The 51,396-nt window shown below is 63.4% G+C and carries 46 protein-coding genes, 1 pseudogene and 2 riboswitches (1 of these 49 only partly in view); of the genes and pseudogenes, 28 read left to right on the top strand and 19 right to left on the bottom strand.

Features of this window, described 5'->3' with window-relative positions; translation table 11 throughout:
• Nucleotides 1–1,781: the 5' portion of a 5-methyltetrahydropteroyltriglutamate--homocysteine S-methyltransferase gene (gene metE / locus AC5ZG1_RS25055; RefSeq protein ID WP_496134383.1), read on the bottom strand. The gene continues 550 nt to the left of window position 1, outside the view; the window shows 1,781 of its 2,331 coding nt (coding positions 1–1,781); the start codon lies at nucleotides 1,779–1,781; the stop codon falls past the left edge of the window.
• 107 nt (nucleotides 1,782–1,888) lie between these two features.
• A riboswitch (cobalamin riboswitch) is annotated at nucleotides 1,889–2,089 on the bottom strand.
• Nucleotides 2,090–2,221: 132 nt separating this feature from the next.
• A riboswitch (cobalamin riboswitch) is annotated at nucleotides 2,222–2,440 on the top strand.
• 114 nt (nucleotides 2,441–2,554) lie between these two features.
• On the opposite strand from metE, the gene AC5ZG1_RS25060 reads away from it, so the two are divergent.
• The 3 genes from AC5ZG1_RS25060 (at nucleotide 2,555) to AC5ZG1_RS25070 (ending at nucleotide 7,434) form a co-directional block, all read left to right on the top strand.
• On the top strand, nucleotides 2,555–5,431 hold the full coding sequence (locus AC5ZG1_RS25060; protein WP_496134358.1) for a ribonucleoside-diphosphate reductase subunit alpha: 2,877 nt from the start codon (nucleotides 2,555–2,557) through the stop codon (nucleotides 5,429–5,431).
• Nucleotides 5,432–5,454: 23 nt separating this feature from the next.
• Nucleotides 5,455–6,579, top strand: a complete 1,125-nt coding sequence (locus AC5ZG1_RS25065) for a ribonucleotide-diphosphate reductase subunit beta (protein ID WP_496134359.1) — start codon at nucleotides 5,455–5,457, stop codon at nucleotides 6,577–6,579.
• 180 nt (nucleotides 6,580–6,759) lie between these two features.
• On the top strand, nucleotides 6,760–7,434 hold the full coding sequence (locus AC5ZG1_RS25070; protein WP_028163657.1) for a TetR/AcrR family transcriptional regulator: 675 nt from the start codon (nucleotides 6,760–6,762) through the stop codon (nucleotides 7,432–7,434).
• A gap of 153 nt (nucleotides 7,435–7,587) precedes the next feature.
• On the opposite strand, the gene pyk is transcribed toward AC5ZG1_RS25070, so the two are convergent.
• Nucleotides 7,588–9,024 (bottom strand): pyruvate kinase, encoded by a 1,437-nt coding sequence (pyk, locus tag AC5ZG1_RS25075; RefSeq protein ID WP_028163656.1) that lies wholly within the window; start codon nucleotides 9,022–9,024, stop codon nucleotides 7,588–7,590.
• Complete coding sequence (locus tag AC5ZG1_RS25080; RefSeq protein WP_165435525.1) at nucleotides 9,021–9,611, bottom strand: DUF1036 domain-containing protein; 591 nt, start codon at nucleotides 9,609–9,611, stop codon at nucleotides 9,021–9,023. Before AC5ZG1_RS25080 ends, pyk begins: the two co-directional genes overlap by 4 nt.
• 198 nt (nucleotides 9,612–9,809) lie before the next feature.
• On the opposite strand from AC5ZG1_RS25080, the gene AC5ZG1_RS25085 reads away from it, so the two are divergent.
• Both AC5ZG1_RS25085 and AC5ZG1_RS25090 read left to right on the top strand, forming a co-directional pair.
• Entirely contained in the window at nucleotides 9,810–10,112 is a 303-nt protein-coding gene (locus AC5ZG1_RS25085) for a DUF1244 domain-containing protein (RefSeq protein ID WP_028163654.1), read from the top strand.
• Between the two features lie 287 nt (nucleotides 10,113–10,399).
• A complete protein-coding gene (locus AC5ZG1_RS25090) occupies nucleotides 10,400–10,669 on the top strand; it encodes a DUF2312 domain-containing protein (RefSeq protein ID WP_028163653.1) in 270 nt (89 codons plus the stop codon).
• Between the two features lie 244 nt (nucleotides 10,670–10,913).
• On the opposite strand, the gene AC5ZG1_RS25095 is transcribed toward AC5ZG1_RS25090, so the two are convergent.
• From AC5ZG1_RS25095 to AC5ZG1_RS25105, 3 genes are all read right to left on the bottom strand, one after another.
• Nucleotides 10,914–12,524, bottom strand: coding sequence for a peptidoglycan L,D-endopeptidase MepK (locus tag AC5ZG1_RS25095; RefSeq protein WP_456640968.1), 1,611 nt, complete (start codon nucleotides 12,522–12,524; stop codon nucleotides 10,914–10,916).
• 262 nt (nucleotides 12,525–12,786) lie between these two features.
• A complete protein-coding gene (locus AC5ZG1_RS25100; protein ID WP_496134360.1) occupies nucleotides 12,787–15,045 on the bottom strand; it encodes a L,D-transpeptidase family protein in 2,259 nt (752 codons plus the stop codon).
• Between the two features lie 416 nt (nucleotides 15,046–15,461).
• Nucleotides 15,462–16,958 (bottom strand): sigma-54-dependent transcriptional regulator, encoded by a 1,497-nt coding sequence (locus AC5ZG1_RS25105; RefSeq protein WP_496134361.1) that lies wholly within the window; start codon nucleotides 16,956–16,958, stop codon nucleotides 15,462–15,464.
• A gap of 136 nt (nucleotides 16,959–17,094) precedes the next feature.
• Here AC5ZG1_RS25105 and AC5ZG1_RS25110 point away from each other — a divergent pair, with 136 nt between their 5' ends.
• From AC5ZG1_RS25110 to AC5ZG1_RS25165, 12 genes and pseudogenes are all read left to right on the top strand, one after another.
• Entirely contained in the window at nucleotides 17,095–18,972 is a 1,878-nt protein-coding gene (locus AC5ZG1_RS25110; protein WP_496134362.1) for a M3 family oligoendopeptidase, read from the top strand.
• A 72-nt stretch (nucleotides 18,973–19,044) separates the two neighbouring features.
• Entirely contained in the window at nucleotides 19,045–19,317 is a 273-nt protein-coding gene (locus AC5ZG1_RS25115; protein WP_130227417.1) for an AbrB/MazE/SpoVT family DNA-binding domain-containing protein, read from the top strand.
• Nucleotides 19,314–19,646 carry a type II toxin-antitoxin system death-on-curing family toxin gene (locus tag AC5ZG1_RS25120; protein ID WP_496134363.1) on the top strand — a complete coding sequence of 111 codons (333 nt, stop codon included), beginning with the start codon at nucleotides 19,314–19,316 and terminating at the stop codon, nucleotides 19,644–19,646. The genes AC5ZG1_RS25115 and AC5ZG1_RS25120 overlap by 4 nt, the downstream gene beginning before the upstream one ends.
• Before the next feature lie 86 nt (nucleotides 19,647–19,732).
• Complete coding sequence (locus tag AC5ZG1_RS25125; RefSeq protein WP_028166992.1) at nucleotides 19,733–19,885, top strand: aa3-type cytochrome c oxidase subunit IV; 153 nt, start codon at nucleotides 19,733–19,735, stop codon at nucleotides 19,883–19,885.
• A 137-nt stretch (nucleotides 19,886–20,022) separates the two neighbouring features.
• Complete coding sequence (locus AC5ZG1_RS25130; protein WP_028166993.1) at nucleotides 20,023–21,150, top strand: Re/Si-specific NAD(P)(+) transhydrogenase subunit alpha; 1,128 nt, start codon at nucleotides 20,023–20,025, stop codon at nucleotides 21,148–21,150.
• An 11-nt stretch (nucleotides 21,151–21,161) separates the two neighbouring features.
• Entirely contained in the window at nucleotides 21,162–21,479 is a 318-nt protein-coding gene (locus AC5ZG1_RS25135; protein ID WP_028166994.1) for a proton-translocating transhydrogenase family protein, read from the top strand.
• A gap of 37 nt (nucleotides 21,480–21,516) precedes the next feature.
• Complete coding sequence (locus AC5ZG1_RS25140) at nucleotides 21,517–22,914, top strand: NAD(P)(+) transhydrogenase (Re/Si-specific) subunit beta (RefSeq protein WP_028166995.1); 1,398 nt, start codon at nucleotides 21,517–21,519, stop codon at nucleotides 22,912–22,914.
• Nucleotides 22,915–22,932: 18 nt separating this feature from the next.
• Nucleotides 22,933–23,732 (top strand): annotated as a pseudogene (locus AC5ZG1_RS25145) (alpha/beta hydrolase).
• 97 nt (nucleotides 23,733–23,829) lie between these two features.
• Entirely contained in the window at nucleotides 23,830–25,161 is a 1,332-nt protein-coding gene (locus AC5ZG1_RS25150) for a sodium:proton antiporter (protein ID WP_496134384.1), read from the top strand.
• Nucleotides 25,162–25,204: 43 nt separating this feature from the next.
• The gene (locus AC5ZG1_RS25155; RefSeq protein WP_130227421.1) at nucleotides 25,205–26,302 is read left to right on the top strand and encodes a calcium:cation antiporter; all 1,098 of its coding nucleotides are present in this window, start codon (nucleotides 25,205–25,207) and stop codon (nucleotides 26,300–26,302) included.
• A 13-nt stretch (nucleotides 26,303–26,315) separates the two neighbouring features.
• Complete coding sequence (locus AC5ZG1_RS25160) at nucleotides 26,316–26,600, top strand: cupin domain-containing protein (RefSeq protein ID WP_456640975.1); 285 nt, start codon at nucleotides 26,316–26,318, stop codon at nucleotides 26,598–26,600.
• A gap of 108 nt (nucleotides 26,601–26,708) precedes the next feature.
• Nucleotides 26,709–27,584: a hypothetical protein gene (locus AC5ZG1_RS25165; RefSeq protein WP_496134364.1), complete on the top strand. Its 876-nt coding sequence runs from the start codon at nucleotides 26,709–26,711 to the stop codon at nucleotides 27,582–27,584.
• A gap of 249 nt (nucleotides 27,585–27,833) precedes the next feature.
• Here AC5ZG1_RS25165 and AC5ZG1_RS25170 read toward each other — a convergent pair whose 3' ends face one another.
• Together AC5ZG1_RS25170 and rpsU are read right to left on the bottom strand one after the other, a co-directional pair.
• Nucleotides 27,834–28,448, bottom strand: coding sequence for a tetratricopeptide repeat protein (locus tag AC5ZG1_RS25170; RefSeq protein WP_496134365.1), 615 nt, complete (start codon nucleotides 28,446–28,448; stop codon nucleotides 27,834–27,836).
• A 199-nt stretch (nucleotides 28,449–28,647) separates the two neighbouring features.
• Entirely contained in the window at nucleotides 28,648–28,947 is a 300-nt protein-coding gene (gene rpsU, locus AC5ZG1_RS25175; protein ID WP_027579707.1) for a 30S ribosomal protein S21, read from the bottom strand.
• A gap of 266 nt (nucleotides 28,948–29,213) precedes the next feature.
• On the opposite strand from rpsU, the gene aqpZ reads away from it, so the two are divergent.
• A complete protein-coding gene (gene aqpZ, locus AC5ZG1_RS25180) occupies nucleotides 29,214–29,936 on the top strand; it encodes an aquaporin Z (RefSeq protein ID WP_028167002.1) in 723 nt (240 codons plus the stop codon).
• A gap of 54 nt (nucleotides 29,937–29,990) precedes the next feature.
• Here the strand turns inward: aqpZ and AC5ZG1_RS25185 are convergent, their stop codons facing one another.
• Entirely contained in the window at nucleotides 29,991–31,088 is a 1,098-nt protein-coding gene (locus tag AC5ZG1_RS25185; protein WP_496134366.1) for a 5-(carboxyamino)imidazole ribonucleotide synthase, read from the bottom strand.
• Entirely contained in the window at nucleotides 31,085–31,573 is a 489-nt protein-coding gene (gene purE, locus AC5ZG1_RS25190; RefSeq protein WP_456640979.1) for a 5-(carboxyamino)imidazole ribonucleotide mutase, read from the bottom strand. The genes AC5ZG1_RS25185 and purE overlap by 4 nt, the downstream gene beginning before the upstream one ends.
• 151 nt (nucleotides 31,574–31,724) lie before the next feature.
• On the opposite strand from purE, the gene AC5ZG1_RS25195 reads away from it, so the two are divergent.
• On the top strand, nucleotides 31,725–32,453 hold the full coding sequence (locus AC5ZG1_RS25195; RefSeq protein ID WP_456640980.1) for a GGDEF domain-containing protein: 729 nt from the start codon (nucleotides 31,725–31,727) through the stop codon (nucleotides 32,451–32,453).
• A 12-nt stretch (nucleotides 32,454–32,465) separates the two neighbouring features.
• Here the strand turns inward: AC5ZG1_RS25195 and AC5ZG1_RS25200 are convergent, their stop codons facing one another.
• The 3 genes from AC5ZG1_RS25200 to AC5ZG1_RS25210 all read right to left on the bottom strand — a co-directional run bounded on the left by AC5ZG1_RS25200 (nucleotide 32,466) and on the right by AC5ZG1_RS25210 (nucleotide 33,479).
• Nucleotides 32,466–32,714, bottom strand: coding sequence for a hypothetical protein (locus tag AC5ZG1_RS25200; RefSeq protein WP_028167006.1), 249 nt, complete (start codon nucleotides 32,712–32,714; stop codon nucleotides 32,466–32,468).
• A 16-nt stretch (nucleotides 32,715–32,730) separates the two neighbouring features.
• On the bottom strand, nucleotides 32,731–32,922 hold the full coding sequence (locus AC5ZG1_RS25205; RefSeq protein WP_028167007.1) for a hypothetical protein: 192 nt from the start codon (nucleotides 32,920–32,922) through the stop codon (nucleotides 32,731–32,733).
• Nucleotides 32,923–33,272: 350 nt separating this feature from the next.
• Nucleotides 33,273–33,479, bottom strand: coding sequence for a YdcH family protein (locus AC5ZG1_RS25210; RefSeq protein WP_028167008.1), 207 nt, complete (start codon nucleotides 33,477–33,479; stop codon nucleotides 33,273–33,275).
• A gap of 243 nt (nucleotides 33,480–33,722) precedes the next feature.
• On the opposite strand from AC5ZG1_RS25210, the gene AC5ZG1_RS25215 reads away from it, so the two are divergent.
• A complete protein-coding gene (locus AC5ZG1_RS25215) occupies nucleotides 33,723–33,908 on the top strand; it encodes a YdcH family protein (RefSeq protein ID WP_028167009.1) in 186 nt (61 codons plus the stop codon).
• Between the two features lie 87 nt (nucleotides 33,909–33,995).
• Here AC5ZG1_RS25215 and AC5ZG1_RS25220 read toward each other — a convergent pair whose 3' ends face one another.
• The gene (locus AC5ZG1_RS25220; RefSeq protein ID WP_496134367.1) at nucleotides 33,996–35,093 is read right to left on the bottom strand and encodes an NAD(P)/FAD-dependent oxidoreductase; all 1,098 of its coding nucleotides are present in this window, start codon (nucleotides 35,091–35,093) and stop codon (nucleotides 33,996–33,998) included.
• Between the two features lie 247 nt (nucleotides 35,094–35,340).
• Here AC5ZG1_RS25220 and AC5ZG1_RS25225 point away from each other — a divergent pair, with 247 nt between their 5' ends.
• From AC5ZG1_RS25225 to AC5ZG1_RS25235, 3 genes are all read left to right on the top strand, one after another.
• The gene (locus AC5ZG1_RS25225) at nucleotides 35,341–38,031 is read left to right on the top strand and encodes a sensor domain-containing protein (protein ID WP_496134368.1); all 2,691 of its coding nucleotides are present in this window, start codon (nucleotides 35,341–35,343) and stop codon (nucleotides 38,029–38,031) included.
• 184 nt (nucleotides 38,032–38,215) lie between these two features.
• Entirely contained in the window at nucleotides 38,216–38,425 is a 210-nt protein-coding gene (locus AC5ZG1_RS25230; protein WP_496134369.1) for a hypothetical protein, read from the top strand.
• Nucleotides 38,426–38,682: 257 nt separating this feature from the next.
• Nucleotides 38,683–39,672 (top strand): Bug family tripartite tricarboxylate transporter substrate binding protein, encoded by a 990-nt coding sequence (locus tag AC5ZG1_RS25235; RefSeq protein ID WP_496134370.1) that lies wholly within the window; start codon nucleotides 38,683–38,685, stop codon nucleotides 39,670–39,672.
• Between the two features lie 14 nt (nucleotides 39,673–39,686).
• Here AC5ZG1_RS25235 and AC5ZG1_RS25240 read toward each other — a convergent pair whose 3' ends face one another.
• Nucleotides 39,687–41,012 (bottom strand): tetratricopeptide repeat protein, encoded by a 1,326-nt coding sequence (locus tag AC5ZG1_RS25240; protein WP_496134371.1) that lies wholly within the window; start codon nucleotides 41,010–41,012, stop codon nucleotides 39,687–39,689.
• 134 nt (nucleotides 41,013–41,146) lie between these two features.
• On the opposite strand from AC5ZG1_RS25240, the gene AC5ZG1_RS25245 reads away from it, so the two are divergent.
• From AC5ZG1_RS25245 to AC5ZG1_RS25255, 3 genes are read left to right on the top strand one after another with little or no spacing between them, the layout of a single operon-like run.
• The gene (locus AC5ZG1_RS25245; protein WP_496134372.1) at nucleotides 41,147–42,319 is read left to right on the top strand and encodes an ABC transporter ATP-binding protein; all 1,173 of its coding nucleotides are present in this window, start codon (nucleotides 41,147–41,149) and stop codon (nucleotides 42,317–42,319) included.
• On the top strand, nucleotides 42,316–43,230 hold the full coding sequence (locus AC5ZG1_RS25250) for an ABC transporter permease (RefSeq protein ID WP_456640987.1): 915 nt from the start codon (nucleotides 42,316–42,318) through the stop codon (nucleotides 43,228–43,230). Before AC5ZG1_RS25245 ends, AC5ZG1_RS25250 begins: the two co-directional genes overlap by 4 nt.
• Nucleotides 43,230–44,045 (top strand): ABC transporter permease, encoded by an 816-nt coding sequence (locus AC5ZG1_RS25255; protein ID WP_028167017.1) that lies wholly within the window; start codon nucleotides 43,230–43,232, stop codon nucleotides 44,043–44,045. The genes AC5ZG1_RS25250 and AC5ZG1_RS25255 overlap by 1 nt, the downstream gene beginning before the upstream one ends.
• A 4-nt stretch (nucleotides 44,046–44,049) precedes the next feature.
• On the opposite strand, the gene AC5ZG1_RS25260 is transcribed toward AC5ZG1_RS25255, so the two are convergent.
• From AC5ZG1_RS25260 to AC5ZG1_RS25275, 4 genes are all read right to left on the bottom strand, one after another.
• Complete coding sequence (locus AC5ZG1_RS25260) at nucleotides 44,050–44,901, bottom strand: carbohydrate ABC transporter permease (protein ID WP_496134373.1); 852 nt, start codon at nucleotides 44,899–44,901, stop codon at nucleotides 44,050–44,052.
• Entirely contained in the window at nucleotides 44,898–45,767 is an 870-nt protein-coding gene (locus tag AC5ZG1_RS25265) for a carbohydrate ABC transporter permease (protein ID WP_028167019.1), read from the bottom strand. The genes AC5ZG1_RS25260 and AC5ZG1_RS25265 overlap by 4 nt, the downstream gene beginning before the upstream one ends.
• A gap of 71 nt (nucleotides 45,768–45,838) precedes the next feature.
• Complete coding sequence (locus AC5ZG1_RS25270) at nucleotides 45,839–47,227, bottom strand: ABC transporter substrate-binding protein (RefSeq protein WP_496134374.1); 1,389 nt, start codon at nucleotides 47,225–47,227, stop codon at nucleotides 45,839–45,841.
• A gap of 123 nt (nucleotides 47,228–47,350) precedes the next feature.
• A complete protein-coding gene (locus AC5ZG1_RS25275; protein WP_496134375.1) occupies nucleotides 47,351–49,300 on the bottom strand; it encodes an AsmA family protein in 1,950 nt (649 codons plus the stop codon).
• A gap of 243 nt (nucleotides 49,301–49,543) precedes the next feature.
• Here AC5ZG1_RS25275 and AC5ZG1_RS25280 point away from each other — a divergent pair, with 243 nt between their 5' ends.
• Both AC5ZG1_RS25280 and AC5ZG1_RS25285 read left to right on the top strand, forming a co-directional pair.
• Nucleotides 49,544–50,251: a CoA transferase subunit A gene (locus AC5ZG1_RS25280; protein ID WP_028167022.1), complete on the top strand. Its 708-nt coding sequence runs from the start codon at nucleotides 49,544–49,546 to the stop codon at nucleotides 50,249–50,251.
• A gap of 18 nt (nucleotides 50,252–50,269) precedes the next feature.
• Complete coding sequence (locus AC5ZG1_RS25285; protein ID WP_130227435.1) at nucleotides 50,270–50,920, top strand: CoA transferase subunit B; 651 nt, start codon at nucleotides 50,270–50,272, stop codon at nucleotides 50,918–50,920.
• The last annotated feature ends 476 nt before the right edge of the window (nucleotides 50,921–51,396 follow it).

The raw sequence follows: 51,396 nt of genomic DNA on the forward strand, positions 1-51,396 counted from the left end.
TCGCTGCGCGGCAGGTCATCGCGGACGAAGGACCAGTTCAGGATGGTCACGGGGCCGGTCAACATCGCCTTCACCGGCTTTGCCGTCAGTGACTGCGCGAATTGCCACCATTCGACCGTCATCGGCTGCGGTCGTGAGACGTCGCCATAGAGGATCGGCGGCCGGACGCAGCGCGAGCCATAGGACTGCACCCAGCCGAGCTCGGTGAAGGCGAAGCCGGAAAGCTGCTCGCCAAAATACTGCACCATGTCGTTGCGCTCGAACTCGCCATGGACCAGGACGTCGAGCCCGATATTCTCCTGCCAACGGATGGCGCGCGCGGTCTGATGCTGCAGATAGGTCTTGTATGCGGTATCGCTGAGTGCGCCATTGGCATGTGCGGCGCGTGCGTTTCTGACATCGGTTGTCTGCGGGAAGGAGCCGATGGTCGTGGTCGGGAAGCGTGGCAGATTGAACCGCTCGCGCTGCACCTCGGCACGCTCGGCGAACCGGCTGGCACGATGGCGCATGCCGCCATCGATGGCGGCGAGACGCCGGGCAACCTTGGCATCGTGAATCCGCGGTGAGGTCTTGCGCGCGGCCGCGGCGGCATCGGACGCTCGGATCGCTTCGGACGCATGGGCCCGGCCACTTCCAAGCGCCGCGCCCAGCGCGGCAAGCTCTTCGAGCTTCTGCACCGAGAATGAAAGCCAGGTCTTCACCTCGGGATCGAGCTTGGTTTCCAGGGCGAGATCGATGGGTACATGAAGCAGCGAGCAGGATGGCGCGATCTGAATGCGCTCCTTGCCGAGCTTTGCGACGACGGGCCCAAGCTGATCGAGGATCCGGCTCAGATCTGCGCGCCAGACGTTGCGGCCGTCGATCACGCCGAGCGACAGCACCCGTTCTTTCGGAACGTCGATGAGCTCGCCGAGCTGCTGGGGCGCGCGCACGAGATCGAGATGCAGGCCGGCGACCGGAAGATCAAACGCGACCGCACGATTGCCGCCGAGCCCGCCGAAATAGGTCGCCAGCATGATCCTGATGTCCGGCACCGCTTTGGCGATTTCGGAATAGGCGCGCCGTAGGGCTTGCTGCGCGGCGGCGTCCAGATCAAGCACGAGACAGGGCTCGTCGATCTGCACCCATTCCGCACCGCGGGCAGCGAGTTCGCGCAATAGTTCGATATAGACCGGCAGGAGCCTGTCGAGCAGCGACAGCGTGTCGAAATGCGGTTCCTTGGACTTGGCCAGTTTCAGGAACGTGACCGGGCCGACCAGCACGGGGCGGGTCTGATAACCCAGCGCCTTCGCCTCCTCATACTCTTCGATCGGCTTGCGCGATGAGAGTGCAAAATACTGGTTCTTGCGAAGCTCCGGCACCATGTAGTGATAGTTGGTGTCGAACCATTTCGTCATTTCGAGCGCCGCCACGCCATGTGCGTGATGGGCATGTCCGCAGGCCTCGTCATGCGCGTCGGCCTTGGCGCCACGCGCCATCGCGAAGTAGGTCGCAAGCGGCACCGCGCCGCCGGTCCAGCCATAGCTTTCCGGGATAGCGCCGACCATTGCGCAGGTGTCGAGCACCTGATCGTAGAACGAGAAATCGTTCGACGGGATCACGGTGATACCGAGCTTCTTCTGCCGCGCCCAATTGGCCGCGCGCAGCCCGACGCCGGTTTCGATCAGCGTCTTTTCGTCTGACGCGCCGGACCAGAAGCGTTCCAGCGCGAATTTCAGTTCACGGCGCGGACCGATCCGCGGCGTGCCGAGGGACGCAACAACAAGTGAAGTGGAAGATATTGGCTTAACCCCATGAGTTGGGGGCAAAGGCCGTAGTGACACGTCTGGATTCCCTGCGCGAGGTGCGCACGGAATCGCAACCGCACCACCGGGACACCCCGCCCGAGGACGTGTATGTTGTCGAGGCAGGTCTCCTGGCTCGCGGGTCGTTGCTGCGGTCCGGCCTTCCCGAAGCTTTGCAGGCTTCAGTGGCAATTGTGGACCGCGGCTCGCCGCTTACAGTTGCGGGGGCAGCTCCGGCTTTACACCGGCTTCCCTCTTAGCTCCGGAAAAGATCTCTCCGAAGAACCACGACGCGTTCACTTACTGGCAAGATCGCGCGAACGTCAACTCGGCTGACATCACGTGCGCGTGGAGCCGGTTGTTCACAGCGCCAACGGTATCGACCGGAATTTTTGCGCTTCGCCCATACGTCCCATTGACACCATTCCCCAAATCGCACCAGATGTAGCTGTCACGGTCCATCATAACGCAAGGAATGGTGGCTAAGAGGGAAGCTGGTGATCGCGCCTTTCTCGCGAGAATCCAGCGCTGCCCCCGCAACTGTAAGCAGTGAGTTGCTCCCGATTTTAGACGTCACTGATGCGGCATCGCATTGGGAAGACGGGGAGTGACGCCGACCTGCGAGCCAGGAGACCTGCCGCGACAGCAAATAACGTCCACGGGCGGGGTGTCCCGGCGGCCGCTTGCAGGCTCATGCCGGTACGCCGCCGGCATCATCACGCAGCGTCGCCTCCGGCATCCGGCCCCAGCAACATCACGGGGTCTGCAAGATGTCACTCTCTCTCGATCGCGAAACCACCGCGTCACCTCTCATCCACCTGCGCCCCGAATCAATCGCGGCGCCGGAAGCACGGCTGCCGATGCAGGTGATTCGCCGCAATGGCGCGGTGTCGCAATTCGATGCCGGTAAGATCTCGGTGGCGATGACCAAGGCCTTCCTTGCGGTCGAGGGGAATACGGCGGCTGCGTCGCGCCGCGTGCACGAAGCGGTCGAGGAATTGACCGCCGAAGTCGTCGGCGCGCTGTCGCGCCGGATGAGCGAAGGCCGCACCTTTCATATCGAGGACATCCAGGACCAGGTTGAACTGGCATTGATGCGCAGCGGCCATCACAAGGTGGCGCGCGCCTATGTGCTCTATCGCGAGGAGCGGGCGCGGCAGCGCGCCGAACAGCAGGCAACTAAATCCGCAACGGCATCGAGCGGGCCAATCGTCCACGTCACGCTCGCGGACGGCAGCAAGGTGCCGCTCGACCATGCGCGGCTGGCGATGATCGTCGGCGAGGCCTGCGCGGGGCTCGACGGTGTCGACGCTGCGCCTGTCGTCGGGGAAATCCAGCGCAATCTCTATGACGGCATCAGCCAGGAGGAACTCGCGCTCGCCAGCGTGATGGCGGCGCGTACGCTGGTCGAGCAGGAGCCGAACTACGCCTATGTCAGCGCGCGCCTCTTGCTCGACAAGCTCCGCACTGAAGTGCTGTCCTTCGTGCAGGGCGCGCCAACGAAAGCGTCGCAGGCGGACATGGCGGTGCGCTATGGCGAATATTTTCCGGCCTATATCAAGACCGGCATCAGCGCCGAATTGCTCGATCCCGAACTCGGCCGCTTCGACCTGAACAAGCTGGCCGCGGCACTGAAGCCGGAGCGCGATCTTGCGTTCCAGTTCTTAGGGCTGCAGACGCTTTATGATCGCTATTTCCTGCATGTCCGCGGCCACCGGATTGAATTGCCGCAAGCGTTCTTCATGCGCGTCGCCATGGGGCTTGCACTGCGCGAGATCGACCGGGAGGCGCGCGCGATCGAGTTCTACAATCTCCTGTCCTCCTTCGACTTCATGGCGTCGACGCCGACGCTCTTCAATTCCGGCACGCTGCGGCCGCAATTGTCGTCCTGCTTCCTCACCACCGTTCCCGACGATCTCGACGGCATCTTCAAGTCGATCAAGGACAATGCGCTGCTCGCCAAGTATTCCGGCGGCCTCGGCAATGACTGGACGCGGGTGCGCGGGCTGGGCGCCCATATCAAGGGCACCAATGGCGAGAGCCAGGGCGTCGTGCCGTTCCTTAAAGTCGCCAACGACACCGCGATTGCCGTCAACCAGGGCGGAAAACGCAAGGGCGCGGTCTGTGCCTATATCGAGACCTGGCATATCGACGTCGAAGAATTCCTCGACCTGCGCAAGAACACCGGCGACGACCGCCGCCGCACCCACGACATGAATACCGCCAACTGGGTGCCTGATCTCTTCATGCAGCGCGTCGAGGCCGACGGCGAATGGACGCTGTTCTCGCCGGACGAGACGCCCGATCTGCACGATCTCTACGGCAAGGCCTTTGCCGAGCGCTACGCGTCCTATGAAGACAAGGCCGCGCGCGGCGAGATGCGGGTATTCAAGAAGATCCGTGCCGTTGATCTCTGGCGCAAGATGCTGACCATGCTGTTCGAGACCGGGCATCCCTGGATCACCTTCAAGGACCCCTGCAATTTGCGCTCACCGCAGCGCCACGCCGGCGTGATCCATTCCTCCAATCTCTGCACCGAGATCACGCTCAACACTTCGGACGAGGAGACCGCGGTCTGCAATCTCGGCTCGATCAACCTGCTCAATCACGTCGGCGAGCGCGGGCTCGATACGGCCAGGCTGAAGCGGACGGTCGCGACCGCGATGCGCATGCTCGACAACGTCATCGACATCAATTTCTACACCATTCCCGAGGCGCGGCGCTCCAACCTGCGGCATCGGCCGGTCGGCCTCGGGTTGATGGGATTCCAGGATGCGCTGCAGGTGCTGCGGATTCCGCTTGCGTCCGACGCGGCTGTCGCCTTCGCCGATAGCAGCATGGAGGCGATCGCTTATCACGCGATCTCGGCTTCCGTCGATCTCGCCGCCGAGCGCGGTCGTTACCCATCGTTCGAGGGATCGCTGTGGAGCCGGGGCATCCTGCCGATCGATTCGATCGAGCTGCTGGCGGAAGCGCGCGGTGACGTCGCGATGGACCGCTCGCGCACATTGGACTGGGACGGCCTGCGCGAGCGCGTCAAGACGGTCGGCATGCGCAATTCCAATGTGATGGCGATCGCGCCGACGGCGACCATCTCCAACATCTGCGGCGTGGCGCAGTCGATCGAGCCCGCCTACCAGAACCTCTATGTCAAATCCAACATGTCCGGCGATTTCACCGTCGTGAACGCCTTCCTGGTCCGCGACCTCAAGGCGCGCGGCTTGTGGGACGAGGTGATGGTCAGTGATCTCAAATATTTCGATGGCAGCTTAGGTGCGATCGACCGTATCTCTGATGATCTCAAGGCGCTCTATGCGACCGCGTTCGAGATCGACAGCGCCTGGCTGATCGAGGCGGCGGCGCGGCGGCAGAAATGGATCGACCAGTCGCAGTCGCTCAACCTCTATATCGCCAACCCCTCCGGCAAGAAACTCGATGCGCTGTATCGCCTGGCCTGGCAGCGCGGCCTCAAGACGACCTATTACCTGCGCTCGCGCAGCGCCACCCATGTCGAGAAGTCGACGCTGAAGGGCACCGACGGCAAGCTCAACGCAGTCAGCGTAGCTCCTGCGATGTCCAGCGCACCGGACTTGTCCGGCGCAATCGCGTGCTCGATCGACAATCCCGAATGTGAAGCCTGCCAGTGAGCAGCGGAATAAGGAATAACGCCATGCTCGACTGGTCAGAGCCCGCTACGACCCCGCGCCACGCGGTCCCCGTCATGAACGTCGCCGCAGCCGGCAACCAGACCGGCTTAGGTGCGATCGATCGCCATGGCAGCCGCGTCTCGGTCGACGACAAGCGCATGATCAACTGCCGCGCCGACGTCAATCAATTGCTGCCGCTGAAGTACAAATGGGCGTGGGAGAAATATCTCGCCGCCTGCAACAATCACTGGATGCCGACGGAGGTCTCGATGCAGGCCGACATCGCGCTGTGGAAGTCGCGCGACGGCCTGACCGAAGATGAGCGGCGCGCGATCAAGCGCAATCTCGGCTTCTTCGCGGCGTCCGAAAGCCTCGTCGCCAACAACATCGTGCTCGCGATCTATCGCCATCTGACCAATCCAGAATGCCGGCAGTATCTGTTGCGGCAGGCGTTCGAGGAGGCCGTGCACAGCCACACCTTCCAGTACATCGTCGAGAGCTTGGGGCTCGATGAGGGCGAGCTGTTCAACATGTACCGGGAGGTGCCGTCGATCACTGATAAGGCGGCGTGGGCGCTGAAACATACGCAGCATCTCGACGATCCCGACTTCAGGACCGGGACGCCGGAAGCAGACCGGGCGTTCCTGCGCGACCTCGTCGCTTTCTACGTCATCTTCGAAGGCATGTGGTTCTACACCGGCTTCGCGCAGATCCTCTCGCTTGGCCGGCGCAACAAAATGATCGGGATCGCCGAGCAATACCAGTACATCCTGCGCGATGAATCCATCCACCTGAACTTCGGCATCGACGTCATCAACCAGATCCGAATCGAGAATCCGCATCTTTGGACGAAGCCCTTCCAGGAGGAGATTCGCGACATGGTGCGGACGGCGGCCGAGCTCGAAGCGGCCTATGGACGGGACACCATGCCGCGCGGTTTTCTCGGACTGAACGCGGCACTTTGTGAAACCTACATGCACTTCATCGCCAATCGCCGTTGCGCCCAGCTTGGGCTCGCGCCGGTATTCGATGAAGCCGACAACCCCTTCCCCTGGATGTCGGAGGCGATGGACCTGAAGAAGGAGAAGAATTTCTTCGAGACCCGCGTGATCGAGTACCAGAACGGGGGTGCCTTAAGCTGGGAGTAACCAAGGTCGCTGGGCCGGGACCCCTCCTTTTTGTGCATTCCAGAAGGCACAAATCCGTCTTGCCAGACGCCATGAATAGGTGTTCAGCTTTTGCAGCGATCTGCGCTCGATCGCCTAAAATAGTGAAGTCTCGTTCGGCCGATCCCGAGCCGGCGGGAGTTTGGGGACGGGAACTGCGCCATGGTCTATCGGCGAACCCATCAGGTGGTAAAGCGGCTGGCCGCCCGGCGCAGCGCCATTTTAGCGGCGGCGCGCGAGGCGGCGGCGGACGGCGGCATGGCTGCGGTGCAGATCGCGCCGGTGGCGGTCCGCGCCCATGTCGCGGCGGGAACCGTCTACCGCTATTTCCCGTCCAAGGCCGACCTGATCTCCGAACTGATCGCCGAGGTCTCGCGCGACGAGCTCGCCGCGATTCGCCGGGCCGCGGATGCCGCGCCCGGGCCGTCCTCGGCGCTGGCCGCCGCGGTCACCACGGTTGCCGTCCATGTGCTGTCGCAGCGCAAGCTCGCCTGGGGCATCCTGGCCGAGCCTGTCGATGTCGATGTCACCGCCTCGCGGCTGGCCAGCCGGCGCGAGATCGCCGGTGAGATCGCCATCCGAATCGATGCCGCGGTGCGCGCCGGCCATCTGCCGGCGCAGGATACCGCGCTTGCCGCCACCGCGCTGCTCGGCGCGCTGCATGAGTCGCTGGTCGGACCGCTGGCGCCCGACAATCTCGATGATCCCGTCAAGCTGCGCGACGCCGTGCAAACCGTGACGCTACTCGCACTGCGCGCCGTCGGCGTCATGGACGCCCGCGCCCGCGGCCTCGTGGTGCAGGCCACCACGCCCGCGAAGGCGCTGGTGGGGGCCTAAGGGCGTTTGCCATCTCTCTACCGTCATCCGGGGCGTCCGAAGGACGAGCCCGGAATCCATTTCTCCGCCTACGCCGGTGGCTCGATGGATTCTCTGATGTGCAAATTGCACATCATAGCTCGCGCTTCGCGGGCCCCGGAATGACGGGGAAACCTACTTCTCCGCTTCCCCTTGCGGCGCGACGGAGGCGATGCGGACCATGTTGGTGGTGCCGGGGATGCCGAGCGGGACGCCGGCGACGATGATCACGCGCTGGCCGGCGCGGGCAAAGCCATCCCTGAATGCGATGGAGTTGGCGCGGTCGACCATGTCGTCCTGATCGCGCGCGTCCTCGGCGACGACGCAGTGCACGCCCCACACCACCGAGAGCTTGCGGCCCGTCGCCAAGTTCGGCGTGATCGCAACGACCGGCACCTTGGGCCGTTCGCGCGCGACGCGGATCGCGGTCGAGCCCGATGAGGTCCAGCAGATGATCGCCGAGAGGTCGAGCGTCTCGGCGATCTGGCGCGCGGCATCCGCGATCGCATCGCCGACCGTCGGCTCCGGCTCGGCGCGCTGCGCATTGAGCACGCCGCGATAGGTCGGGTCGCGCTCCACCTCCTCGCCGATGCGGTTCATGGTGGTGACCGCTTCCACCGGATATTTGCCGGCAGCCGATTCCGCCGAGAGCATGATCGCATCCGCGCCCTCATAGACGGCGGTGGCAACGTCGGAGACCTCGGCGCGGGTCGGTACCGGCGCCTGGATCATCGATTCCAGCATCTGGGTTGCGACCACCACCGGCTTGCCGGCGCGCCGCGCCATTCGCGTCATCTGCTTCTGCAGGCTCGGCACGCGCTCTAGCGGCAGCTCCACGCCGAGATCACCGCGCGCGACCATCAGCGCATCGGAGGCATCGATGATGTCGGCCAGCCGGTCGATCGCCTGCGGCTTCTCGATCTTCGCCATCACGGCGGCGCGGCCGCGGATCATCTTCTTGGCCTCATGGACATCCTCGGCGCGCTGCACGAAGGACAGTGCGATCCAGTCGATGCCGGTGGTCAGCGCAGCCTCGAGATCGGCGCGGTCCTTCGGCGTCATCGCCGACACTGGCAGGTCGGTGTCGGGCAGGCTGACGCCCTTGCGGTCCGACATCTTGCCGCCGATCACCACGCGCGTCACCGCGCGGTCGGGCGAGGTCTCTTCCGCAATCAGCCGCACCTTGCCGTCATCGAGCAATAGCGCGTGGCCGGGCCGCAGCGCCGCCAGGATCTCCGGATGCGGGAGGTTGACGCGGGTATTGTCGCCCGGCGTCTTGTCGGAATCGAGCACGAAGCTCTGGCCGTTGTTGAGCTGCACCGAGCCTTCGGCAAAGGCGCCGAGCCGGAGCTTGGGTCCCTGCAGGTCGACCAGGATTCCGATCGGCCGGCCGTAGCTGGACTCGACATTGCGGATGGTCTTGACGAGGTCCCGCATCTTGTCATGCGGGGTGTGGCTCATGTTGATGCGAAAGAGGTCGGCGCCGGCCTCGAACAGCTTGCGAATCATTGCGCTGTCGGAGGAGGCGGGACCCAAGGTCGCGAGGATCTTGATCCGACGCAGTCTTCTCATTGCTTGCTTCCGGGAGGTGCGGCTGGAGGTAGACCAGACGCGCCTGGAGGCGTTCCGCCCGGTGGATTGGGCAGGCCCGGCACTGCGGGAGTCCCCGGTGCGACCCCGCCCGGCATTCCCGGCACCTTCTGCGCCGGCTGCTCGTTGGCTTCCGTCAGTTGTACGGTCCACGCCCGTTGCTCCCCGGTGTCGACCTCGAAGAAGCCGGTGCGGTCATAGCCGCGCGCCAGGCAATTCTCGGTGCCACGAATGGTGAATTCCTTGTCGCGCGAGCACATGAAGGCCTGGCCAGACCATTCGCCGCCGCGGTCATAGTCCAGCGCGTAGATGTAATAATAGCGCGCGACCAGATTGCCCCGCAGCAGGGTCTCGCAGGAGCGCGAAGAGATGTTCCACCAGCCCTCGGTGGTCCAGCCCTCGGCGTCCTTGTAGCCGAGCGCGATGCCGACCCGGCTGGCGGTATTGTTGCAGAGCCGGAAATCGGCCGCAGCCGGGCTGGTCCACAGGCACGCCGCCGCAAGCGCCAGCACGGGCAGAAGACCGGCAAGCAGACGAGGGGGGATGGGCAGGGAATCCAGTACGATCATGAGGCGAAGCTACACCGAATCATTGACGATTTCGCGTGGCTCGGCGGCGCCTGTCAACGGAAGGCAGGCGGACTTCTGCCATCGAAAACCGCCGGTCCCACCCGATTTCATGCTGTTTTGCGCAGCGATGTGGCAAAATCTGTGACGAATCCCACCTGATATCAATATGGTGGGAATCACAAACCGGGATGACGGCCCATGACCATTGACGACAAGACCAAGACCGAGCTGGAAGCCGCCGTTTTCCGGCGCCTGGTGCAGCATTTGCAGAGCCGTACCGACGTCCAGAACATCGACCTGATGAACCTCGCCGGATTCTGCCGGAATTGCCTCTCCAACTGGATGAAGGAAGAGGCCGATGCCAAGGGTGTGGCTGTTAGCAAGGACGAGAGCCGCGAGGCCGTCTACGGCATGCCCTATGAGGAGTGGAAGGCAAAATACCAGGGCACGGCGACGCCGGAGCAACTGGCCGCGATGAAGAAGGCCCACCCCGGGCATTGAGGCATACGCATTCCGCCATTCCGGGGCGTCCGAAGGACGAACCCGGAATCTCGAGATTCTCCGATGCGCAATTGCGCATCGTCGTGCTGCGCATTGCCCCGGAATGACGGTGGTTGCGGGTAACGCCAGCATCTCCTGTGGGCGCGCTGTGGATGAGCGCGACGTTTCCTTGACGGGAGCCGTCCCAAACTTGAGGGTCATTTCCGACACGCGATCCGTGAGGAGCGCATACCGCCAAGACGCCTCAACAGGACGCCTCAACACCAGTTCCATTTCAGGAGTACCCGATGGCCACCTCCGCAGCCGTCAAAGAAGAACCCGCGACCCGATTCGCAAAGGACCAGCTCAAGGCCATCATCGAACGCATCGAACGGCTGGAAGAAGAAAAGAAGGCGATCTCGGACGACATCCGCGACGTCTATGCCGAGAGCAAGGGCAACGGATATGACGTCAAAGCCCTGCGCACCATCGTGCGCCTGCGCAAGCAGGACCCGAACGAGCGCCAGGAGCAGGAGACGATCATCGAGACCTACATGCAGGCGCTGGGGATGATCTGAGGCGCTGGTCCGGCCGCACAACTCTCGTTGTCCCGGGCAAGCGCGACCCAGGACGACACCGTCATTGCGAGGAGCAAAGCGACGAAGCAATCCATGTCTTCAAGTGGTGGCATGGATTGCTTCGCTTCGCTCGCAATGACGGGGAGGCTTCTGATTCAATTGTCGAACAGCGATCTGGGGCTGCACTGCGGCGGGCTTCGCCCGCGCGGAGACGACATCGGAATCGTGAAAGGCTACGGAAAGCTCAGCGCAGCGCGGCGGTGCGGACGACGAAGGAGGTCGTCGGTAGCGTTGCGGTGGCCGAGCCGGTGAAGCTGTCGCAGCTCATGCCCAGCATCGGATCGTTCGAGAAGGTCATGTTGACCGCGGCCTGCGGCTTGACGAAATGGGCGCGCATCAAGGTCATGTCGGTATCGCCGAGCACGGTGGTCTGCATAGCGTTGCTGGCGCTCGGCGCCAGCATGACCACGCGCATCCAGAGATCGTTGCCCTTGGCGGCGGAGATGCGTGTCGAGGTCGAGATCGCGCTGCCCTGACCCTGCGTGCCCTTGGCGACCACGGTGTTGATCTCGCTCGCGACGGCCCCGGCATTGCGGGTCGGTCGGGCGCTGCGCGGGACCGGCGCTGAGGCGGCGACGATATTGTTGCGGTCAACAGGCGCGTTGGCCGGGGCATAGGCGAGCGCCTTGTTGAAATTCTCCGACACGCTGGCAGTGGCCTGCGGATCGGCGGCGCCGACCGCCTCGCGCGCCTTGAGCGCTGCGATCTGCGCGGCTGTCGCCTGTTTCGCTGCCGGTAGATCGTCGCCCCAGAAGCCGCGGGCATTGATGATGTCAGCAGGCGTCTCGGGTTTCGGCTCGGACTTCTCGGCTGGCGCCGGCGCTGCCGGCTTCGCCTTTGCCGCCGGGACGATCTGGGCGTCGGCCGCGGCGAGCTGGATGGTCGAGGCGAATTGCGGTTTTGCGCGCGGCATCGGTACGGGGTCGGCCGGCTTCGAATCGGCAGATTTGGCGGAAGCCAGGACGGGCGCGGGCTTCTCGGCGGCAGCCGGCGCCGCGCCCTCGTCGTCCTCGTCGCTGCCGGCAGCCGATTTGCCCGTGAACAGCGCGGTCAGGAAGCCGCCGATCTTGTTGCCGCCGGACGAGGAGCCATCGCCGTTGCCGCGCCGCTCGATGTCGGCGCGGGCAAGCTCATACCCCTTCAACGGGGTGCCGTCGGATGGGACGTGGACGGTGCGGCCGTCCGGGAACACCCTTGCCAATTGGTCGTGCGTCATGCGCGGCCAGTGGCGAATCGACCCGGTGTCGAGGTGAACAAAAGGCGAGCCGGAGGTCGGATAGAAACCGACACCGCCACGCTGTAGGCGCAGGCCGGCATAGCGGATCTGCTCGAGCGGCACGCCGGGAATGTAGAAATCCATCGCATGCCCCAGCATGTGCTGGCTGAAGCGCGCCACCCCGGAGGAGCGGCGGCGGAGCATGGCGTTAGTAGCGGGAGAGCGGTAGGAGGAGATGATGTTGATCGGCTGCTTGCCGTCGACATCGCGATAGACTTCCCAGAGGATGTCGAAGAGCCGACGATCCATCGTGGTCTCATCCTGGGTGCGCCAGTCGCGCAGGTAATGATTGAGCTTCTTCAACGCGTCTTCGTCGTAGCGGCCGTCGCGCTTGAAGGTGATGGTGAGGTCTTCGTTCGAATGGGTGTGGTGGAAGGAGAGGGTGCGAGTCTCGTTCAGGGCGGCGGCGTCGTGAACCGATCCGGCGCCTGCGAGCAGCAATAGCGACGTCAGCCCGACCTGACATCCGGCTTTCGGGAAAGACAGCAGTTTATAGTGGCGTGTGCGGACAGCCAGCACCGATGAGCCCACCCAATCGTCGAGCGTTCGACCTTATCTTTCGCAGACCCCGGCGAAAGGCGGTGAACGCATTCTTAAAGCGGGACGGTTAACCGAGATTTACCATCCCGTTTCCCAAGTTGAACTCAACCTAAACTGTTGACTGTGGCGAAAAAGAGCCGCCAGCCGTACCAGATGAATAATGGTTAATGTAAACGATCCCGCCGTATGGGCGGGATCGTTGATTTTGCTCAGGAATCTGGCGCGCTCGGGGAGCGGTAAATTAACGGGTGAACACCCCGCGCGGTTGTCCGCGTCCAATCGGAGCGGGCGGCACCGGCTGGCCGCCGCCGAACAGCCGTTCAAAGAAGTTCAGGCCGGAATTGGTGTTCTCGCTGGCGATGCTGACGCCGGGCGGCAGGCTGTTGCGGCTCGGGCGCGAATAGTTCGGCTGCGCATGCGCCACCACTGATTCGAGGTCCTTGCCGCGGTTGTTCTTGAGCAGCGCCAGCATGGCGCCGTCGCGGCCATAGACGTCTTTGCGGAATTGCAGCTTGCCCGCGTCGTCCACGAACGCGGTCTGATAGGTGATGTTGACCGGGATCGGGGTCGGGAATTTCAGGTCGATCTCGCTCGAGCCATACATGCTGCGGATCCGCTCGGGCGTCCAACGCTCGTCCGTCATGGTGATGTTGAGCAGCACGGAAGCGTACTGGTCCGGGTTCTGCACGCGCATGCAGCCATGGCTGAAGGCGCGCTCTTCCCTGCCGAACAGGTTCTTGTCCGGCGTGTCGTGCTGATAGACCAGGAACTTGTTCGGGAAGTTGAAGCGGATGCGTCCGAGCGCATTCGCTTCACCCGGCGGCTGCGAGATGTGAATCGAGCCGTCGCGGCCGTATTCGAGCCGCAGGCCCATCCGCTGCAGCACGGTCGGATCCTGCTGCAGGGCCGGCAGATATTCATTGTAGATGATCGACGGCGGCACGTTCCAGGTCGGGTTCACCGTGATGTACTTCATCGTCTCGGTCAGAAGCGGGGTGGCGTGCTGCCCCGGCTTGCCGGTTACGACGCGCGTGGTCCAGACCGGTGCACCGTTCTGCATCACCCGCAGCGTGTAGTCGGGGATGTTGAGGATGACATAGGCGTTGCCGAGGGACGCCGCGCCAAGCTGGCGCGGCAGCCAGCGCCAGCGCTCCATGTTGACGATGACGGTGTCGATCTGTCGGTCGCGCTTCGGGCTGTTGATCGCCTTCACGGTACGATCGTCGAGCACGCCGGTGGGCTTCAGCTCGACGCTCCGTTGGAATTTGCGCACGGCTTCGGCGACCTTGGCATCGTAACGCGTATCGTCCGGATTCTCGGCAACGCCGAGCTTGGCGCGGAGCTGCGGCACGCGCGGATCTTCCGGCGCCTCGCCCGGCTGCTTCTTGGTCGCGGCCTTGTAGGCCAGCGTGGGCCCTTCCGCGATCTCGATCACCGGGCCCTCGCCCTGGCCGCGCAGCTCGGCGAGCTTGGCCTTGAGCTCACGGTAGAGCTTGTGCGGCGGGTTGTAGCTGTCGAGCGCGGCGGAGGCGTTCTTGGCGCCGGTCACGTTGGCGAGGACTTCCGACGGATCGATCGGGTGCTCGGGATAGAGGATGTCGGCCGAGACCTGCGACCAATGCATCCGGCCGCTCTGGGCCTGGCGCGCATAGTCGAGCATGCTGGCGACGAGCTTCAGCTCGGCATCCGCCAGCGCGTCGGGCGAGGACAAGGCCAAGGCAAACTCCGGCACCGGATAGTCTTCCGGGTTGAGGCCGTCGGAGGCGGCGTCCTTGAGCCGCGCGATCACGCCCTTGCCGGTTGCGGTCAGCTTGCCGCCTTGCGTGAATACCGGCGCATAGTCGCGCGCCGAGTAGAACTTCTCGACCGCGGCGCGCTCGTTCTTGCGGTCAAAGGTGCGCAGCGTCTTGCTGGCCAGCATCTCGCGAAGCTTGTCGGCAACCGGCTGGTCTTCCGCCGGCACGTTGCTCGCAGCCTTGACCGGCTCCTTGGCGGGCTCGGCAGCAGGCGCGTTGGCGGTCGCCGGGGCAGGCGCAGTGACGGTTGCAGGAGCGGCGGTCGCAGCGGCGGGCGCGGCTGAAGGGGTCACCGTGGCGGTGTCGTTCTTGACCGGCTCCTTCGGTGTGTCCTTGGGCGCGTCCTTTGCCACATCGCTCGGCTTCGGCTCGGCGGCGGGTGCGGTGACGACATCGGCCGGCTTGGATTCCAGCTTGGGCTCTGCGGTCTTGGTGGCGGCGTCGGGTTCGCTCGACGTGATGGCGTCCTTGGTCGCATCCGGCACCGAAGCGGTGGTGTCCAGCTTGATATCGGCTGCGGTCGGCGGCGGAACGTTGGCAGGCTCGGGACGCGGGATTGCGGCGTCGATCGCGAGTTCTGCGGCACTCGCGCGTGGCGTGTCCGATTGGGCCAGCGCCGAGGTCGCGGCGACCGTCAGGAACGTCGCGGCGACGGCCATCAGCACGCGGTCGAATCCGGTTCGGCCTTTCGAACAGTCTCGCATCGTCACTCCCCCTGGGGCGAACTGCCCGGCATTGGAACAGTTCTCAAATCATGGTCCTGGAGCCTGATGACGCTTCGTTAGAGCCGTCATCACGCTCGATTCGTTCGAGCATAATCTTCCCGGATCATGCTCTGAGATTGCGCGGAAGCGCCGGCCTCACTCGATCAAAACTCATTCACGCCTGCACGCAACAAATCAACGCAGACGATACAGACGCCCCCTTCATGCAGCCAGCGCCATGCGGGGCAACTCACGACAAACTGACCTTGATCAACCACTTGCACTCGATCTTGCGCGATTTTTGCCACGCTGCACCCCGTTTGTCTGTCACCCCCAAGCCACGGTTCAATAGGTTCCGGACTGAGCATGCGAAGCCTCGGCCCAATGCCCGCTCTGGGGCATAAATGCCGATCGGCTCAATTGGTGCCGCCGGTGCCGTCGGCGGAGTCATTTGCCGCGGCCTCGTCGATCTTGCGATAGAGCGTCGAGCGGCCGATCTTCAGGCGCCGCGCAACCTCCGACATCTGCCCGCGATAATGCGAGATCGCGAAGCGGATGATCTCGTTCTCCATCTCTTCCAGTGGCCGCACATCGCCGCTGCTGGTCAGCATCGAGAGATTGCCGGTGGCAGGCAGCGGCGCAATGGGTATTTCACTACCCGATACCATCGCGGGCGCCGTGGACGGGGCGACGATCAGCGGCTCGCCATGCGTCGGGGCTGCGTCAGCAAGTGGATGCGCGGCGACCTGCGGGAAGTCGGCGAGGTCAAGCTGGTCGCCATCGCTCATGACCACGGCGCGATACACCGTGTTTTCGAGCTGGCGGATGTTGCCGGGCCAATCGAGCTGCGAAAGATGCGCCATCGCCTCGCCGCTGATGCCGGTGATGTTGCGGTTCTCCTCGGCGTTGAAGCGCGCGAGGAAATGCCGCAGCAGATGCGGGATGTCCTCGCGCCGTTGCCGCAGCGGCGGAATCGTCAGCGGCAGGACGTGCAGGCGATAGAACAGGTCCTCGCGGAATTGGCCGGCCTTCACCAGCTCGAGCAGTTTGCGGTTGGTGGCGGAAATGATGCGGACGTCGACCTTCACGGGCTTGCGGCCGCCGACGGCTTCCACCGTGCCCTCCTGCAGCGCGCGCAACAGCTTCACCTGTGCGGTCAGCGGCAGTTCGCCGACTTCGTCGAGGAAGAGCGTGCCGCCATGGGCTTCGACGAACTTGCCCATATGGCGTTCGGTGGCGCCGGTGAAGGCGCCCTTCTCGTGGCCGAACAGGATCGACTCCACGAGATTGTCGGGGATCGCACCGCAGTTCACCGCAACGAAAGGCTTCGATTTGCGCTCGCTGCTGCCGTGGATGGCGCGGGCGAACAATTCCTTGCCGACACCGGATTCGCCTTCGATCAACACCGGAATGGCTGATGAAGCGGCCTTCTGCGCGGTGCGCAGCACGCTTGTCATGGCTTCGCTGCGGGTGATGACGTCGGTGAAGGTGAGCCGCCCCTCGCGGCTGTGGCGGATGCGCTGCAATTCACCCTTGAGTGCAGAAGTGTTCAGCGCATTGCGCAAGGATACCTGCAGCCGCTCGAAGCCGACCGGCTTGACGACGAAATCCTGGGCGCCCGCGCGCATCGCCGAGACCACATTGTCGATGCCGCCATGCGCCGTCTGCACGATGACGGGGACGTTCAAACCACCTTCACGAATCTTTGCGAGCACGCCCAAGCCGTCGAGGCCGGGCATCACGAGATCGAGCACGACCGCATCGATGGTCTGGCTTTCCTGGGCGGTGAGTGCGGCGATGGCATCATCGCCGCTATCGACTACGAGGGGCTGGTAGCCGCATTTTTGCACCATGTTTTCAACCAGACGGCGCTGTACTGCGTCATCATCGGCAATCAAAATGGTGGCAGCCATGGTTTTCCCCGCACGTTACGCTTATCTGTCTCGAATCGGGGCACTCTCGCCGAAGCCGATTAACGCCCTCTTAAACGTTGCCCACCCCCGCACATTTCGCCGCCGCATCTCCGATTGAACACAGGTTACCGCCAAGATGACCTCGCGCTCCTCCGCTCTCCGCAAACCCACCCAACGCAAGCCGGCCAAGGCCAAATCCGCTGCCAACAAGTCCGCCGCGAAGAAGGTCGTGGGCAAAACCGGCAAATTGCCGGAATGGAATCTCGGGGACCTCTATTCCGGGATCGACGCGCCGGAAGTCGCGCGCGACCTGGCGAAGATGGATGCAGATTGCGTCGCGTTTGAGACCGACTACAAGGGCAAGCTTGCGGAACATACGGCCCGGGAAGATGGCGGAAAGTGGCTCGCCGAAGCCGTGCGACGCTATGAAGCGATCGACGACCTCGCCGGCCGGCTCGGCTCCTTTGCCGGCCTGGTGCATGCCGGCGACAGCGTCGATCCCGCGATCACGAAATTTTACGGCGATGTTTCAGAGCGCCTGACGGCGGCCTCGACGCACCTCCTGTTCTTCGCGCTTGAGCTCAACCGCATTGACGATGATGTGATCGAGCGCGCGATGCAGGCCGAAGAGCTCGCGCATTACCGGCCTTGGATCGAGGACCTGCGCAAGGAGAAGCCGTATCAACTCGAGGATCGCATCGAGCAGCTTTTCCACGAGAAGTCGCAGAGCGGCTATTCCGCCTGGAACCGGCTGTTCGACCAGACCATCGCCGGCCTGCGCTTCAAGGTCGGCGCCAAGGAACTCGCGATCGAGCCGACGCTCAACTTCCTGCAGGACCGCGATGGCGCAAAGCGCAAGGCGGCGGCGGAAGCGCTGGCGAAAACCTTCAAGGCCAATGAGCGCACGTTCGCGCTGGTCACCAACACGCTCGCCAAGGACAAGGAGATTTCCGACCGCTGGCGTGGCTTCCAGGATGTCTCGGATTCCCGCCATCTCAACAACCGCGTCGAGCGCGAGGTGGTGGACGCGTTGGTCGCGTCCGTGCGCGCTGCCTATCCGAGGCTGTCGCACCGCTACTACCGGCTGAAGGCGGGCTGGTTCAAAAAGAAGAAGCTGCCGCATTGGGACCGCAACGCGCCATTGCCCTTTGCCGCGACCGGCACGATTGCCTGGCCCGAGGCGCGGAGCATGGTGCTGACCGCCTATCGCGGCTTTTCCACCGATATGGCCGCGATCGCCGAGCGCTTCTTCACCGACCGCTGGATCGATGCGCCGGTCAGGCCGGGCAAGGCCCCAGGCGCCTTCTCGCATCCGACCACGCCGTCGGCGCACCCTTACGTGCTGATGAACTACCAGGGCAAGCCGCGCGATGTCATGACGCTGGCGCATGAGCTCGGCCATGGCGTGCACCAAGTGCTGGCGGCAAAGAACGGCCCCCTGATGGCGCCGACACCGCTGACGCTTGCGGAGACCGCAAGCGTGTTCGGGGAGATGCTGACCTTCAAGCGCCTGTTGTCCGAGACCAAGAGCGCCAAGCAGCGCCAGGCACTGCTCGCCGGCAAGGTCGAGGACATGATCAACACCGTGGTGCGGCAGATCGCGTTCTATTCGTTCGAGCGCGCGGTGCACACCGAGCGCAAGAACGGCGAATTGACCGCCGAGCGGATCGGCCAGATCTGGCTTTCCGTGCAGACCGAGAGCCTGGGGCCGGCGATCGAGATCAAGCCGGGCTACGAGAATTTCTGGATGTACATTCCGCATTTCATCCATTCGCCCTTCTACGTTTACGCCTATGCGTTCGGCGATTGCCTGGTGAACTCGCTCTACGCGGTCTACGAGCACGCCTCCGACGGCTTTGCTGAACGCTATCTCGACATGCTCGCAGCCGGCGGAACCAAGCACTATTCGGAACTGCTCAAGCCGTTCGGCCTGGATGCCAAGGACCCGAAATTCTGGGACGGCGGGCTGTCGGTGATTTCAGGCATGATCGACGAGCTTGAGGCGATGGGCTGAGGGAAGGCCGTAAAACTTCTGTTGAACGGGATATCCGGCTCCGTTATACATTGCGTATAACGGAGCCTTGTCATGAGCGACCAACCAGACAATCCGCCGAACCCCCGCGGCAAGGTGATCGCCACGGTGGAGATCAAGAAGATCGGCAATTCCTCCGGGATCATTCTGCCGAAGGACGTGATGGCGCGCATGCAGATCAGCGTCGGCGATACGCTCTACGCCACGCTGACCCCTGACGGCGGATTCCGCCTGACGCGGTACGATCCGGATTTCGAGAAGGCGATGGAGGTCGCGCGCCGCGGCATGAAGCGCTACCACAACGCCTTGGCGGAACTTGCCAAATGAGTGAGCCGTTCTGGCTCACCCGGCAGATGATCGAAGCGATCCACGACGAGCAGCTTGCGATCTATGGCGGGGCGAGCGGCCTCCGCGACGAAGGCATGCTGCAATCCGCATTGGACCGGCCGAGGAACAAATGGTCCTACGAGCACGCCGAACTGGCTGACATGGCGGCGGCCTATGCCTTTGGCATTGCGCGCAACCATCCATCCGTCGATGGCAACAAGCGCGACTCGCTGCTTGCGCTCTACACTTTCCTCGGCGTGAACGGCATCGATTTCGATGTGCCGGAGGCCGTCACCCGCTGGATCCGGGATAATTGGCCTTCCGAATGAGGCGATAGGCGAGGCGGCGTTGCCCTGTCCGCGGCTTTGCGCTATGGCACGCTTGAAAATCAGACGTTTGATGACTGGGGACAAGGATGGCGAACCATAGCGAAGTGGCTTACACCACTGCCGACGGCAACGACTACATCGAGCATGAGCGGACCTACGAAGGCTTCATCGCGCTGGTCAAATACGGCACCGCGACGGTCGCCCTCATTCTCATCCTGATGGCCTTCTTCCTGCTCTGACCTCTCGCCGGCTGCGCCGCCAATGCCGGCGGTGCTCAAAAAAATTGCATTCAAACCGGTCCCAAAACCGGTATCCAACGTTGCGGGAGTAACGCTAAGTTTGCTTGCGTGCGCTGTCCCGCGCCGCCGGAGGCCTTATGAAGATTGCCGTTGCCAAGGAAATCGACCCGTCCGAGCCGCGGGTCGCCGCATCCCCTGACACTATCAAGAAACTCAAGGCGCTCGGTGCGGAGGTCGCGGTCGAGCCGGGCGCGGGCATCAAGTCGGGCTTGCCGGATTCGGAATTCACTGCCGTCGGCGCCACCGTGAGCGCCGATGCGGTGAAAGATGCCGATATCGTCATCAAGGTGAAGCGGCCGGAGGCGTCCGAGCTCTCGAAATACAAGCGCGGCGCGCTTGTCATCGCCATCATGGACCCCTACGGCAATGACGCTGCGCTGAAGGCCATGGCGGATGCCGGTATTTCGGCCTTTGCGATGGAGTTGATGCCGCGCATCACCCGTGCGCAGGTCATGGACGTTTTGTCGTCGCAGGCGAACCTCGCCGGCTACCGCGCGGTGATCGAGGGCGCCGAAGCCTTCGGCCGCGCCTTTCCGATGATGATGACCGCGGCTGGCACCGTACCCGCCGCGAAAGTGTTCATCATGGGCGTCGGCGTCGCGGGGCTGCAGGCGATCGCGACCGCGCGCCGGCTGGGGGCCATCGTCACCGCGACCGACGTGCGTCCGGCGACGAAGGAGCAGGTGGAGAGCCTTGGCGCCAAATTCCTCGCGGTCGAGGACGAGGAGTTCAAGAACGCGCAGACCGCGGGCGGCTACGCCAAGGAAATGTCCAGGGAGTACCAGGCCAAGCAGGCCGCGCTCACCGCCGAGCACATCAAGAAGCAGGATGTCGTGATCACGACGGCGCTGATCCCAGGCCGCCCGGCCCCCAAGCTCGTCTCCGCGGACATGGTCAAATCGATGCGGCCCGGTTCGGTGCTGGTCGATCTCGCCGTCGAACGTGGCGGCAATGTCGAGGGCGCGAAGGCGGGTGAGATCGTCGACGTCGATGGCATCAAGATCGTCGGCTACACCAATGTCGCCGGCCGCGTCGCCGCCTCCGCCTCGGGTCTCTATGCCCGCAACCTGCTCGCCTTCATCGAGACGCTGGTCGACAAGGCGAACAAGGCGCTTGCCGTCAATTGGGACGACGAACTGGTGAAAGCCACCGCGCTGACCAAGGACGGCGCCGTCATCCATCCGAACTTCCAGCCGAAAGCCTAAGGAGAGAAGCCATGGAGCATATCGCGCAGGCCGTCGATCCCTTCGTATTCCGGCTTTCCATTTTCGTGCTTGCCGTGTTCGTCGGCTATTTCGTGGTGTGGTCGGTGACCCCCGCGCTGCATACGCCGCTGATGAGCGTCACCAACGCGATCTCCTCGGTGATCGTGGTCGGCGCGCTGCTCGCGGTCGGCGTCGGCATGATCTCGAGCGGCTCGGGTTGGGCGCGTGGCTTCGGCTTCGTCGCGCTGATCTTCGCCTGCGTGAACATCTTCGGCGGCTTCCTTGTCACCCAGCGCATGCTGGCGATGTACAAGAAGAAGTCCAAGTAAGCGGCCACCTCGGGGAAGAGGCAAACGGGGACCTGAGATGAACGCCAATCTCTCTGCATTGTTGTATCTCGTGGCAGGTGTGCTGTTCATCCTGTCGCTGAGGGGGCTGTCGAGCCCCGCCACCTCGCGGCAGGGCAACCTGTTCGGCATGATCGGCATGGCGATCGCGATCGGCACCACGCTCGCGAGCCATCCGCCGGCGGACGGCGTCGCCTGGCTGCTCGTCGTACTTGGTGTCGCCATTGGCGGTGCGATCGGCGCCGTGATCGCGCGGCGGGTGCCGATGACCTCGATGCCCGAACTGGTCGCCGCCTTCCACTCGCTGGTCGGCATGGCCGCGGTGCTGGTCGCCGCCGGCGCGTTCTATGCGCCCGAGGCCTTCGACATCGGCACGCCCGGCAACATCCACACCCAGAGCCTGATCGAGATGTCGCTCGGCGTCGCGATCGGCGCGCTGACCTTCACCGGCTCGGTGATCGCGTTCCTGAAACTGTCGGCGCGGATGAGCGGCGCACCGATCCTCCTGCCGTTCCGTCACCTCATCAACATCGCGCTCGCTTTGGCGCTGGTGTTCTTCATCGTTGGCCTCGTGCTGTCGGGCAGTGCGGTCGACTTCTGGCTGATCACCATCATCGCGCTGGTGCTCGGCGTGCTGATGATCATCCCGATCGGTGGCGCCGACATGCCGGTCGTGATCTCGATGCTGAACTCCTACTCCGGCTGGGCCGCGGCCGGCATCGGTTTCACGCTCGGCAATTCGGCGCTGATCATCACCGGCGCGCTGGTCGGCTCCTCCGGCGCGATCCTGTCCTACATCATGTGCCACGCGATGAACCGGTCCTTCATCTCGGTCATCCTGGGCGGCTTCGGCGGCGAGACCGCGGCGGCGGGCGGCGGGACCGGCGAGCAGAAGCCGGCCAAGCTTGGCTCGGCTGATGATGCCGCCTTCATCATGAAGAACGCCTCGAAGGTCATCATCGTGCCCGGCTACGGCATGGCGGTGGCGCAGGCCCAGCACGCGCTGCGCGAAATGGCCGACATCCTGAAGAAGGAAGGCGTCGAGGTGAAGTATGCGATTCACCCGGTCGCGGGCCGCATGCCCGGCCATATGAACGTGCTGCTGGCCGAAGCCAACGTGCCCTATGACGAGGTGTTCGAACTGGAGGACATCAACTCCGAATTCGCTCAAGCCGACGTCGCTTTCGTGATCGGCGCCAATGACGTCACCAACCCGGCTGCGGAAGAGGACAAGACCTCGCCGATCTACGGCATGCCGGTGCTGCAGGTGTGGAAGGCCGGCACGGTGATGTTCATCAAGCGCTCGCTGGCCTCAGGCTATGCCGGCATCGACAATCCGCTGTTCTATCGTGACAACACCATGATGCTGCTCGGCGATGCCAAGAAGGTGACCGAGAGCATCGTCAAGGCGATGTGAGGCCGTTTGCGGGCAGCGATGCTCGTCCTGAAATGGCTCCTGATCCTCGCTGCAGTCGGTTATCTCGGAGCGCTCGCGCTGCTGTTCGTCAAGCAGCGCGAGATGCTGTTTCCGATTCCGACGCGGGAGCGAACCTCACCGGAAGCCGCCGGCTTTCCTGAAGCCGAGGAACATGTCCTCACCGCAGGCGATGGCGAAAGGGTCATCGTCTGGCACGTGCCGGCAAAGCCCAGCCGTCCCGTGATCCTGTACTTTCCCGGCAATGGCGATTTTCTCGCGGGACGAGTCAGCCGTTTCCGCGCGATGACGTCTGACGGTACCGGCCTGGTCGCGCTCTCCTACCGCGGCTATGCCGGCTCGAGCGGGTATCCGAGCGAGCGCGGCATTCTGCAGGACGCCGCTGCAGCTTACGCCTTCACCGCGGCGCGCTATGCCGCGGAACGAATTGTCGTCTGGGGATTTTCACTCGGCACCGGCGTTGCGGTCGCGCTGGCTTCTGACCAGCCGATCGGCAAATTGATCCTGGAGGCGCCCTATACCTCGACGTCGACATTGCTGGTGCGGCATTCCCGCTCGTGCCGGTGCGCTGGCTGATGCGCGATCAGTTCCGCTCCGACGAGCGCATTGCACGGGTCAAGGCTCCGCTGCTCGTCATGCATGGCACTGACGATCCCGTGATTCCTATCAGCTTTGGCGAACGGCTGTTCGCGCTGGCCCGCGAGCCGAAAAAGCTTGTCCGTTTTCCCGGCGGCGGGCATGACAATCTCGATAGTTATGGTGCGGTCCAAGCGGCGAGGCGGTTCATTGGCGGTTTGTAGATACGGAATAAGAGTGTGGAGTTCCGTGGTCGCGGTGTCGACGCTGGTGATCCTGCCGCAGCATGCGCACGCCGCGGCCGGTCTTGACGGCGCGACGATGACGTGGCCCTTCGCGCTTCCTTTCGCTGGTCTGCTGCTGTCGATCGCGCTCGGGCCGCTGCTGTTTCCGAAATTCTGGCATCACCATTACGGCAAGATCGCCGCTGGCTGGTCGTTTCTGACGCTCGCCTCGCTCGTCTGGTTCGCCGGAGGTGCAGCCATGCTGGAGAGCTTCGTGCATGCGATGCTCGGGGAGTATCTGAGCTTCATCGTGCTGCTGTTCGCGCTCTATACGGTTGCCGGCGGGATCTTGGTGACCGGCGACCTGAGGGGCACGCCGTGGACCAATACGTCCGTTCTTGCAGTGGGTACGATGATGGCCAGCGTCGTCGGCACCACCGGTGCCGCCATGATCCTGATCCGCCCGTTGATCCGCGCCAACCTGTTGCGGCCCCATAACGCGCACGTCATCGTGTTCTTCATCATTCTCGTTGCCAATGTCGGCGGCGCGCTCAGCCCGCTCGGCGATCCGCCACTGTTCGTCGGTTTCCTGCACGGCGTCGAGTTCTTCTGGACCACGAGGAACATCTGGTTGCAAACCGCGATCGTGGCCGGCATCCTCCTGCTCGTCTTTGTCGTGCTCGATCTCTGGCTCTTCCGCAAAGAGCCATCAGCTCCACCCGGCGGAGCGTCGCCGATCCGCCTTCGCGGCCTGATCAATCTGGTGCTGATCGCCGCAATCATTGCCAGCATCCTGATGTCGGCGACCTGGCGGCCAGGAATTGCCTTCGACGTTCTCGGCACCAGGCTGGAGCTGCAGAATCTGGTGCGAGACAGCCTTCTGATCGCAATCGCGCTGCTTTCGCTATGGCTCACGCCGGACGAACACCGCGAGGCCAACGGCTTCAACTGGGAGCCGATCCGGGAGGTCGCGAAATTGTTTGCCGCCATCTTCACCGCGATCATCCCGGTGCTGGCGATGCTCCATGCCGGGCGTGACGGCTCGTTCGCCTGGCTGTTGTCCGCGGTCACCGAACCGAACGGCGCTCCACGGGAGGTTCCCTATTTCTGGTTCACCGGATTGATGTCGGCGTTTCTCGACAATGCTCCGACCTATCTGCTGTTCTTCGAGGTCGCCGGCGGCGACCCGCAGCGGTTGATGGGGGAATTGTCGGGGACGCTGGCGGCGATTTCCATGGGTGCGGTCTACATGGGGGCGCTCACCTACATCGGAAACGCACCGAACTTCATGGTGGCGGCGATCGCGAACGAGCGTGGCATCAAGATGCCGAGCTTCTTCGGCTATCTCTTCTTTGCGGGTTGCGTGTTGATACCGCTGTTCCTGCTTCTCACATTTCTGCCGATCGCCCCTGTTCTCAGCGTTCACTGAGTGCCATATGCTGGAACTCCTTTGAGCGGCGGAAGGGGAGTTCATGAGCGCACATGGTCCGATGCCCCATACGGCATGGATTTTCCCCGCGCTGGCGATGGGATTGTTCGCTGCGGCGACAGCCGTCGGATGGGTGTTTAGCCCATCTCTCGGCGGATGGCTGCTGGCCGCGATCCTGCTGGCCATCCTGTTCGGCACGGTGTTCGCTGCGGTTCATCACGCGGAGGTGATCGCCGAAGAGGTCGGAGAGCCTTTCGGCACATTGGTGCTGACGCTCGCGGTGACGATCATTGAAGTGGCGCTGATCACGACGATCATGCTGGGTGACAAGCCGCAGCCGGCGCTGGCCCGTGACACTGTGTTTGCGGTTGTGATGATCGTTTGTAACGGTCTCGTTGGGCTGTGCATCTTCATCGGCGGGTTGCACTACCGCGAGCAGGATTTCCAGGTTACCGGCGCCAACGTTTATCTCAGCGTGTTGTTCGTATTGGCGACGATAACGCTGATCATGCCAAATTATACATTGGCGACGCCCGGGCCGGTCTATTCGGCGATGCAACTCGGATTTGTCGACATTGTCACGCTCGCCCTCTACGGTGTCTTTCTCTACATCCAGACCATGCGGCACCGCGATTACTTCGTGGCCGAGTCCGCAAATGATGCTGAGGCGCCGAAGATGTCATCGGGCGCCGTGCTGGCGCTCAGCATTCCGTTGCTGCTGGTCTCGCTTCTCGCCGTCGTGCTGCTGTCAAAGAAGTTCTCGCTCGTCATCGATGCCACCGCAGCGATGATCGGTGCGCCGCCCGCCTTCGCGGGTCTCGTGGTCGCGCTTCTCATCCTCATGCCGGAAGGCGTTGCCGCGGCTTCGGCCGCCCGCAACAATGATTTGCAGAAGAGCATCAATCTTGCGCTCGGGTCATCGCTTGCCACGATCGGGTTGACGATCCCCGCGGTCGGCGTCGCCACCTACCTGCTGGGCAAGGAGCTTGTCCTCGGGCTCAACGCCCAGAGCACGGTGCTGTTGTTCTTGACCTTCCTCTTGAGCATGCTGACCTTCGGCACAGGCCGCACCAATATCCTGTTCGGCGTGGTGCATCTGGTGGTATTTGCCGTGTTCTTGTTCCTGGCATTCCTGCCATAGGGAGACAACGACGATGCTTGCCGCGAAATCCGATGTCCAAGTCGACACCCCCGAAGTCCGCGTCACCGAGTGGCGGCTCGCGCCGCGCAGTGCGACCGGGCCTCACGTCCATGAGATGGACTATGTGATCGTGCCCGTGACCGCCGGCGAGATGACCATCGTGGCGCCCAGTGGCGAGCGGTCGAAGGCCGAGCTCCGCGTAGGCAAGTCGTATTTCCGGAAGGCGGGGGTGGAGCACGATGTACTTAATGAAACCTCTACGGAGATCGTCTTCCTCGAGATTGAACTCAAGCCGTAAGCATCCGTGATCGCCGGAACCGGCCGGTTGCCATTGATCCGACGCAGTTGATCCCTCAATGTGCCTCAAAGTTCCCGCATCTAACGCCGCGGCGGGGAGTGGTTGGCAATGCTGAAATACCTGACGAAATTTGTCGTCGATATCTTTCCCTCGGTGGCTGCGACGGTCATCGGGGCCTACATCGTTAACCACTACATCGTAGCCAAGCCGGAGGCACCGGCCGCCGCCGCTGTTTCGACCGCCCAGCCGAAGGCTGCCGTCGCGAGCAAACCCGTCGAAAAGCCTGCCGAGGTCTCCAATCTCCCCGAAGCTGGCGTGAAGGCCAAGGGCATGTCCGAGCGCACATTGATGGAGCGCACGGCGTCCGAGAAGGCCACGGTGACTGAGAAGGCGACCGAGAACAAACCCGCCGCCGAAGCGCCCGCCGAGACCGCAAGCATTCCGCCCGCCGAGCCCCGTCGCCATCAGCCCGCATCCCGTGAAAAGGCCGTCGCCAAGGTGACGCCGGCACCGGTGCAGCAGCCTGCTACCGTGCCCGCCGCTGCACCGGCCTCGCCGCCAGCCGAAGCTGCGGCTGTACCGGACGAGCATCGTGACGCCAACGACCTTGCGCGCGCCGCGATCGAGCGGTTGCGCGGCACCGCCGAGGGCGGCTCTCGTTCGCCGGAGGCGGCACGTGCACCGGAAGCGCCTCGCGTCGCGACCGCGCCGTCAGTGGTGCGGCCGTTGCCGCCGCCGATCATGGTCTCGACGCCGCCGAGCGAGACCTTCGGCCAGACCTCCCAGCCGCGTCCGCCTTATGCCGCAAGCGCAGCTGACGATCCGAACCGTCCGACGCCGCCGGCGGACATTCCGACCTCACGTCCGCCGCTGGATCTGCGCGCCGACGCAGCAGGGGCGGAGCCGGCCAAGGAGCGCCCGACGATCGGCGACGACATGCTGTCATCGATGAAATCGGTATTCCACGCCGTCCTGCCGAAATAGCTGAGTACGATCGCGCAGGCTGGATATAGCCGGCGTCATCTCGCTGTCTCCACAAACACGCTGTCGTCCTCGCGAACGCGGGGACGCATAACCACAGGGAGTTGTTGTGGCGCGAGCAAGTGGTTGCAGCTTCACACATCACTAAACCCTGTGGCTATGGGTCCTGGGTCGCGCGGAGCCTGTCATCGGGCGCGCGTTCGCGCGACCCGTTGGCTTGCCCGGGACGACGGCGAGGAGAGTGCGTCTATCTTAACCGCCGGTGCGCGCGAGGCCGCTGCGCGCGGTCTCGTCTCGAGGCCGCAATGCTATCGCTCGGCTGTACGAAATCGCTGCCTTGCCTTTGTCGCCGAGCCTCTCATAGGCCTCGCCGCGCACCGTCCAAGCCTGGGCGCTGTTCGGATCGGCCTGCACCGCTTCGTCAAGATCGGCGGCCGCTTCCTTGGCCTTGTTGAGAGCGAGATAGCTGCTCGCGCGCGCCAGCAACGGGTCGACGCTCTGTGGCGCCAGGCCGCTGGCCGCGGTGAAATCCTCGATCGCCTGCTGGTGCTGGTTCTGGCCCTGATAGATCAGGCCGCGGCCATAGAGCGCCTGTGTGTTGTAGGGATCGACTGCGAGCGCCTGTTCGAATTCGGCGAGTGCCTGTTCGGTCTTGAAGGACCGCGCGAACTCCTGGCCACGCGCCGCGTGCTCCTTGGCGTCGCTGACGTTCTGCGCACTGACGCTGCCGGTCGGCTTGTCGGTGGCGGCCTGCTTGGGTTTGTCGTTGCCGGGCCCCAATGATCCCAGATCGAACGAGCAGCCGCCCAAGGGGAGGCCAAGGGGAATGCCAAGTGCAACGGCCAGCAGAATGGCAGGCCGTGCCATCAGGCGCGGGAGAGGCAAAATTCCAGAACGGGTGCGGGATGCCGGAAACACCATCAACGGAACTGCTCGCGTAATGGAAATGCTCGCGTCTGCAATTCCGTATTGGTAGCCGGCCGCGGTGCAAAATGCACCGACCAAAAAGCAAAACGCGGACCCTCAGGCCCGCGTTCTCATTTCTGACCTTTATAAAAAGGTGCGATCAGCGCGGACCGCGGCCAGCGCCCGGCCCGCCACGTCCACCGGCGCCACGGTCACCACCCGCGCCGGCGCCGAACACCGGCTTCGGCTTCATCGGCAACAGGCCTTCGCGCTGCAGCTTCTTGCGCGCCAACTTGCGGGCGCGGCGCACGGCTTCGGCCTTCTCGCGGGCCTTCTTCTCGGAAGGCTTCTCATAGTGGCCGCGGAGCTTCATCTCGCGGAAAATGCCCTCGCGCTGCATCTTCTTTTTGAGCGCTTTCAGGGCTTGATCGACATTGTTATCGCGGACGAGAACCTGCACGCGGCATCCTCTTTTCGATTGATCGGTTCGGAAATCTGGAAAAGCCAAGGTCGGCAAAAAGGCCAGACCTTCAGCCCTAGGGGCGCGCATGTAGCAGACAAAATCGCAAATGTCCACCGGTGAAGCGGGAGCAAGGGCCAAGTAAAGCCACGAAATAGGGCGAAATTGCCACCTAGCGGCCTTGATTGGGGTGATTCGGCGCCAAATGCTTGGCCGCTCCCGCAGCTTTTGCTGGCTCCGGGAAACAAAATAATAGGAGAATTGCTATGGAGACACAAAAATACGCCGCCGAGGCGATCGGCACGTTCTGGCTCACATTTACGGGATGCGGCAGCGCCGTGATCGCCGCTGGCTTTCCGCAAGTCGGAATCGGCCTGGTCGGCGTGTCGCTGGCGTTCGGATTGAGCGTCGTCACCATGGCCTATGCGATCGGCCACGTGTCCGGCTGCCATCTCAATCCGGCCGTCACCGTCGGTCTCGCTGCCGGCGGACGTTTCCCCGTTGGCCAGATCCTGCCCTATGTGATCGCTCAGGTGATCGGTGCGGTCGTTGCTGCGGGAGTGCTCTATCTGATCGCGAGCGGCGCGCCCGGCTTCGACCTCGCCAAGGGCTTTGCCTCCAACGGCTATGACGCGCATTCGCCCGGGCAGTACAGCCTGTTGTCCGGCTTCATCACCGAGGTGGTGATGACGATGATGTTCCTGTTCATCATCATGGGCGCGACCCATGGCAGGGCGCCTGCGGGCTTTGCGCCGCTCGCGATCGGGCTCGCGTTGACGCTGATCCATCTGGTCAGCATTCCCGTCACCAACACCTCGGTGAATCCGGCGCGCAGCACCGGGCCGGCATTGTTCGTTGGTGGATGGGCGCTGGCGCAGCTCTGGCTGTTCTGGGTGGCGCCGTTGATCGGCGGCGCGCTCGGCGGGGTGCTCTATCGCTGGCTCAGCGAAGAGCCGACCGGAGTCGTCGAGGGCGTACGACAGGCTTGATCAGTTTCTAATTTAAGACTTTGCCGGCGGGCTACTGTTTGTGGCCTGCCGGCGCTACTTCGGTGGTGCCACTTCAGTGACATGGCCCATCTTGCGGCCGGGCCGCGGCGGGCCCTTGCCGTAGAGATGCACGGTTGCGCCGGGCACTGTCAGCCATTCCTCATAGCTCAGGATGTCGTCGCCGATCAGGTTGGTCATGGTCACCGCGCCATGGCGGATCGGTTTGCCGAGCGGCCAGCCGGCGATGGCGCGGATGTGCTGCTCGAATTGCGAGATCGAGGCGCCGTCGAGCGTCCAGTGTCCGGAATTGTGAACCCGCGGCGCGATCTCGTTGACCAGCACGGTCGGCCCGTCCTTGCCCGCGACCACGAACATTTCGACCCCGAGTACGCCGACATAGTTCAGCGCATGCGCGATTCTTTCCGCAACCGATCGCGCCTGCACGGCGAGCTCGGCCGGGATCGCTGCCGGCGCGCGCGAGATCTTCAGGATGTGATCGCGATGCTCGTTCTCGGTGACGTCGAAACATTCGACGTGGCCGTCCGCGGAGCGCGCGGCGATCACGGAGATTTCGCGCTCGAATGGCACGAAGGCTTCGAGAATGGCGGATTTGGTGCCGAGGTCTTCCCAGAGCTGGTCGATGTCGTCGCCGTCGCGGATCATCGCCTGGCCCTTGCCGTCATAGCCGAAGCGGCGCGTCTTGATGACGGCGGGAAGGCCGATGCGCGCGATGCCGGCGCGCAGCGTTTCGACCGAGGACACATCGGCATAGTCGGCGGTGCCGATGCCGAGCCTGGTGATGAAATCCTTTTCGATCAGCCGGTCCTGCGTGGTCTCGAGGATCTTCTGCGACGGCAGCACCGGGCGGCGCGCCGCCAGCACCAAGGCGGTCGCGGACGGCACGTTCTCGAATTCATAGGTGATGACGTCGACGTCATTGGCGAACAGTTCGAGCGCCTCGACATCGGCAAATTCCGCGCAGGTCGCGTGCTGCACCACGTCGAAGGCGGGCGAATCCGGATCCGGCGAGAACACCTGGCATTTGAGGCCGAGCCGCGCCGCGGCCATCGCCAGCATCCGGCCCAATTGCCCGCCGCCGAGAATTCCGATGGTATCACCCGGCTTCAGCTTCACTGTTGTCGAAGCCGTCACGCCGATACCTCCGGATGCTCCTTGACCGCATCGGTCTGTTGCTTGCGCCAGGTGGCCAGGCGCGTCGCCAGCGCCGGATCGTTCAGCGCCAGCACGCTCGCTGCGAGCAGCGCCGCGTTGATGGCACCCGATTTTCCGATCGCCAGCGTGCCGACCGGGATACCGGCCGGCATCTGCACGATCGAATACAGCGAATCGACGCCCGACAGCGCCTTCGATTCGACGGGAACCCCGAACACTGGAAGTTCCGTCAGGGCAGCCGTCATGCCGGGCAGATGCGCGGCACCGCCGGCGCCGGCAATAATGACCTTGAAACCGGCCGCTTTTGCCCCCTTGGCGAACGCGTACAGCCGGTCCGGGGTACGGTGGGCGGAAATGATCCGCGCCTCAAACGCGAGCCCGAGGGCAGTGAGCGTTTCGGCGGCGTGGCCCATGGTCTCCCAGTCCGACTGGCTTCCCATGATAATGGCTATTGCGGCGGGCATATCGTCAATTCTGATCGGGAATCCAGAAGCATGGGCCGGATTATAGGAGCGGCCCGTCACTGATCCAAGGCGTGGCAAGGAATCCGGAATGGACTATCCTGTCTTGGTGAATGCGGGCAAGCCTCATCAGCGGGCCTCAACAAGGATGCTTATGAAAAAGAAGAAGAGGGCGGCCGCATCCGGGGCCGCGAAAAGACAAAGCGCGGCTGCGCGCAAGGTTGCGCCGCGCCGCGCCCAAGCCGCCACCACCCAAGCCGCGCCTGCCCAAGCCGCCCCCACCAAAGTCCCCCCTGTCCAGGTGCCATCGGCTGCATTGACCGAGGCCAAGGCGACAATTCGCCGCCTCAAGGCGGAACTGGCCGCGGCGGAAGCGCAGATCGCGGAACTGCAGGCATCCGCGGAGACCGACTTCCTGCTGGACATCCTCAATCGGCGCGGCTTCGAGCGCGAGCTGAACCGCTCGATCGCCTATATCAAGCGCTATCACGCCAGCGGCGCGCTGGTCATGCTCGACGTCGATCGCCTGAAGCCGATCAATGACACCTATGGCCATGCCGCCGGCGATGCGGTGCTGAAGGCGATCGTAAAAACGGTAACGAAGCAGGTGCGTGCATCGGACGTGGTCGGACGGCTCGGCGGCGACGAGTTCGCGGTGCTGCTGTGGAACCTGACCGAGACCGACGCCAAGGCCAAGGCTGCGGCGCTGGAGCAATCGATCGATCGCCTTACCTTCGATTTCGGTGGCCGCAGCGTCAGCGCGGGCGCCTCCGCCGGCGTTGCGATCCTCGGTCCGCACTCCGTGGCGAGCCGCGCACTGGAAGAGGCTGATAGCGCGATGTATGTGCGCAAGGCGCAGCGGCGGCATGAAGTGGTGGGTTGATGGCAAGCGGCTTCACAGGCCGAGATCGTCCGGCAGGTTGCCGAATTTCCGCAGCAGGTGCGCATCGCCGAATTCGCCGATCATGGGATCGCCGGTGCGGCTGAAGGCGACCGCGCCGATGCTGCCCGGCATCCGCGACATCATCTCGGCGCGCCGCAACGCGGTCGCGGCGCTCTGACACTCCTCGGCATTGCCCGCGACCAATTCACCGCTGTCGTCCCGCACGAAAGGCAGCGCAACGTAATAGGTGATATCGGCCATGGCGTGCTCCTTTTACCTACGCGGCGTCGTTCTTTGCCTGCGCGAAACAGGTCGCGAGTGCGTCCTGTAATTCCGCGACCTCAGTCTCGAGGAATTCGTTGGCCATGATCAGCGCCTTGATGGTGCTGCGCAGATTGCCGTCGCACATCGCGATCGCCTGGTCGCAAGCCACTTCGTAGCGGTTGTTGTCGGAGAACACTGACGGCATGGGCATGGCGATGATCCTTCCGGTTCTGGCTGGCGGCAGCGGTAATGTTCTTATTTTGTTCTAGAGGAGTCAAGAGGGCGGAAGCGCCTTGCCGGCGGCTTGTGACCGATCGCGCCAAGCGCCTGTGGATGTCTGCCTGTGGATGTCGGGGACAGCTAGTCAACATGCGCTGACAGCAAAGCCAGGCGCAAATTCTCTCGTGTCGTCATTCCGAGGCACGCAAAGCGCGAGCCCGGAATCCGTTTTACCACTTGCACGCGCGGCCCGATGGATTCCGGGTTCGATGCGGAGCCTATCATCGGGCCGCGCTTCGCGGACCCATTGGTATCGCCCCGGAATGACGGCGCGCGTCACGCGATGATGTCGGGCGTGATCTGATCCTCGATGAAGGCGATGCGATCGCGCAAGTGCAGCTTGCGCTTCTTGAGTCGCTGCACCATCAGCAGATCCGGCGCCGGCGACTGATGCAGCGCGTCGATGGCTGCATCGAGATCGCGGTGCTCCTGCTGCAGCCGTGCAAGCTCTGCGTGGAGTTCGCGCTCATCTTCGTCGGTCATGGCTGTGTACTAAAAAATAGGCACGGTGAAGTTGTGGCCGGATCGCTCGGTATCTGCGTGCCGAAATATCCTCCCTCCACGCTCGCCGCGCAAGTTAAGACGGTTCCATACGCACGTTCTGTTACAGATAAATTCGAAAATGTCGCAGCGCTGATTCGCAATCTCCGTCGACAGATAATCTGGCTGGTGTACACTTTGGTGTCCTGATCGAAATTGAGGTTAACCTGCCGAGGAGGTTTCGTAATGGCGATACAGGCGCATCTGGTTGAACTGGAACGCAAGCACAAAATTCTCGAAAGCGAACTACACGAAGCGCTCCTGCACCTCTCTACAGACGACCTGCAAATCACCGAACTCAAGCGCCGCAAGTTGATGGTCAAGGACGAGATCGAACGGTTGAAACAATCCGTCGACGAGACATTCCACTAGCCAGTCCCCCGGTAACATATCGCAACGTACACCACTTCAGGCCGGATGGGCGCCGAAGCGCTCATCCGTGGTCGATGTTGCGACTGCTCACACGAACTCACCGACGTGATCGGCGATCGCGAGCGACGACGTCAACCCGGGCGATTCGATACCAAACAGATTGATCAATCCAGTGACGCCGTGATCGCGCGGCCCCTGGATCAGGAAATCCTGCGTCGCCACGGCCGGCGGAACGATCTTCGGTCGGATCCCGGAATAGCTTGGCATCAGTGCCCCGTCCGGCAGCCCGGGCCAATATTTGCGGATTGCCGGATAGAAGCGGTCCGCGCGCGCCGGATCGACGGCGTAATCGATGCTCTCCACCCATTCCACATCCGGGCCGAAGCGGGCCTGCCCTGCCATGTCCAGGGTGAGGTGCACGCCGAGCCCGCCGGGCTCGGGCACCGGGTAGATCAGCCGCGAGAACGGCGCCCGCGCGCTGCAACTGAAATAGTTTCCCTTGGCGAGATAGGCGCATGGGATCAATTCGAGCGGCATACCCTCGATGCCGCGCGCGACCGCCGGCGCCCCGAGGCCTGCGGCATTGACGAGCAGGTCGCATTCCAGCGTCATCGGCGCTTCGCCACCGGCCTCGATCTCGATCCGGCCGGCCGCCGCCTTGGCGCGAAGCAGCGGGGTATGGAAGGCGAATGCGGCGCCGGCGGCCTCCGCATCGCCCCTGAGCGCCAGCATATAGGCGTGGCTGTCGATGATCCCGGTGGACGGCGACAGCAGTGCGGCGTCGCAGTTCAACGCTGGCTCCATCGCGCGGGCGGATTCGCCCGAAAGCAGCTCCATGTCGCGCACGCCATTGGCCTCGGCATGGGCGCGGATCGATTGCAGCTTTTCGGTCTCTTTCGGCGTGGTCGCGACGATCAGCTTGCCGCAATTGCGATAGGGGACGCCGTGCTCCTTGCAATAACGGTAAAGCGCATGCTTGCCGCTGACGCACATCCGCGCCATCAGGCTGCCGGCACGGTAGTAGATGCCGGCATGGATCACCTCGCTGTTACGCGAGGAGGTCACGGTGCCGATCCCCTCGGCGGCTTCCAGCACGATCACTTCGCGCCCTGCTTGTGCGAGGCGGCGTGCGACGGCGAGCCCGATCACACCCGCTCCGATGACGACGCAATCAACTCTGTCCATGGATCCTTCAAGCCCGGAAATCGGCGCGAATAGGGTTCTGCTTGTTGTTGTCCATCCGCGCCTTGGTAGCAACGCCCCGGATTGCCTCGAAATAGGCTTCGTGGCGCACCGGCATTAGTGCGGCATTAATCATGTCAGGGCAATTGCCCTAAATTAAGTCACATTTTCCGGTTGCATCGCGCGGCGTTTACCCGATCCAAACTGCCAAGGCCAGAGACTGTAATGCGGAAATCCGCAAGGTGACGGAATGGCTGGCAAGAAAGCGCAGGGAAGCGGGAGGAATCTGATTCCGGCGCCGGCCGTCGTCTGCCTTGTCGTGGCCATTGCGTCGGCTGCATTGGCTCTCGCAGCGTCAGCCGGTCTGGTCCCATCGAGCGATATCGGTTCGCTTGGGCCGAACCTGGTCTGGGAGCTTTTGATCGGCGGCACCGTCGTCGCCTCCTTTTTGGGCGCGATCACGCTCTCGGTGCTTTCGGCGCTGCGAAGGGTGCAGCGCATACAACTCCGGCGCAATGCCTTCGTCAGCTCCGCCCTCAACCATCTGAACCAGGGCGTGGTGATGACCGATGCGCAAAAGCGGATCGTTTTCTGCAACGACCGCTATCTCGAGATCTATGGCCTGTCGCGCTCCGACATACCGCGCAACATGACCGGGCCCGAATTGTTGGCAATGCGCCACCGGCGCGGCTTGATGGATGTCACGCCTGCGGAGTTCTATATCCGGGCCGCCAACCCCGAGGGGATGGTGACGGAATTGCCCAACGGCAAATCGGTCGTGGTCCGACATTTCGGGCTGCCCAATGGCGGATCGATCGCGACGCATGAGGACTGCACCGACCAGCGGCAACTGTCGCGCAAGCTCGCATCCACCACCCAGTTCCTGGAATCGGTGCTCGACAACGTGCCGGTCTGCGTGGCCGCGAAGAACATCGAGGACGGCCGCTACATCTTCGCCAACCGTGCCTTCGAGCGGTTCTCGCGCTTCTCGCGCGATCGCATCGTCGGCAAGCGCGCCGACGAGATCTTTAGTCCCGAGAGCGCCGCGAGCATCGCGGCCGCCGACAAGGCGGCGCTTCAAGCTCCAGAAGGCTCCTTCCGCAACGAGTTCTGGGTCGAACGTGGCCCGGAGCGGCGCATCCTCGCTTCCAACCGCGTGATCGCGCGCAACGAGAAGGGCGAGCCGGAATTCCTGATAGCGCTGTTCGATGATGTCACCGACCGCCGTTCGCTGTCGCGGGAATTGGAGAACGCCAAGAAGTTCCTCGAACTCGTGGTCGACAACATTCCGGTCTCGCTGATCGTCGAGCGCGTCAGCGACGGCCGATATTTGCTCGCCAACCGCTCGGCTGAGACGATCCTGAACCGCCGGCGCGAGGATGCCACCGGCCTGACGGCGACGGACATCTTCAATCCGCGCGAGGCCAAGCTGATCATCGCGCGCGACGAGGCTGCGATCAAGAAACGCGGCCTGCTCACCGAGGAGCATCCGATCTCGACCAAGGACGGCTTGCGGCTATTCCTGACCCGCCGCATGACCGTGCTCGACGAGCATGGCGAGCCGCAATACCTGATCAAGACGCATGAGGACGTCACGGATCGACGCCAGACCGAATCCCGCATGGCCCATATGGCCTATCACGACGGTTTGACCGATTTGCCGAACCGCGCCGCTTTCCTGCAGGCGCTGGCGCAGATGATCGAGGCCTGTGGCGGCACCGACGAGGAATTCGCCGTGCTTTGCGTCGACCTCGACGGCCTGAAAGAGATCAACGACGTGTTTGGCCATGCGATCGGCGACAAATTGCTGATCGAGGTGGCCCGGCGCCTGCAGACCTCGGCGCGCGGCGGCGTGGTGGCGCGCCTCTCGGGCGATGAGTTCGGCCTGATCATCGACGGCAAGCAGCCGGCCGCCGGCATCGTTCTTGCCGAACAGGTGGCGGAGGCGCTCGCCCAGGAATTCTTGATCGATGGCAAATCGGTCCGCACCGGCGTCACTGCGGGCATTTCGGTATTTCCGCACAATGGCTCGGATGCCGCCTCGCTGCTCGCCAATGCCGGCGCGGCGCTGTTCCGCGCGAAGGCGAAGTCGCGGGGCACGATCTCGATCTACGAGCCGGAAATGGACCAGCAGATCCGCGACCGGCGCGTTCTGCATCAGGATCTCTCCGCCGCGATCCGGAACGGCGAATTATCGCTCTACTACCAGCCGCTGGCCGCGGCCGGCGCAACGGTGGACGAGAGCAGGGTGATCGGTTTCGAGGCCCTGGCGCGTTGGCAGCATCCGGTGCGCGGCTTCGTCTCGCCCGCGGATTTCATTCCGCTTGCGGAAGAAGGCGGCCTGATCGTCGAGATGGGCGAGTGGATCCTGCGCGAGGCCTGCCGCGAGGCGGCCTCCTGGAAGCAGCCGCTGCAGATCGCGGTCAATCTTTCTCCGGCGCAGTTCATGCACGGCGACCTTGTCAGCCTCGTGCATTCGATCCTGCTCGAAACGGGCTTGCGGCCCGACAGGCTCGAGCTCGAAATCACCGAGGGCGTGCTGATCGAGGATTTCGATCGCGGCCTGGCGCTGCTCAGGCGGCTGAAGGCGCTCGGCGTGCGCATCTCGATGGACGATTTCGGCAGCGGCTATTCCTCGCTGAGCTACCTGCAGGCGTTTCCCTTCGACAAGATCAAGATAGACCGCGCCTTCGTCATCAATCTCGGCCGCAACCCCCAATCGGCGGCGATCGTCCGCGCTGTCATCGATCTCGGTCACGGCTTGCAGATGTCGATCGTCGCTGAGGGCGTGGAAAGCGAGGAGCAGCTCGGCTTCCTGGCAAAGGAGGGATGCGACGCGGTGCAGGGTTATCTGATCGGCAAGCCGGCGCCGGTCGGCCAGTACGCGGCGCTGGTGGGCAACGGCGGTAATGTCGTGGAACTGGTCCGCAAGACCGGGTAAGTCTTGCTGGACGGGTTTTCTTCACCCGCGCCTGTATCTCCTTCACGTGGGAGCGCTATGACCTTCCGGCATGGGCGTGCTCTCGTCGCGGCCGCTTAGGCCAGTCTTAACCATCGCGCTTCTTTTACTTTTTCGCCCGAGACCTCCCGCTGTAGTCTTGCAATTGATCAGTGCGGAGGATGCCGTGGATCAACGGGATTGGAGCCGCGTCGAGCAGGAACTCGGCGAATTGGTGCCAAAGGCGGACGCGTCCTTGGGCCAGCAGCCTGCGCCAGCGCAGCTCAGTTTGGCAAGTAAGACTCTGGCGTCGGGCGAGAATTCGACGGAGGCAATCCTCGAGCAGATCGCTCAGGCCCTCGAAGCCGACGGAATCGTCAGCAGGAAAAGCCCCTGAGCATCGACTTCCGATCCCATCCGGTGTGTGCGAGCGAACGGACGGCCCAATGCGCCTTGGCAAAGTTCAAGCTCACGCAGTGCCGCGTGGTGGAACGAAGAGACGCCCGCACGCTGACGCCGACATTCAAAAGAGACCAAAGCGGATGTTCGTGAACGTTCGCTTCTGACGTGCCTCTGCGCCAATCTGTCCCGTCTTTCGCCCCTGGCCGAGGTCGTACGATGCGATACCCTGATGAAAAATTCAGGGAGGGAGCCATGTCAGCGAAACTTGATCGCCGTCAATTCATTGCTGCGGGTACGACAGCGGCAGCGATGCCGTTCCTCTTGCGCAGGGCCGCGGCGCAGGAAGCGTGGCCGTCGCGGCAAATCCGTATGATCTGCAGCTATCCGGCCGGCGGCCAGACCGACCTGCTCGCGCGCGCCTTCGGCGAATTCATCTCCAGGCAGGTGGGAAAGACTGTCGTCATAGAGAACAGAGCGGGGGCCTCGGGCTCGATAGGCGCCGCGGAAGTCGCGCGCGCGGAGCCAGATGGCCATACGATCCTGTGCTCCATCTCAACCACCTATGTGATGAACAGAGCCATGATGAAGAACCCCGGCTACGACATGGACAAGGACCTGACGCTCGTCAGCATCATCCCGGGGGCAGGGCTGCTGCTGGTCGCGAGCCCGAAGGCCGGCGTCAAGACATTGGACGAATTCGTCGCTTTCGCGCGCAAGAGCGGCAAGGTGAACTTCGGCACCTATAGTGCGGGCTCGGCCCCGCACATGACGATCAATGAGCTCAACAAACAGTATGGTCTCAACATCGAACCGATCCATTACCGTGGCGAAGCGCCAATGTGGACGGGGCTGGCGGAAGGCACGCTCGATGTCGCGATGGGCAGCTACACGGCTGCGCAAACCGTCCTGCAGAGCAATCGCGGCGTTGTGTTCGCGGTGCATTCGAAGAAGGTCGACGCGATCCCCAACGTCAGGACTCTGCCTCAACAGGGCGCGACAGCGAAATTCTTCACCGTGAGCGGCTTCACGGGCTGGGCGTTGCCGAAGGCGACGCCGCAGCCGATCGTCGATCGGTTGGCGGAACTCTGCGTGGCAGCCAATAGCGATGCGAAAGTGAAGGAAGTTCTCAGCACCTTCGTGCTCGAACCGGCGCTCGGCTTTACGGAAAGCAACGCTTTGTATCAGAGGGAATTGCCGGTCTGGATGGAGAGCGCGCAAGCGCTCGGCTTGGAACCATCCTAGACAATCTGGAGATACTAGCTGAGCGCCCTGCTTCGACCTGCCTGCTGCGACCAAGCTTCGTCGCGGCGGGATGGCCGCCGGTGCAGGCGGTCGGCGATCAGCTTTGTCGCTTTCTCGCCGCGCCCCGCGCGAAGACAGGCGACGATGAATGTGTCCTCCCAAAGCTCGCGCTGGGCGTGACTGCCGCCGATCCGCACCAGTTCCGGCATCAACGGCTCGAGGATGCGCACGGCGCCCTCGTTGTCGCCCGAGGCAAATGCCTGGATACCGCGGCAAAGACCGATCGCGGAAGCGCCGGGCGCCAGCTTGCCCTCGGCGTGCCGCGCCTCCATTTCGGCAAGCCGCGGCTCCAGAGCGCCGCCGTTGCTCGCCGCGGCAGCCAATGCGTGATGGACATCGGCAAAATGCGCCCCGGCTTTCGGGAAGAATTTCTCGCCGTAGGCGGCGACTTCCTGCCAATGCGAGTCAAGCCCGGTCCTTCCCGCCAGCGAGACCCGCCACAGCAATGAGGTGGTATCGGTCAGAATGTTCAGCGGCGGATAGGGCCGCCCCTGCGGTCTGATATGCCGCTCGTAGATGTCGAGCGCGCCGTCAGTGTCACCGTCCTCGAGCGCGATCAGTGCCAGGTGCCAGGCAAGATGTCCCTGCAAGAAGCTCACACGGTCGTGTGCCGGCAACCAGCCGGACAGGAAGGTGCGGCCTTCCTTGGGATCACCCTGCTCGAACAGGGCATGCGACAGAGCGTGGGCCGCGCTGGCATTTGCCGGCTTCATCCAATAGGCGCGCTCGGTGGTATCGCGGCCGGTGATGACGTCGCCCGCCTCGGTTCGCGACCAGCCGAGATAGGTGAGGAACCACCAGTCTTCGCCATAGTCGGCAGCGTAGCGCTCGCAGATCGAAAGCCGTGCCGCGTCATGGTCGGGCCGTCCCGAGAAAGCGTAGAGGCCGAAGGCGCCGAGCAGCAGCGACAGGATCAGCGCGTCGCGCGGAAATTCCGTCAGGTGCTGTTCGGCCACTTGCAATGCGTGCCTGGTCTGGCTTTCAACCACCGAGGCTACGATCTCGACATGCTGCTGCTCGCGCCGACTCGCGGCGGCGGCCAATTGCCGGGCTTTTGCCGCCTTGTCGCGGGCCGCCGCGCCTTCCATGTTGATCTGATGGACGCGGGCACGCGCCACATGGGCCAGCGCAAAATCGGGATCCTCGGCGATGGCCGCCTCAAAGGCCGCATCCGCGCCATGCCAGGCCGCAAGGATACAGTCGATGCCATCACGGTAGAGCGCCGCGGCGCGATCGGAAGCGGTCGTCAGCGGCAGGTCGTAGCGGTCCCGGTTCATCATTCGTCCTCCTGACGTGCAGGCGAAATCTAGCAGAGGCGCCTGTGACAACAATATTGCGGAAGACGCCGCGTGAGGCGGTTGAGCCAGTGGCGATCCGCCGCTAGCTTGCGGTCACGTTCGGGCTAAAGGGAATCATGGCTGAGGAACTGGCGAAGACCGCAAATAATTCGACCACGGAAAAAACTGCGCCGCGGAGGGCGACCGACATGCCGCTGCTGCGCATCGAGGGCGTGACGAAAAGGTTCGGCAACTTCACCGCGGTCAACGAGCTCTCACTCGATATCCGCGCCGGTGAATTCTTCGCCCTGCTTGGCCCGAGCGGGTGCGGCAAAACCACGCTGTTGCGCATGCTGGCGGGATTCGAGACACCGGACGAGGGACGCATCCTGCTTGCTGGTCGCGACATCGCGCAGGTGATGCCGCATGAGCGGCCCGTCAATATGATGTTCCAGAACTATGCGCTGTTTCCGCATCTCTCGGTGCGTGACAACATCGCATTCGGCCTGCGGCGCGCCGGCATGGCGCGCGGCGAGATCGCCGCCCGCGTCGCCGAGATGGTGGCGCTCGTCAAGCTCGAGGGGATGGAGAAACGCAAGCCCGACCAGCTTTCCGGCGGCCAGCGGCAGCGCGTGGCCTTGGCGCGCTCGCTGGCACGCCGGCCGCAGATGCTGCTGCTCGATGAGCCCTTGGCCGCGCTCGACAAAAAACTGCGCGAGAGCACGCAGGCAGAATTGATGGAATTGCAGCGCCGCCTTGGCATGACCTTCATCATCGTCACCCACGACCAGGAAGAGGCGATGACGATGGCGAGCCGGATCGGTGTGATGGACGCCGGCCGCCTGGCGCAGGTCGCAACCCCGCGCGACCTCTATGAGGCGCCGGCCTCGCGCTGGGTCGCCGCGTTCGTCGGCGACGTCAATCTGTTCGAGGGGCAGGTCATCTCGCGCGAGCAGGGCAGGCTGAAGGTCACGACGCGTGAAGCAGGGATCATCACGGTGGCCGAACCGCGCCAATCGGTGATGAAAGAGATCGTGACCGTCGCGATCAGGCCCGAGAAGATCAAATTATCGCGGCGTGGACTGGCGTCGGGTGCCGACGCGTTGCAAGCAATCAATCGCTTCGAGGGCGAGGTCGCGGAGATCAATTACCTCGGCGGCCTCACCGCTTACAGGATCAGGCTCGACAATGGTGCGGTGGTCCGCTCGGTGATGGCCAATACCGCGCGGCTTGACGCGGATGGCTATGGTTCGAGCGAGCGCGTGGCTGTCTGGTTCACGCCCGACGATGGGGTGGTGCTCGAGCAATGAGCACGCGCCGTATCTTTGCCCGTCCGGCGCGCTATGCCGCCATCGCGCCCTATCTCTGGATGGCGCTGTTTTTCCTGGTGCCGTTCGGCTTTGTGCTGAAGATCAGCCTGTCGCAGACCGCGATCGCGCAGCCGCCTTATACGCCGGTGTTCGACCTCGGCGAGGGATGGGTGGCGTTCAAGGCCGCGTTCGAGCAGTTGTCGCTGGAAAATTTCCGGCTGCTGCTCTCGGACAATCTCTACATCCTGTCCTATCTGCGCAGCCTGGTCGTCGCCATGACCTCGACGCTGATCCTGCTCGTGATCGGTTATCCCATCGCCTACGGCATGGCGCGGCTGCCGCAGCGCTGGCAGGGCATCGCGATGACCCTGGTCATCGTGCCGTTCTGGACCTCGTTCCTGATCCGCATCTATGCCTGGATCAACATCCTGCAGCATGACGGCTTGCTCAACCGGATCTTGCTCGCATTGCATCTGGTGCCCGGGCCTGTTGTCTGGCTGTCGACCGACACCGCGATGTATATCGGCATCGTCTATTCCTATCTGCCGTTCATGATCCTGCCGCTCTACGCCACGCTCGCGAAGATGGACCGCACGCTGCTGGAAGCCGCCGAAGATCTGGGCGCCTCGCCGCGGAAGGCCTTCTGGCTTGTGACGTTTCCGCTGTCATTGCCGGGCGTCGGGGCAGGGGTATTGCTCTGCTTCATACCGATTGTCGGCGAGTTCGTGATCCCCGATCTTCTGGCCGGCTCCAATTCGCTGATGATCGGCCAGACGCTCTGGCTCGAATTCTTCACCAATAAGGACTGGCCGGTGGCCTCGGCCGTCGCGATCGCGCTGTTGCTTCTCTTGGTGCCGCCGCTCGTGCTCTATGACCGGCTGCAGCGTCGGCAGGTCGAGGGCCGACGCTGATGGCACGTACCGTGAACCGGCTTTCGCGCTTCAACATGACCGCGCTCGCGCTCGGGCTTGCGTTCCTTTATTTGCCGATCGTGATCCTCGTGATCTTTTCGTTCAATGCGTCGCGGCTGGTGAATGTGTGGGGCGGCTGGTCGCTGCGCTGGTACATCGAGTTCTTCAATGACCGCGCCATGCTGGAAGCCGCCTGGATGAGCCTGCGCGTGGCCGCCGTGTCCGCCACATTGGCGACGCTGCTCGGCACCCTCGCGGCCATAGGCCTGGCGCGCGGCGAGCGCTTTGCCGGCCGCGCGCTGTTCTCCGGCATGCTCTATTCGCCGCTGGTGATGCCGGAGGTGATCTCGGGACTGTCACTGCTACTCCTGTTTGTGGCGCTGAACGCCGAGCGCGGCTTCTGGACGGTGACTATCGCCCACACCACGCTCACCATGTGCTTCGTCACCGTGGTGGTGCAGTCGCGCCTTGCTTCGCTCGACCGCAGCCTGGAGGAGGCCGCGATGGACCTCGGCTGCAATCCGGTGAAGGCGTTCCTGATGGTGACGCTGCCGCTGATCGTTCCCGCCATCGTCGCGGGTTGGATGCTCGCCTTCACGCTGTCGCTCGACGACGTCGTGATCGCAAGCTTCACCACCGGTCCCGGCTCGGCGACGCTGCCGATCCGGATTTATTCGGAGGTGCGGCTCGGGGTGAAGCCGGAGATCAACGCGATCTGCACGCTGGTGATCGCATTGATCGCCGTCCTGATCGTGATCGCCTCGTTCGCTTCGAAATTGTCGAGCTCCCAGGGCGAGAGCGCCGCGCCGCTGTGAGCGGTCACGACTTCACCGCGCCCGCGGTGAGGCCGCCGACCATGTAGCGCTTGAAGGCATAGTAGATCGCCGCCGGTGGCAGCGCGTAGATGAAGCCGGTCGTCATCAACAGCTCCCACGGCGAATCGTCGGCGGCGAGGAAATTGCCGAGCGCAACGGGGAGCGTGATGTCGGTGTCCTTCGATAGCAGCAGGAACGCATAGAGATATTCGTTCCAGGCCAGCAGGATGGCGTACGTGCCGACCGCGACCAGTGAGGGCATCATCAGCGGCACGTAGACCAGGCGGAACAATTGCAGCGTGGTCGCGCCGTCCATGGTCGCGGCTTCGTCGAGCTCGACCGGCAGTTTGTCGGATGCTTGCTTCAACACCCAGATCGCGTAGGGCGAGGCGATGGTCACCATCGCCAGGATCAGCGACCAGTGAGTGTTGAGCAATCCGTAATTGCCCATGGTGCGGTACATCGGCACGGCCAGGAATGCGGCCGGGATGAAATAGGTGAACAGCGCCATGTTCATCACCGCGCGGCCGCCGGGCGTACGCAATCGCGAGATCGAGAACGCCGCTGATGTTGCGATGAACAGCGTCAGCGCGCCGGTCGCCAGCGCGATCACGGTCGAGTTCCCGAACTGCATCCAGAAGTCCCGCAGGAAGTAGTGCTGCTGACGGAACACGATCTCGAAATTGTGCAGCGTCGGATGATCGGGCCAGAGCTTGCCGGAGAACGCATCCTCCTTCGGCGAGATCGCAAACAGGAACATGTGATAGATCGGCACCAGCGTCCAGATCAGGACGGGGATGCCGATCAGGAGCAGCTTAGCCTCGGTGCCGATCTCGCGCAGGGTGGGCAGCTTCATCGCGACAACCGTTTCATCATGAAATAGACAAGCGGCAGCACTAGCGGCAGCGCGCAGACGATCGAGGCCATCGCCAGATTGAGCTGGTCGAGCCGGAGATAGCGGATGCCGAGCGTCGACAGCACATGGGTGAGGTCGGCCGGCCCGCCGCCGGTCAGGAGGTAGACGCTGTTGAAGTCGCCGAGCGTCCAGATCATCGAGAGCAGCGTGCAGGTGACGTAGAGCGTCCGCATCGACGGCCAGGTGATGTAGCGGAATTTCTGCCAGAAGCTCGCGCCGTCGACGGCAGCGGCCTCGAACAGGTCGTTGGAGATGGCGAGCCGCCCGGTCATCAGGATCAGCGTCCAGAACGGCAGCGACTTCCAGATGTGGACGCCGATCGCCATGGTCAGCGCCACCGCCGGATCGTTGAGCCAGTTCGGGCCGTCATCGCCGGTCAGGCTGAAGATGATGTGATTGACCACGCCCCATTCCGGATTGAGCATGAAGCGCACCGACAGGATGGTCGGGATCGACGGCACCGCCCAGGGCAGGATGAACAGCACCGACAGCCACCTGATCCAGTGGCGCTGCTGGACGAAGAAGCCCGACAGGAACAGCGCAATCAGCATTTTGACGTTGATGCCGATGACCAGGAAGATCAGCGTGTTGACGGCGGCGCGCGCGAAGATCGGGTCGTGATAGAGCTCGACATAGCTTTGCGGATGGCGCGCGAGCCATAGCCCGTAACCGACGGGATAGAGCACGAAGGCCAGGAACACGAGCAGATAGGGCGCCAGCAGCACGATGCCCCAGACTTGCGGCGTCGACAGCCGCGCCGACAGCGGCGGGCGCGGGATCGCATGATCGGAAAGCGTGATCGCCATGTGTTACATCACGTCCTAGATCGCCGTGACAGGGAGGCCGGCCGCGTCGACCGCGGCCGGCCTTGTTGACGTCAGCCCGCGACCTGCTTGATGCGGGCGATCAGTTCGTCGACGGCCTTGTCCACCGGCACCTTCTCGCTGACGACGCGGTTCATGGCCTTGGCCCAGACGTTCTCGTTGTTCAGGATCGTGAACTTGTAGTTCTTGGTGAAGTCGAACGGCGTGGTGCCGCCGGTGAACTGGGTGTAGACCGCCTTGCGATGCCGGTCGGCCTGCCAGAACGGGCTCTTCTGGCCGGCGACCGTGACCGGGAACCAGCGGCCGAGCGCACCCTCGACATAAGGCCCGAGGTTCTCCTCCTGCAGCAGGAATTTGACGAACTCCTTGCCCTCGGCCTTGTTCTTGGCCGCGGTGAAGATCACGCCGGTCTTAACGTCGGAGCGGTACTTGATCGGGTTGCCGTCCGGCTTGTTGGGGAAGGAGGCCGTGATGATGGTTTCCTCATAGGCCTTCTTGCCGGCGGCGCGCTGCTCGGGCGTCAGCGCCTGGTTGTTGGAATCCTCGAACCATTTCGCCGCGATCGAGATCGTGAAGTTGTGGGTCATCACGATGGTCTTGTTGTGGAAGGCGACGTTGTTGTCCGGGTCCTTCCAGGTCGTGGAGGAGGGCGGCGTGCAGCCCTTGATGTAGGTGTCGGTGTAATCCTTCAGCGCGTGGATCAGCCCGTCGCGCACCTTGGGATCGTCGACCAGGAGTTTGCCGTCGTCATCGACCAGCTTGACGTCGTAGGCGTCCATGAAGGTGTAGAACGACTGGAACGAGTCGGTCGATTCCACACCCATCGGCTGGCCGACGCCGTAGATGCGGTTGCCGGTCGCCTTGCGGATAGCGGGCTGCACCTTGTCGCACCAGAACGACCAGTAATCCGCCCACTTGGTCGGAATATCGCTCGGCTTGAAGCCGGCCTGCTGCAGCATGTCGCCCCAGATCTGCACATGCATGCTCTGCTGTTTCAGCGGGAAGCCGTAATAGCCCTTCTTCTTGGTCTGGTCGTTGTAGAGATAGGCAGTCTCCAGCGTGTTCGGGGCGAAGGCCGATTTCATCGGCAGCAGGATGTCGGAGAGGTCCTCGATCTTGCCTTCGAACGCCCATTTACCGCCGGCCTGCACGTCATACGTATCGGAATAGGCGACGTCGGGCACTGTGCCGGAATCGAGCGCGGCCACCGTCTTCGGGATCATGTCCTGGATCGCGTATTGCGACAGCTCGACCTTGATGCCGGTCTTGGCTTCGAACTTCTTGATCGCCTCGAGGAGCGCGTCATCCTCGGATTTGTAGAAGCCCTTGCCCCACCAGACCGTGATCTTCTTCTCCTGCGCCAGTGCCGGCGCGGTCGCGTGGATCAGCCCGATGGCGGCGACCGCGAAAGAAAGCACAGCAATACCCAACTTGGATTTCACGTTGTTCTCCCTGTCTTGATGCCGGTTTTTTTAACCGGTTGGATAAAAGACTAGCGCATGGCCGCGGCCTGATCCAGATGGCGCGCGCGGTTCGCCTTTGAACCACGACGAAAGTCGAAAGGTTCAATTCGGCTTGGCGTTCTCGGCCGCCGTCGGCGCTCGCGTCGGGGATGCCGCGGCATCAGAGGGCTGCTGCCGCGGGCCGCCGGTGAAGCGCTCGATTACCGAGCGCACGGTGTCGCGGGTCTTGCGGTCCTTGACCGCATCGAGCAACTGCGACGATGCCGGCGAGCGGCGGATCAGGCTTTCCGGATCCGGGAAGACCAAAGGATCGTCCCACGGACCCTGCACCACGAACGGCAGGTCAAAACCGTTGCTGCCGCTCGGCGCGGAATTCAGGCTGGCGACGCCCTTCAGATCATATTCCCGCGACGGCACCGAGGCGGTCCCGGTCAGCGTGATCTTGGCTGCAGGTCCTTCGAGGCGGATGTCTTCGGCGGTGGCGACGCCATCATTGAATCGCACGCCGATCGTCAGATTGTCGTAAGGCGTCGAGCCCGAGCGGAAATTGCCGCCGCCGGACAGCGGCCGCCGCTCCAGCCGCTTCAGAAGCTGTTCGACATTGAAACCCGCGATCGCGCCATCATGCCCGCTCAGCGTCGCGGTACCATCGAGTGATTGCGCGAGCCCGAACGGACTGGAGCCGGAGGCCGTCAGCGCGACGTTGAGATTGCCGCGCCCGGTGAGCTTGCTGACGCCGAACAATTCGCTGGCGCAGGCCTGCAGGTCGACATCGATGAACTCGAGCTGCGCCTTCACATCCGCGATGGCATCCGAGCGCGCGATCCCGAGCGAGCCCTTGGCGATGCCGCCATACATCTGCGCTTCCGCAACCGAGAGCGCGAGCGTGCCGCCGCGCAAATTGGCGCCGAGCGCCGTGCGCCCGAGCCTGGTCGAGCCGACCGTCACCCGCGCCGCCGACAGCCGCATGTCGAGGTCGGTTGCGGTGAGCGCGTTCAGATCGAACAATTGCCGGTTCCAGTCACGCTGGCCGCTCGCCAAAAGGCGGAAGGTCGAGATATAGGGCGTGAAATCGAGGTTGCCTGCGGCGAGTGTCGCCTGCAGCGTCTGCCGGCCATTGTTGGCGAAGGTCATCACGCCCTCGGCGACATTACCGTCGAGCTCGACATTGACATTGGTGAGCGCCACCGAGCCGCCGACGAGATTGGCGCGCGCCTTTAGCGTGAAGCGGCCGAACCCGCCGCTGCCAGGCGGGGCCTGTCCCATCCAGCGCAGCGCGTTGCGCAAGGACACGCTGTCGATGGTCGCGGTGCCCTCCATCATCAGGCTGGTCCGGTTGGCGACCGTGCCGTCGAAGGCGAGCTTGAGCGGCGCGCTGGCAAGGCGCGCCTTCAGCCCCGAGCGCTCGCCTGACAACAGCGCGATGAAGTCGCTGGCGCTGATCGAGCCGTCGACGCGCTCGCCGCGCCAGTCGAACTGTCCGGTTGCGGCAAAAGAACGCGAGATCGACGGCCAGGCCAGCGACAGGTCGATGTCGCCGAGTTGCTCCCTGACATGGTTGCTCTCATCCTCATAATAGAGGATGCCGTCCTGGATGCGGATCTCCGAGAACGACATCTGGTTCTCGGCGCCGGGTTTCATCGCGCGCGCGATGGTGTCGATGAACGGCGTCCAGTTGCTGTCGCCCTTGCCGTCCCTGATGACGTGGATATGCGGTCGCAGCATCATGACGTCGGCGATCTCGAACCGCCGCAGCAATAGCGGCAGCAGGCGCAGATTGGCGGTGAGCACGTCGACCCGCAGCGCAGGGTCGATGGTCCCGCCGCCCCTCAGCCCGACGTCATGGAACGAGACATAGCTGCCGGGGAACACCGAGACATCGATATGGCCGTTGACGACGAGGTCGAGCCCGGTGACGGCGCGGATTTGCGCCTCCACCGCCTGCTGCAGGGCGTCCCGGTTCAGAAACCAGGATGTCCCGATCAGGCCAAGCAGCGCGAGGCCGAAAAACGCCGCAATCGGCATCCCCAGGCGCTTCATTCCTTGGGCCATCGTCAGTGACATATCCAGGTCGGGTTGAGGTGATCGGATCTTCGAATAAAACCGGGCAGCGCACCTGGCGCCCCTGCCAAGCCACGCAACTTGAAGGGTTTTCTTGACGCTTTCAAGGCCGTCGTCGAGGTTGTAGGCAGGTGAGATGGCCAAACGGGGCGTCATTGACGCATTGCGAAGATTTCGCCTAATAATCCCAACCAATTCCGGCCGCCGCGCCTTTTCTCGATCAGGTCCTCTTTCATGAACAAGGTCTATCCCGACGCCAAATCGGCACTCGACGGCATCCTTAAGGACGGCATGATGATCATGTCGGGCGGCTTCGGCCTCTGCGGCATCGCCGAAACACTCTCCGATGCGATCCGGGACTCCGGGGTCAAGAACCTGACGGTGGTCTCCAACAATGCCGGCGTCGACGGTATCGGGCTGAGCCGGCTGCTGGAGACACGCCAGATCAAGAAGATGATTTCCTCCTATGTCGGCGAGAACAAGCTGTTCGCGCAGCAATATCTCGCCGGCGAGCTCGAGCTCGAATTCAATCCGCAGGGCACGCTGGCCGAGCGCATCCGCGCCGGCGGCGCCGGAATCCCGGCCTTTTACACCAAGACCGGTGTCGGCACGCTGATTGCCGAGGGCAAGGAAGTGAAGGAATTCGACGGCGAGAAGTACATCATGGAGCGTGGCCTGTTCGCCGACCTCGCCATCATCCACGCCTGGAAGGGCGACACCGCCGGGAACCTGGTCTATCGCAAGACCGCGCGCAACTTTAACCCGATGATGGCGACGGCCGCGAAGATCACCGTGGCCGAGGTCGAGCATCTGGTTCCGGCCGGCGAGATCGATCCCGATCACATCCACACCCCAGGCATTTTCGTAAAGCGCATCGTCGAGGTCGGCACCGGTAAGAAGCGGATCGAGTTCCGCAATACCCGCCCGCGCCCCGCAGCCTAAATTTAGCAGGAGAGTCCCATGGCCTGGACCCGTGAACAGATGGCGGCGCGCGCCGCGAAAGAGCTGCGCGACGGCTATTACGTCAACCTCGGTATCGGTATCCCGACGCTGGTTTCGAACTACATCCCCGAAGGCATCGACGTCAGCCTGCAGAGCGAGAACGGCATGCTCGGCATGGGCCCGTTCCCCTACGAGGGCGAGGAGGATGCCGACCTCATCAACGCCGGCAAGCAGACGGTGAGCGAATTGCCGTCGACCAGCTATTTCTCCAGCGCCGATTCCTTCGGCATGGTGCGCGGCGGTCATATCGACCTTTCGATCCTCGGCGCGATGCAGGTGGCCCAGAACGGCGATCTCGCCAACTGGATGATCCCCGGCAAGATGGTGAAGGGCATGGGCGGCGCCATGGACCTTGTCGCCGGCGTCAAGCGCGTCGTAGTGGTGATGGAGCATTCCGCCAAGGACGGCCCGAAGCTGCTCAAGCAATGCTCGCTGCCGCTGACCGGCGAACGCGTGGTCGACATGGTCGTCACTGATCTGGCCGTCTTCACCATCGACAAGCATGGCAAGGACGGCATGGCGCTGGTCGAACTCGCCGACGGCGTCACGCTGGATGAGGTGAAGGCCAAGACCGAAGCCGAGTTTCGGGTGGCGCTGAAGAACACGTGATGATGGTTCTTCCCTTCTCCCCTTGTGGGAGAAGGTGGCGCGCATGAAATGTGCGACGGATGAGGGGTTGTCCCCGCGGGCGACGGTGCTCGTGGAGAGAGACCCCTCACCCAAATGAGTTTCATTGCCGACGCCGGAGTAGCCCTCTCCCACAAGGGGAGAGGGCGCATCAACGGGCACGGAGAAAGCGTCGTATCGCACGCTCTCTCCACTATTGTCGTCATTGCGAGCGCAGCGAAGCAATCCATGCCTCCGCAAGTGGCGCGATGGATTGCTTCGCTGCGCTCGCAATGACGGGGCTGGCATTCCGATTCAATTTTCAAACAGCAGTGGGGATGTGAGTTCGCATTCTCGCGGCGTGTCACGCCCGAGCTTTGCTCTCGTTTCACCCTCCTCGAAAACAGAGGGCGCAGGGAAAGCCGGGTGCAGGTTGCACCCGTGGGTCCCGTGCAACAAAAAGCACGGGGGTAGGACCA

This window comes from Bradyrhizobium sp. Leo78 (assembly GCF_059512425.1).

Bases quoted from the DNA above. Each gene is read 5' to 3' on its own strand.
- AC5ZG1_RS25060 (WP_496134358.1), top strand. From the start codon at position 2,555: ATGTCACTCTCTCTCGATCGCGAAACCACCGCGTCACCTCTCATCCAC.
- AC5ZG1_RS25065 (WP_496134359.1), top strand. From the start codon at position 5,455: ATGCTCGACTGGTCAGAGCCCGCTACGACCCCGCGCCACGCGGTCCCC.
- AC5ZG1_RS25070 (WP_028163657.1), top strand. From the start codon at position 6,760: ATGGTCTATCGGCGAACCCATCAGGTGGTAAAGCGGCTGGCCGCCCGG.
- pyk (WP_028163656.1), bottom strand. From the start codon at position 9,024: ATGAGAAGACTGCGTCGGATCAAGATCCTCGCGACCTTGGGTCCCGCC.
- AC5ZG1_RS25080 (WP_165435525.1), bottom strand. From the start codon at position 9,611: ATGATCGTACTGGATTCCCTGCCCATCCCCCCTCGTCTGCTTGCCGGT.
- AC5ZG1_RS25085 (WP_028163654.1), top strand. From the start codon at position 9,810: ATGACCATTGACGACAAGACCAAGACCGAGCTGGAAGCCGCCGTTTTC.
- AC5ZG1_RS25090 (WP_028163653.1), top strand. From the start codon at position 10,400: ATGGCCACCTCCGCAGCCGTCAAAGAAGAACCCGCGACCCGATTCGCA.
- AC5ZG1_RS25100 (WP_496134360.1), bottom strand. From the start codon at position 15,045: ATGCGAGACTGTTCGAAAGGCCGAACCGGATTCGACCGCGTGCTGATG.
- AC5ZG1_RS25105 (WP_496134361.1), bottom strand. From the start codon at position 16,958: ATGGCTGCCACCATTTTGATTGCCGATGATGACGCAGTACAGCGCCGT.
- AC5ZG1_RS25110 (WP_496134362.1), top strand. From the start codon at position 17,095: ATGACCTCGCGCTCCTCCGCTCTCCGCAAACCCACCCAACGCAAGCCG.
- AC5ZG1_RS25115 (WP_130227417.1), top strand. From the start codon at position 19,045: ATGAGCGACCAACCAGACAATCCGCCGAACCCCCGCGGCAAGGTGATC.
- AC5ZG1_RS25120 (WP_496134363.1), top strand. From the start codon at position 19,314: ATGAGTGAGCCGTTCTGGCTCACCCGGCAGATGATCGAAGCGATCCAC.
- AC5ZG1_RS25125 (WP_028166992.1), top strand. From the start codon at position 19,733: ATGGCGAACCATAGCGAAGTGGCTTACACCACTGCCGACGGCAACGAC.
- AC5ZG1_RS25130 (WP_028166993.1), top strand. From the start codon at position 20,023: ATGAAGATTGCCGTTGCCAAGGAAATCGACCCGTCCGAGCCGCGGGTC.
- AC5ZG1_RS25135 (WP_028166994.1), top strand. From the start codon at position 21,162: ATGGAGCATATCGCGCAGGCCGTCGATCCCTTCGTATTCCGGCTTTCC.
- AC5ZG1_RS25140 (WP_028166995.1), top strand. From the start codon at position 21,517: ATGAACGCCAATCTCTCTGCATTGTTGTATCTCGTGGCAGGTGTGCTG.
- AC5ZG1_RS25150 (WP_496134384.1), top strand. From the start codon at position 23,830: ATGACGTGGCCCTTCGCGCTTCCTTTCGCTGGTCTGCTGCTGTCGATC.
- AC5ZG1_RS25155 (WP_130227421.1), top strand. From the start codon at position 25,205: ATGAGCGCACATGGTCCGATGCCCCATACGGCATGGATTTTCCCCGCG.
- AC5ZG1_RS25160 (WP_456640975.1), top strand. From the start codon at position 26,316: ATGCTTGCCGCGAAATCCGATGTCCAAGTCGACACCCCCGAAGTCCGC.
- AC5ZG1_RS25165 (WP_496134364.1), top strand. From the start codon at position 26,709: ATGCTGAAATACCTGACGAAATTTGTCGTCGATATCTTTCCCTCGGTG.
- AC5ZG1_RS25170 (WP_496134365.1), bottom strand. From the start codon at position 28,448: ATGGCACGGCCTGCCATTCTGCTGGCCGTTGCACTTGGCATTCCCCTT.
- aqpZ (WP_028167002.1), top strand. From the start codon at position 29,214: ATGGAGACACAAAAATACGCCGCCGAGGCGATCGGCACGTTCTGGCTC.
- purE (WP_456640979.1), bottom strand. From the start codon at position 31,573: ATGCCCGCCGCAATAGCCATTATCATGGGAAGCCAGTCGGACTGGGAG.
- AC5ZG1_RS25195 (WP_456640980.1), top strand. From the start codon at position 31,725: ATGAAAAAGAAGAAGAGGGCGGCCGCATCCGGGGCCGCGAAAAGACAA.
- AC5ZG1_RS25200 (WP_028167006.1), bottom strand. From the start codon at position 32,714: ATGGCCGATATCACCTATTACGTTGCGCTGCCTTTCGTGCGGGACGAC.
- AC5ZG1_RS25205 (WP_028167007.1), bottom strand. From the start codon at position 32,922: ATGCCGTCAGTGTTCTCCGACAACAACCGCTACGAAGTGGCTTGCGAC.
- AC5ZG1_RS25210 (WP_028167008.1), bottom strand. From the start codon at position 33,479: ATGACCGACGAAGATGAGCGCGAACTCCACGCAGAGCTTGCACGGCTG.
- AC5ZG1_RS25215 (WP_028167009.1), top strand. From the start codon at position 33,723: ATGGCGATACAGGCGCATCTGGTTGAACTGGAACGCAAGCACAAAATT.
- AC5ZG1_RS25220 (WP_496134367.1), bottom strand. From the start codon at position 35,093: ATGGACAGAGTTGATTGCGTCGTCATCGGAGCGGGTGTGATCGGGCTC.
- AC5ZG1_RS25225 (WP_496134368.1), top strand. From the start codon at position 35,341: ATGGCTGGCAAGAAAGCGCAGGGAAGCGGGAGGAATCTGATTCCGGCG.
- AC5ZG1_RS25235 (WP_496134370.1), top strand. From the start codon at position 38,683: ATGTCAGCGAAACTTGATCGCCGTCAATTCATTGCTGCGGGTACGACA.
- AC5ZG1_RS25240 (WP_496134371.1), bottom strand. From the start codon at position 41,012: ATGATGAACCGGGACCGCTACGACCTGCCGCTGACGACCGCTTCCGAT.
- AC5ZG1_RS25245 (WP_496134372.1), top strand. From the start codon at position 41,147: ATGGCTGAGGAACTGGCGAAGACCGCAAATAATTCGACCACGGAAAAA.
- AC5ZG1_RS25250 (WP_456640987.1), top strand. From the start codon at position 42,316: ATGAGCACGCGCCGTATCTTTGCCCGTCCGGCGCGCTATGCCGCCATC.
- AC5ZG1_RS25255 (WP_028167017.1), top strand. From the start codon at position 43,230: ATGGCACGTACCGTGAACCGGCTTTCGCGCTTCAACATGACCGCGCTC.
- AC5ZG1_RS25260 (WP_496134373.1), bottom strand. From the start codon at position 44,901: ATGAAGCTGCCCACCCTGCGCGAGATCGGCACCGAGGCTAAGCTGCTC.
- AC5ZG1_RS25265 (WP_028167019.1), bottom strand. From the start codon at position 45,767: ATGGCGATCACGCTTTCCGATCATGCGATCCCGCGCCCGCCGCTGTCG.
- AC5ZG1_RS25275 (WP_496134375.1), bottom strand. From the start codon at position 49,300: ATGGCCCAAGGAATGAAGCGCCTGGGGATGCCGATTGCGGCGTTTTTC.
- AC5ZG1_RS25280 (WP_028167022.1), top strand. From the start codon at position 49,544: ATGAACAAGGTCTATCCCGACGCCAAATCGGCACTCGACGGCATCCTT.
- AC5ZG1_RS25285 (WP_130227435.1), top strand. From the start codon at position 50,270: ATGGCCTGGACCCGTGAACAGATGGCGGCGCGCGCCGCGAAAGAGCTG.